Source organism: Inquilinus limosus DSM 16000 (assembly GCF_000423185.1).
GTDB classification, from domain to species: Bacteria; Pseudomonadota; Alphaproteobacteria; order DSM-16000; family Inquilinaceae; genus Inquilinus; species Inquilinus limosus.
Genome location: NZ_KE383985.1, coordinates 134,444 through 188,455 on the forward strand (window position 1 = coordinate 134,444; position 54,012 = coordinate 188,455).

At 69.8% G+C, this 54,012-nt stretch carries 58 protein-coding genes and 1 pseudogene (2 of these 59 only partly in view); 36 read left to right on the top strand and 23 right to left on the bottom strand.

The window, feature by feature from the left end:
* The 4 genes in view from G537_RS0130285 to G537_RS0130300 are tightly spaced (at most 37 nt apart) and all read left to right on the top strand, a layout consistent with a single transcriptional unit that may run on beyond the window.
* Window positions 1–917, top strand: partial view of an ABC transporter ATP-binding protein gene (locus G537_RS0130285; RefSeq protein ID WP_026873234.1) — the final stretch only. Its footprint begins 970 nt before the window's first position; only the last 917 of its 1,887 coding nucleotides appear in the window; its start codon lies off the left edge, out of view; its stop codon occupies window positions 915–917.
* Window positions 914–2,815: an ABC transporter substrate-binding protein gene (locus tag G537_RS0130290; RefSeq protein WP_026873235.1), complete on the top strand. Its 1,902-nt coding sequence runs from the start codon at window positions 914–916 to the stop codon at window positions 2,813–2,815. Before G537_RS0130285 ends, G537_RS0130290 begins: the two co-directional genes overlap by 4 nt.
* Window positions 2,816–2,852: 37 nt before the next feature.
* Entirely contained in the window at window positions 2,853–3,851 is a 999-nt protein-coding gene (locus G537_RS0130295; RefSeq protein WP_026873236.1) for an ABC transporter permease, read from the top strand.
* Complete coding sequence (locus G537_RS0130300; protein ID WP_026873237.1) at window positions 3,848–5,020, top strand: ABC transporter permease; 1,173 nt, start codon at window positions 3,848–3,850, stop codon at window positions 5,018–5,020. The genes G537_RS0130295 and G537_RS0130300 overlap by 4 nt, the downstream gene beginning before the upstream one ends.
* 68 nt (window positions 5,021–5,088) lie before the next feature.
* Here the strand turns inward: G537_RS0130300 and G537_RS40830 are convergent, their stop codons facing one another.
* The 4 genes from G537_RS40830 to G537_RS40835 form a co-directional block, all read right to left on the bottom strand.
* Complete coding sequence (locus tag G537_RS40830) at window positions 5,089–5,325, bottom strand: hypothetical protein (RefSeq protein WP_034853517.1); 237 nt, start codon at window positions 5,323–5,325, stop codon at window positions 5,089–5,091.
* 42 nt (window positions 5,326–5,367) lie between these two features.
* Complete coding sequence (locus tag G537_RS0130310; RefSeq protein WP_034853519.1) at window positions 5,368–6,264, bottom strand: class I SAM-dependent methyltransferase; 897 nt, start codon at window positions 6,262–6,264, stop codon at window positions 5,368–5,370.
* Entirely contained in the window at window positions 6,261–7,073 is an 813-nt protein-coding gene (locus G537_RS0130315) for an MBL fold metallo-hydrolase (protein WP_245579172.1), read from the bottom strand. Before G537_RS0130315 ends, G537_RS0130310 begins: the two co-directional genes overlap by 4 nt.
* Window positions 7,074–7,277: 204 nt before the next feature.
* Complete coding sequence (locus G537_RS40835) at window positions 7,278–8,033, bottom strand: response regulator transcription factor (protein ID WP_051249329.1); 756 nt, start codon at window positions 8,031–8,033, stop codon at window positions 7,278–7,280.
* A gap of 54 nt (window positions 8,034–8,087) precedes the next feature.
* Here G537_RS40835 and G537_RS0130325 point away from each other — a divergent pair, with 54 nt between their 5' ends.
* Window positions 8,088–8,588 carry a L,D-transpeptidase family protein gene (locus tag G537_RS0130325; RefSeq protein ID WP_026873241.1) on the top strand — a complete coding sequence of 167 codons (501 nt, stop codon included), beginning with the start codon at window positions 8,088–8,090 and terminating at the stop codon, window positions 8,586–8,588.
* A 184-nt stretch (window positions 8,589–8,772) separates the two neighbouring features.
* On the opposite strand, the gene G537_RS0130330 is transcribed toward G537_RS0130325, so the two are convergent.
* Complete coding sequence (locus G537_RS0130330; RefSeq protein WP_026873242.1) at window positions 8,773–9,468, bottom strand: YggS family pyridoxal phosphate-dependent enzyme; 696 nt, start codon at window positions 9,466–9,468, stop codon at window positions 8,773–8,775.
* Between the two features lie 364 nt (window positions 9,469–9,832).
* On the opposite strand from G537_RS0130330, the gene G537_RS0130335 reads away from it, so the two are divergent.
* The 5 genes from G537_RS0130335 (at window position 9,833) to holA (ending at window position 15,826) form a co-directional block, all read left to right on the top strand.
* A complete protein-coding gene (locus tag G537_RS0130335; RefSeq protein WP_026873243.1) occupies window positions 9,833–11,008 on the top strand; it encodes a porin in 1,176 nt (391 codons plus the stop codon).
* Window positions 11,009–11,084: 76 nt separating this feature from the next.
* Window positions 11,085–11,624 carry a DUF3576 domain-containing protein gene (locus G537_RS0130340; RefSeq protein ID WP_034853521.1) on the top strand — a complete coding sequence of 180 codons (540 nt, stop codon included), beginning with the start codon at window positions 11,085–11,087 and terminating at the stop codon, window positions 11,622–11,624.
* Window positions 11,625–11,722: 98 nt separating this feature from the next.
* Window positions 11,723–14,314: a leucine--tRNA ligase gene (leuS, locus tag G537_RS0130345; protein ID WP_026873245.1), complete on the top strand. Its 2,592-nt coding sequence runs from the start codon at window positions 11,723–11,725 to the stop codon at window positions 14,312–14,314.
* Window positions 14,301–14,804, top strand: coding sequence for an LPS assembly lipoprotein LptE (gene lptE, locus G537_RS40840; RefSeq protein ID WP_034853523.1), 504 nt, complete (start codon window positions 14,301–14,303; stop codon window positions 14,802–14,804). Before leuS ends, lptE begins: the two co-directional genes overlap by 14 nt.
* Window positions 14,801–15,826 (top strand): DNA polymerase III subunit delta, encoded by a 1,026-nt coding sequence (holA, locus tag G537_RS0130355; protein ID WP_026873246.1) that lies wholly within the window; start codon window positions 14,801–14,803, stop codon window positions 15,824–15,826. The genes lptE and holA overlap by 4 nt, the downstream gene beginning before the upstream one ends.
* A gap of 115 nt (window positions 15,827–15,941) precedes the next feature.
* On the opposite strand, the gene G537_RS0130360 is transcribed toward holA, so the two are convergent.
* The 4 genes from G537_RS0130360 to mnmG are packed head-to-tail and all read right to left on the bottom strand — an operon-like array spanning window position 15,942 to window position 20,151.
* Window positions 15,942–16,856 carry a ParB/RepB/Spo0J family partition protein gene (locus G537_RS0130360; protein ID WP_026873247.1) on the bottom strand — a complete coding sequence of 305 codons (915 nt, stop codon included), beginning with the start codon at window positions 16,854–16,856 and terminating at the stop codon, window positions 15,942–15,944.
* Window positions 16,853–17,659, bottom strand: a complete 807-nt coding sequence (locus tag G537_RS0130365; RefSeq protein ID WP_026873248.1) for a ParA family protein — start codon at window positions 17,657–17,659, stop codon at window positions 16,853–16,855. Before G537_RS0130365 ends, G537_RS0130360 begins: the two co-directional genes overlap by 4 nt.
* A 19-nt stretch (window positions 17,660–17,678) precedes the next feature.
* Window positions 17,679–18,293, bottom strand: coding sequence for a 16S rRNA (guanine(527)-N(7))-methyltransferase RsmG (gene rsmG / locus G537_RS40845; RefSeq protein WP_051249331.1), 615 nt, complete (start codon window positions 18,291–18,293; stop codon window positions 17,679–17,681).
* Window positions 18,280–20,151 carry a tRNA uridine-5-carboxymethylaminomethyl(34) synthesis enzyme MnmG gene (gene mnmG / locus G537_RS0130375; protein ID WP_026873249.1) on the bottom strand — a complete coding sequence of 624 codons (1,872 nt, stop codon included), beginning with the start codon at window positions 20,149–20,151 and terminating at the stop codon, window positions 18,280–18,282. Before mnmG ends, rsmG begins: the two co-directional genes overlap by 14 nt.
* Window positions 20,152–20,247: 96 nt before the next feature.
* On the opposite strand from mnmG, the gene G537_RS0130380 reads away from it, so the two are divergent.
* The gene (locus G537_RS0130380; RefSeq protein ID WP_245579173.1) at window positions 20,248–20,643 is read left to right on the top strand and encodes a GIY-YIG nuclease family protein; all 396 of its coding nucleotides are present in this window, start codon (window positions 20,248–20,250) and stop codon (window positions 20,641–20,643) included.
* A gap of 162 nt (window positions 20,644–20,805) precedes the next feature.
* Here G537_RS0130380 and mnmE read toward each other — a convergent pair whose 3' ends face one another.
* A complete protein-coding gene (gene mnmE / locus G537_RS0130385; RefSeq protein ID WP_026873251.1) occupies window positions 20,806–22,125 on the bottom strand; it encodes a tRNA uridine-5-carboxymethylaminomethyl(34) synthesis GTPase MnmE in 1,320 nt (439 codons plus the stop codon).
* Between the two features lie 64 nt (window positions 22,126–22,189).
* Entirely contained in the window at window positions 22,190–22,435 is a 246-nt protein-coding gene (locus G537_RS0130390) for a DUF6489 family protein (protein ID WP_026873252.1), read from the bottom strand.
* A 100-nt stretch (window positions 22,436–22,535) separates the two neighbouring features.
* Here G537_RS0130390 and G537_RS0130395 point away from each other — a divergent pair, with 100 nt between their 5' ends.
* The 7 genes and pseudogenes from G537_RS0130395 (at window position 22,536) to G537_RS42720 (ending at window position 28,610) form a co-directional block, all read left to right on the top strand.
* On the top strand, window positions 22,536–24,548 hold the full coding sequence (locus G537_RS0130395; RefSeq protein ID WP_026873253.1) for a thioredoxin domain-containing protein: 2,013 nt from the start codon (window positions 22,536–22,538) through the stop codon (window positions 24,546–24,548).
* On the top strand, window positions 24,545–25,045 hold the full coding sequence (locus G537_RS40850) for a methylated-DNA--[protein]-cysteine S-methyltransferase (RefSeq protein ID WP_051249332.1): 501 nt from the start codon (window positions 24,545–24,547) through the stop codon (window positions 25,043–25,045). The genes G537_RS0130395 and G537_RS40850 overlap by 4 nt, the downstream gene beginning before the upstream one ends.
* 114 nt (window positions 25,046–25,159) lie before the next feature.
* Window positions 25,160–25,843, top strand: a complete 684-nt coding sequence (locus tag G537_RS0130405; RefSeq protein ID WP_081689153.1) for a hypothetical protein — start codon at window positions 25,160–25,162, stop codon at window positions 25,841–25,843.
* A complete protein-coding gene (locus G537_RS43260; protein ID WP_081689154.1) occupies window positions 25,840–26,244 on the top strand; it encodes a PIN-like domain-containing protein in 405 nt (134 codons plus the stop codon). The genes G537_RS0130405 and G537_RS43260 overlap by 4 nt, the downstream gene beginning before the upstream one ends.
* 134 nt (window positions 26,245–26,378) lie before the next feature.
* A pseudogene (locus G537_RS44560) lies at window positions 26,379–26,933 on the top strand (dienelactone hydrolase family protein); the annotation flags it as partial.
* Between the two features lie 150 nt (window positions 26,934–27,083).
* The gene (locus tag G537_RS44565; RefSeq protein ID WP_026873255.1) at window positions 27,084–28,058 is read left to right on the top strand and encodes a quinone oxidoreductase family protein; all 975 of its coding nucleotides are present in this window, start codon (window positions 27,084–27,086) and stop codon (window positions 28,056–28,058) included.
* A gap of 129 nt (window positions 28,059–28,187) precedes the next feature.
* A complete protein-coding gene (locus tag G537_RS42720; protein ID WP_155888847.1) occupies window positions 28,188–28,610 on the top strand; it encodes an endonuclease domain-containing protein in 423 nt (140 codons plus the stop codon).
* 11 nt (window positions 28,611–28,621) lie between these two features.
* Here G537_RS42720 and G537_RS40860 read toward each other — a convergent pair whose 3' ends face one another.
* Window positions 28,622–29,251: a TetR/AcrR family transcriptional regulator gene (locus G537_RS40860; RefSeq protein WP_034853525.1), complete on the bottom strand. Its 630-nt coding sequence runs from the start codon at window positions 29,249–29,251 to the stop codon at window positions 28,622–28,624.
* Between the two features lie 133 nt (window positions 29,252–29,384).
* Here G537_RS40860 and G537_RS0130425 point away from each other — a divergent pair, with 133 nt between their 5' ends.
* Window positions 29,385–30,473 carry an HlyD family secretion protein gene (locus G537_RS0130425; protein WP_034853527.1) on the top strand — a complete coding sequence of 363 codons (1,089 nt, stop codon included), beginning with the start codon at window positions 29,385–29,387 and terminating at the stop codon, window positions 30,471–30,473.
* Window positions 30,470–32,074, top strand: coding sequence for a DHA2 family efflux MFS transporter permease subunit (locus tag G537_RS0130430; protein ID WP_026873257.1), 1,605 nt, complete (start codon window positions 30,470–30,472; stop codon window positions 32,072–32,074). Before G537_RS0130425 ends, G537_RS0130430 begins: the two co-directional genes overlap by 4 nt.
* Before the next feature lie 9 nt (window positions 32,075–32,083).
* Here G537_RS0130430 and G537_RS0130435 read toward each other — a convergent pair whose 3' ends face one another.
* Both G537_RS0130435 and rho read right to left on the bottom strand, forming a co-directional pair.
* A complete protein-coding gene (locus tag G537_RS0130435; RefSeq protein ID WP_155888848.1) occupies window positions 32,084–32,452 on the bottom strand; it encodes a hypothetical protein in 369 nt (122 codons plus the stop codon).
* 144 nt (window positions 32,453–32,596) lie between these two features.
* Complete coding sequence (rho, locus tag G537_RS0130440) at window positions 32,597–33,853, bottom strand: transcription termination factor Rho (protein ID WP_026873259.1); 1,257 nt, start codon at window positions 33,851–33,853, stop codon at window positions 32,597–32,599.
* A gap of 281 nt (window positions 33,854–34,134) precedes the next feature.
* On the opposite strand from rho, the gene G537_RS42545 reads away from it, so the two are divergent.
* Complete coding sequence (locus G537_RS42545; protein WP_051249333.1) at window positions 34,135–34,572, top strand: hypothetical protein; 438 nt, start codon at window positions 34,135–34,137, stop codon at window positions 34,570–34,572.
* 7 nt (window positions 34,573–34,579) lie between these two features.
* On the opposite strand, the gene hemJ is transcribed toward G537_RS42545, so the two are convergent.
* From hemJ to hemE, 3 genes are all read right to left on the bottom strand, one after another.
* On the bottom strand, window positions 34,580–35,017 hold the full coding sequence (gene hemJ / locus G537_RS0130450) for a protoporphyrinogen oxidase HemJ (protein ID WP_026873260.1): 438 nt from the start codon (window positions 35,015–35,017) through the stop codon (window positions 34,580–34,582).
* 155 nt (window positions 35,018–35,172) lie between these two features.
* The gene (gene hemH, locus G537_RS0130455; RefSeq protein ID WP_026873261.1) at window positions 35,173–36,210 is read right to left on the bottom strand and encodes a ferrochelatase; all 1,038 of its coding nucleotides are present in this window, start codon (window positions 36,208–36,210) and stop codon (window positions 35,173–35,175) included.
* A complete protein-coding gene (hemE, locus tag G537_RS0130460) occupies window positions 36,207–37,280 on the bottom strand; it encodes a uroporphyrinogen decarboxylase (protein ID WP_051249334.1) in 1,074 nt (357 codons plus the stop codon). The genes hemH and hemE overlap by 4 nt, the downstream gene beginning before the upstream one ends.
* A gap of 366 nt (window positions 37,281–37,646) precedes the next feature.
* Here hemE and G537_RS0130465 point away from each other — a divergent pair, with 366 nt between their 5' ends.
* The 6 genes from G537_RS0130465 to G537_RS0130490 are packed head-to-tail and all read left to right on the top strand — an operon-like array spanning window position 37,647 to window position 41,816.
* Window positions 37,647–38,480: a pyruvate, water dikinase regulatory protein gene (locus G537_RS0130465; RefSeq protein ID WP_026873263.1), complete on the top strand. Its 834-nt coding sequence runs from the start codon at window positions 37,647–37,649 to the stop codon at window positions 38,478–38,480.
* A 2-nt stretch (window positions 38,481–38,482) separates the two neighbouring features.
* On the top strand, window positions 38,483–39,079 hold the full coding sequence (locus G537_RS0130470) for a Maf family protein (protein WP_425402315.1): 597 nt from the start codon (window positions 38,483–38,485) through the stop codon (window positions 39,077–39,079).
* Window positions 39,076–39,936 (top strand): shikimate dehydrogenase, encoded by an 861-nt coding sequence (locus G537_RS0130475; protein ID WP_211230560.1) that lies wholly within the window; start codon window positions 39,076–39,078, stop codon window positions 39,934–39,936. Before G537_RS0130470 ends, G537_RS0130475 begins: the two co-directional genes overlap by 4 nt.
* Complete coding sequence (gene coaE / locus G537_RS0130480; protein ID WP_026873266.1) at window positions 39,936–40,562, top strand: dephospho-CoA kinase; 627 nt, start codon at window positions 39,936–39,938, stop codon at window positions 40,560–40,562. The genes G537_RS0130475 and coaE overlap by 1 nt, the downstream gene beginning before the upstream one ends.
* The gene (gene dnaQ, locus G537_RS0130485) at window positions 40,562–41,239 is read left to right on the top strand and encodes a DNA polymerase III subunit epsilon (RefSeq protein WP_026873267.1); all 678 of its coding nucleotides are present in this window, start codon (window positions 40,562–40,564) and stop codon (window positions 41,237–41,239) included. Before coaE ends, dnaQ begins: the two co-directional genes overlap by 1 nt.
* Before the next feature lie 22 nt (window positions 41,240–41,261).
* A complete protein-coding gene (locus G537_RS0130490; protein WP_026873268.1) occupies window positions 41,262–41,816 on the top strand; it encodes an AAA family ATPase in 555 nt (184 codons plus the stop codon).
* Between the two features lie 100 nt (window positions 41,817–41,916).
* Here the strand turns inward: G537_RS0130490 and secB are convergent, their stop codons facing one another.
* Window positions 41,917–42,417 (bottom strand): protein-export chaperone SecB, encoded by a 501-nt coding sequence (secB, locus tag G537_RS0130495; protein WP_026873269.1) that lies wholly within the window; start codon window positions 42,415–42,417, stop codon window positions 41,917–41,919.
* Between the two features lie 99 nt (window positions 42,418–42,516).
* Window positions 42,517–43,035: an FxsA family protein gene (locus tag G537_RS0130500; protein ID WP_026873270.1), complete on the bottom strand. Its 519-nt coding sequence runs from the start codon at window positions 43,033–43,035 to the stop codon at window positions 42,517–42,519.
* A gap of 203 nt (window positions 43,036–43,238) precedes the next feature.
* Here G537_RS0130500 and G537_RS0130505 point away from each other — a divergent pair, with 203 nt between their 5' ends.
* Window positions 43,239–43,904, top strand: coding sequence for a Tim44/TimA family putative adaptor protein (locus G537_RS0130505; protein WP_026873271.1), 666 nt, complete (start codon window positions 43,239–43,241; stop codon window positions 43,902–43,904).
* An 88-nt stretch (window positions 43,905–43,992) separates the two neighbouring features.
* On the top strand, window positions 43,993–44,559 hold the full coding sequence (locus tag G537_RS0130510; protein ID WP_026873272.1) for a Smr/MutS family protein: 567 nt from the start codon (window positions 43,993–43,995) through the stop codon (window positions 44,557–44,559).
* On the opposite strand, the gene G537_RS0130515 is transcribed toward G537_RS0130510, so the two are convergent.
* Window positions 44,537–45,448: a LysR substrate-binding domain-containing protein gene (locus G537_RS0130515; RefSeq protein WP_026873273.1), complete on the bottom strand. Its 912-nt coding sequence runs from the start codon at window positions 45,446–45,448 to the stop codon at window positions 44,537–44,539. The genes G537_RS0130510 and G537_RS0130515 overlap by 23 nt on opposite strands.
* Before the next feature lie 108 nt (window positions 45,449–45,556).
* Here G537_RS0130515 and G537_RS0130520 point away from each other — a divergent pair, with 108 nt between their 5' ends.
* A complete protein-coding gene (locus G537_RS0130520) occupies window positions 45,557–46,213 on the top strand; it encodes an FMN-dependent NADH-azoreductase (protein WP_026873274.1) in 657 nt (218 codons plus the stop codon).
* Window positions 46,214–46,429: 216 nt separating this feature from the next.
* Complete coding sequence (locus G537_RS0130525; protein ID WP_026873275.1) at window positions 46,430–47,812, top strand: esterase-like activity of phytase family protein; 1,383 nt, start codon at window positions 46,430–46,432, stop codon at window positions 47,810–47,812.
* 175 nt (window positions 47,813–47,987) lie between these two features.
* Here the strand turns inward: G537_RS0130525 and aidB are convergent, their stop codons facing one another.
* The 3 genes from aidB to hslV all read right to left on the bottom strand — a co-directional run bounded on the left by aidB (window position 47,988) and on the right by hslV (window position 50,855).
* Entirely contained in the window at window positions 47,988–48,815 is an 828-nt protein-coding gene (aidB, locus tag G537_RS0130530) for an AidB family quorum-quenching N-acyl homoserine lactonase (RefSeq protein WP_026873276.1), read from the bottom strand.
* A gap of 110 nt (window positions 48,816–48,925) precedes the next feature.
* A complete protein-coding gene (hslU, locus tag G537_RS0130535) occupies window positions 48,926–50,242 on the bottom strand; it encodes an ATP-dependent protease ATPase subunit HslU (RefSeq protein WP_034853531.1) in 1,317 nt (438 codons plus the stop codon).
* 64 nt (window positions 50,243–50,306) lie between these two features.
* Window positions 50,307–50,855 (bottom strand): ATP-dependent protease subunit HslV, encoded by a 549-nt coding sequence (gene hslV / locus G537_RS0130540; protein WP_026873278.1) that lies wholly within the window; start codon window positions 50,853–50,855, stop codon window positions 50,307–50,309.
* Window positions 50,856–51,017: 162 nt separating this feature from the next.
* On the opposite strand from hslV, the gene hisB reads away from it, so the two are divergent.
* The 5 genes in view from hisB to hisF are tightly spaced (at most 15 nt apart) and all read left to right on the top strand, a layout consistent with a single transcriptional unit that may run on beyond the window.
* Complete coding sequence (gene hisB, locus G537_RS0130545; RefSeq protein ID WP_081689156.1) at window positions 51,018–51,686, top strand: imidazoleglycerol-phosphate dehydratase HisB; 669 nt, start codon at window positions 51,018–51,020, stop codon at window positions 51,684–51,686.
* Window positions 51,687–51,701: 15 nt separating this feature from the next.
* The gene (gene hisH / locus G537_RS0130550) at window positions 51,702–52,340 is read left to right on the top strand and encodes an imidazole glycerol phosphate synthase subunit HisH (protein ID WP_026873280.1); all 639 of its coding nucleotides are present in this window, start codon (window positions 51,702–51,704) and stop codon (window positions 52,338–52,340) included.
* Entirely contained in the window at window positions 52,337–52,909 is a 573-nt protein-coding gene (locus tag G537_RS0130555) for a GNAT family N-acetyltransferase (protein WP_026873281.1), read from the top strand. Before hisH ends, G537_RS0130555 begins: the two co-directional genes overlap by 4 nt.
* Window positions 52,906–53,649 carry a 1-(5-phosphoribosyl)-5-[(5-phosphoribosylamino)methylideneamino]imidazole-4-carboxamide isomerase gene (gene hisA / locus G537_RS0130560; RefSeq protein ID WP_026873282.1) on the top strand — a complete coding sequence of 248 codons (744 nt, stop codon included), beginning with the start codon at window positions 52,906–52,908 and terminating at the stop codon, window positions 53,647–53,649. Before G537_RS0130555 ends, hisA begins: the two co-directional genes overlap by 4 nt.
* Before the next feature lie 4 nt (window positions 53,650–53,653).
* Window positions 53,654–54,012, top strand: partial view of an imidazole glycerol phosphate synthase subunit HisF gene (hisF, locus tag G537_RS0130565; protein WP_026873283.1) — the beginning only. Its footprint extends 406 nt past the window's final position; the window shows 359 of its 765 coding nt (coding positions 1–359); it begins with the start codon at window positions 53,654–53,656; its stop codon lies off the right edge, out of view.

The following is a 54,012-nucleotide window of genomic DNA, read 5'->3' on the forward strand; positions in this document are numbered from 1 at the left end:
GCCTGCTCGGCGGCGGGCACGAGGAGCAGATCAAGGCGGTCGACGACGTCTCCTTCACCATCCGGCGGGGCGAGTGCCTGGGCCTGGTCGGCGAGAGCGGCTGCGGCAAGACCACCCTGTCGAAGATCCTGATGCGGGCGCTGACGCCGGATGCCGGCAGCATCCGCTTCAACGACCACGGCAAGCCGGTCGACGTGCTGGCGCTGGAGGGCGAGGACCTCAAATCCTTCCGCCCGCGCATGCAGTTCATCTTCCAGGACCCGTTCAGCTCGCTGAACCCGCGGATGACGGTGTTCGACATCCTGACCGAGCCCTTGACCATCCACGGCATCGGCACGCCGGCCGAGCGCAAGGCGATCGCCAAGGAGCTGATGGGGCTGGTCGGGCTCGACATCCGCCATCTGCAGCGCTATCCGCACAGCTTCTCCGGCGGCCAGCGCCAGCGCATCGGCATCGCCCGGGCGCTGGCGCTGCGCCCCGACCTGGTGATCTGCGACGAGCCGGTCTCGGCGCTCGACGTCTCGATCCAGGCGCAGATCCTGAACCTGCTGAAGGACCTCAAGGACCGGCTGGGCCTGACCTATCTGTTCATCAGCCACAATCTGGCGGTGGTCGACTACATCGCCGACCGGATCATGGTGATGTGCCGCGGCCGGGTGGTGGAGCTGGCGCCGCGCGCCCTGCTCTTCGCCCGGCCGGTGCATCCCTACACCAAGGCGCTGCTGGCGGCGGTGCCGGCCCCGGACCCGGCGCGGCGGCTGGATTTCGCGGCGCTGATGGGCGGCCGCGCCTCCGATCCCGGGGCCTGGCCGGCGCCCTTCACCCTGCGGCCCGACGTGCCGGGCCGGCTGGTCGAGATCGACAAGGGCCATTTCGTCCGCGCCACGGACGAGCCGGCGCTGGAGCTGGCGTCGTGATCCGGCGGCTCCGCCTGCTCGCGATCCTGCTGGGCCTCGCGCAGGCCCTGCCCGCGGCCGCCGGCCCGGCGCTGGTCGAGACGCCGATGTATGAGCAGGACGTGGCGGCCGGCAAGCTGCCGCCGGTAACCCAGCGGGTGCCCGAGGCCCCGGCCGTGGTCGACATGGCGGCGGAGGGCAAGCAGCCGGGCCGCCAGGGCGGCGAGATCGCCTGGATGGTCGGCCGGGCCCGCGACATCCGGATCATGAACACCTACGGCTATGCCCGGCTGGTCGGCTACGGCCCCGACTTCCAGCTGCATCCGGACATCCTGCAGTCGGTCGATGTCGAGGGCGAGCGCGTCTTCACCCTGCGTCTGCGGCCCGGCCACAAATGGTCCGACGGCCAGCCCTTCACCAGCGAGGATTTCCGCTTCGCCTGGGAGGACATGGAGCTCGACAAGGAATTGTCGCCCTACGGCCCGGACACGCGCCTGCTGGTCGACGGCGAGCTGCCGAAGGTCGAGTTCCCGGACCCGCTGACCGTGCGCTACTCCTGGCCCAAGCCGAACCCGGAGTTCCTGCCCGGCCTGGCCGGCCCGGCGCCGCTCTACATCTTCGCGCCGGCGCATTACCTGAAGCAGTTCCACAAGAAATACGCCGATCCCAAGGCCCTGGACGCGCTGGTCAAGCAGGCGGGGATGCGGAACTGGGTGGCGCTGTTCAACCTGCGCGGCAAGCTGATCGACGCGGCCAATCCGGAGCTGCCGCAGCTCGAGCCCTGGATCAACACCACCAAGAGCCCGGCGGAACGCTTCGTCTTCGTCCGCAACCCCTATTACCACCGGATCGACAGCCAGGGCCGGCAGCTGCCCTATCTCGACCGCGTCGTCGTCAACGTGGTCGAGGGATCGCTGATCCCGGCCAAGGCCGGGGCCGGCGATGCCGACCTGCAGCAGCGCGGCCTGCGCTTCGACAACATCAGCTTCCTCAAGGCCGGCCAGAAGGCGGGGCATTACGAGGTGCGGCTGTGGCCGACCGCCCTCGGCTCCGAGGTCGCGCTGTATCCGAACTTCAATTGCAACGACAAGGACTGGCGGGCGCTGAACCGGGACGTCCGCTTCCGCCGCGCCCTGTCGCTCGCGATCAACCGGGACGAGATCAACCAGGTGGTGTTCTTCGGCCTGGCCCGGCCGAGCCAGAACACGGTGCTGCCGGAATCGCCCTATTACGACCCGGCCCTGGCGGCGGAATGGACCCAGTTCGACCTCGCCAAGGCCAATGCGCTTCTCGACGAGGCCGGCCTGGGCAAGCGCGACGGCGACGGCATCCGGCTGATGCCGAACGGCCGGCGCCTCGAGATCGTGGTCGAGAGCACCGGCGAGCGCAGCATCGAGGCCGACATCCTGCAGCTGATCCGGGACAGCTGGGCCAAGATCGGCGTGGCGCTCTACACCACCCAGTCGCAGCGCGACGTGTTCCTGCAGCGGATCTTCTCCGGCGACACGGTGATGTCGGTCTGGACCGGCATGGAGAACGCCCTGATCACGCCGAGCACCGTGCCGTCGGGGCTGGCGCCGGTCGACCAGAACTGGCTGCAATATCCGAAATGGGGCCAGTACCTGCAGACCAGGGGCGCCGCCGGGGAGAAGCCGGACGAGCCCTTCGCCGAGACGCTGATGGCGCTCTACGACGAATGGCACACCACCGCCGACAAGGCCCGCCGCGACGCCATCGTCCGCGAGATGGTGAAGATCCAGGCCGACGAGGTGACCTCGATCGGCACCGTCCAGGCCGTGCTGGCCCCGATCGTAGTCAAGGACCGGCTGCACAACGTGCCGGAGAAGGGAATCCTGTCCTGGGATCCCGGGGCGCATTTCGGCGTCTATCGTCCCGACACCTTCTGGGTGGACCCATGACGGCGGCGACGGCCATGGCCCGGGGGGCGGAAACGCCATGCTGAGCTACATCGCCCGGCGCATCCTGGTGATGATCCCGACCCTGCTCGCGATCAGCTTCATCAGCTTCGCCATCATCCAGCTGCCGCCCGGCGACTACCTGACCACCATGGTCAACGAGCTGCGCAGCCGCGGCGAATCGCTGGACCCCAACCAGCTGCAGTTCCTGCGCCAGAACTACGGGCTCGACCAGCCCTTCCTGCTGCAATACCTGTCCTGGCTGGCCAACTGCCTGCGCGGCGATTTCGGCTGGTCCTTCGAATATTCGATGCCGGTGACGGCCGTGGTCGGCGACCGCATGATCCTGACCATCATCCTGACCCTGGCCACGACGCTGTTCATCTGGGTGGTGTCGTTCCCGATCGGCATCTATTCCGCCACCCACCAGTACAGCGTCGGCGATTACGGGCTGACCTTCCTCGGCTTCCTCGGCCTGGCCACGCCGAACTTCCTCCTGGCGCTGGTGCTGCTGTACCTCGCCAACCAGTGGTTCGGCATCTCGATCGGCGGTCTGATGGACCCGAAATATCTCGACCAGCCGATGAGCTGGGCCAAGTTCGCCTCGGTGCTGGGCCATCTGTGGGTGCCGGTGATCGTGATCGGCACCGCCGGCACCGCGGCGATGATCCGGCGGCTGCGCGCCAACCTGCTGGACGAGCTGCAGAAGCAGTACTACGTCACCGCCCTGGCCAAGGGCATGAAGCGGCAGCGGGCGCTCCTCAAATACCCGCTGCGCATGGCGCTGAACCCGTTCATCGCCGACATCGGCAACATCCTGCCGCATCTGATCTCCGGCGCCACCATCGTCTCGGTGGTGCTGAACCTGCCGACCGCGGGGCCGCTGCTGCTGTCGGCGCTGCAGAGCCAGGACATGTACCTCGCCGGCTCCTTCGTGCTGTGGCTGGCGGTGCTGACGGTGATCGGCACCCTGATCTCGGACCTGGCGCTGGCGGCGCTCGACCCCCGCATCCGCCTGACCGGAGGCGCGGTGAAATGAGCGATGCCGCCCTGCCCCCGCGCGAACCCGACCATTACGTCAACACCGCGCCCTGGGACCCGTATCAGGAGACCCCGCTGACGCCGCAGCAGGAGCGCTGGTTCCTGGCTTCGCAGTGGCGGATCATGTGGTGGAAGCTGAAGCGCCACCGCCTGGCCGCGATCTCCGGCGTCGTGCTGCTGCTGGCCTATCTCTCGATCCTGGTCAGCGAATTCCTGGCGCCCTATGGCCTCGACAGCCGCCACACCGGCCACATCTATGCTCCGCCGCAGCAGGTCCGGTTCTTCCACGAGGGCAGCTTCGTCGGGCCCTTCGTCTACGGCTACCAGTATTCCCTCGACATGGAATCGATGCGGCGGGTCTACACCGAGGACCGGTCGCAGCCGCAGAGGCTGCGCTTCTTCTGCCGCGGCGACGGCTACCGGTTCTGGGGCCTGTTCGAGGCCGACCTGCACCTCGTCTGCCCGCCCGAGCGCGGCACCTTCTTCCTGCTCGGCACCGACCGGCTGGGCCGCGACATGCTGAGCCGCATCGTCTACGGCGCCCGGATCTCGCTGACCGTCGGCCTGCTCGGCATCACCGTCAGCTTCGTGCTCGGCATCGTCATCGGCGGCCTCGCCGGCTATTACGGCGGCTGGGTCGACAACATCGTCAACCGGCTGATCGAGGTGATCCAGAGCTTCCCGCAGCTGCCGCTGTGGATGGCGCTGTCGGCGGCCCTGCCGGTGACCTGGAGCCCGATCCTGGTGTTCATGGGCATCACCATCATCCTCGGCCTGGTGGAATGGACCGGCCTCGCCCGGTCGGTGCGGTCGAAGCTGCTGGCCCTGCGCGAGGAGGATTTCTGCGTCGCGGCCCAGCTCATGGGCGCGCGGCCGCCGCGGATCATCTTCCGCCACCTGTTGCCCAGCTTCATGAGCCACCTGATCGCCTCGGCCACCCTGACCATCCCCGGCATGATCCTGGGCGAGACGGCGCTGAGCTTCCTCAACCTCGGCCTTCGGCCGCCGGTCACCAGCTGGGGCGTGCTCCTGAACGAGGCGCAGAACATCAACGTCGTCGCGCTCTACCCCTGGCTGCTGCTGCCGGTGGTGCCGGTGATCGTGGTGGTGCTGGCCTTCCAGTTCTTCGGCGACGGCCTGCGCGACGCCGCAGATCCGTACCGGTAGGGCCGCCGCAGCAAACGGCGACGGGGGCGGCCTGAGGAGTGCGGCGAGGGCGGAGCGGAGCCGATGGGTTATACTTCGATCAGCCCGAGCCGGGTCTCGATCCGATCGAGACGGTCGTGCACCCGATCAAAGCGGCCGCCGATCTCGGCGCGAAATTCCGCACTCTCGCGCTCGATATGGGCAACATGCCGCTCGATGGCGGCCAGGCGGACACGCTGTTCCCGCTGCTCAGCGCGAATCTCGCCGAGCTGAGCTTGGATCGAGCGCAGGATTTCGACGACGAGATTGTCGGGTTGGTCGGTCATGGCAGGCACACCATAGCACGAATCAGCTGACCGCGCGGGCCCTCACAAGTAGGCCAGCGGCTGCGAGGCCTTTTCCAGCCACAGGCTGGTCTCGGGCGTGCCGTCGCGCAGCGGCAGCTGGCCGACCACCGTGGCCGTCACCTTCTCCGACATGCGCGTCGCCGCGTAGTGGCTGGCGAAGAGCGGCTTGAAGCCGCCGCCGGTCAGCAGCGCCGCCACCACCTGCTGCTCGTTGTAGCCGCGCCAGCCCCATTCCTCCGGATAGGGGTCGGGCAGGCAGATGTCGTGGATGTGCACCAGCACGCCGGGCGGCAGGCAGGGCAGCACCTGGTTGACCAGGAAGTCCACATCGGTGCCGGGCATGGCGATGTGGCTCGAATCGATGAACAGGATGTCGCCCTCGGCGAGATCCCGATACGGCTCGGTCCCCGCCTCCTGCACCGTCTGCTCGAGATGGGTGATGCCGAGCTCGGCAATGCTGGCCCGTGGGGCGGGGTCGATGGCGGTGAACTCCAACGCCAGGTCGCCGTCGATCGCCGCCCGGATCATGAAGCGGGTGGAGTGGCCGGAGCCGACCTCGACGATCCGGGCCGGCTGCCGTGCCCGCACCATGGCATAGGCCGCGGCGGCGTCGAGCCGGGCGAACCAGCCCTGGTCCCAGCGCGGCTGCGGCGGCGGCGACTCACGCTCGGTCGCGCCGATCGCGAGCAGCGCGTCGCGATAGGAGTCGATGACGTCGAGCACCGCCTGGAACACCGGCTCGGAGGAGCGGAACAGCGCCTCGTGCCCGGCATAGGGCGGGATCTCGTCCGGCACCTCGTCGGCATAGCTGCACGGGATGAAGAAGCCTCTCGGCTGACGGCCGAACAGGGTCGCGAGGCCGAGGCGCCAGCGTCGCAGGCGGCGGCCGAAATCTGGGGGAGCGGTGTTCGAACTCAAGGGTGCAACGTCATGCCTTCATGCGCGACCAGCGTCCCGGGACGCCGACGGTCGGCAGCATCCGCGATCCGGTCGAGGAACGCGTCATCATGGTTGGGATCGTGGTGGAACAGCACGACCCGGCCGACATCCGCCGCGTCGGCGAGCTTGAGTGCCTCCTGCCAGGTCGAATGGCCCCAGCCGACAAATCTCGGATACTCCTCATCCGTGAACATGGCGTCATACACCATGATGTCGGCGCCGCGAACGAAATCGGCGATGACCTGGTCCACCCCGTCCGGCCGGTGCTCGGTGTCGGTGATGATGCAGATGCTCTTGTCCCCGACATCGATGCGGTAGCCGCAGGCGAGGTTCGGGTGGTTGAGCCAGCAGGTGTTGAGCTTGATGCCCGGGAAGGGCTCCATCGGGGTGCCGCAGTCGAAATCGTGGTACTCGCAGTCCTGGAAGACGCCGATCGGCACCGGGAACAGCGGCGCCATCATCGTCTCGCACAACACCGAATAGATCGATTTGTTCTGCGGTTTCAGATGGCCGGCCCAGAAACGCACCTTGCGGCCCTTGGCGTAGGCCGGCTTGAAGAACGGCACGCCGCAGACATGGTCCCAATGGGTGTGGGTGAAGAAGACGTCGACATCCGGCCGCCCCTCCTCCATCAGCCGGTGGCCGAGGTCGCGCAGCCCGGTGCCGCCGTCGATGATCAGGAGGTCGTCGCCGCGCCGGATCTCGATACAGCTCGTGTTCCCGCCGTAGCGCATGTTGCAGGAGGCAGGGCAGGCGATGCTGCCGCGTACGCCCCAGAACCGGAGCATAAGGTCGCTCGTCTTCGCCATCGGCGCGTCAGTCTGACTCTCGGCGCGCGGGAAACCGTCCGTCACGTCCGAGGACGCCGGCGGAGGGAACTGTCGCGCACCGAGTCGCACGAGTCGAGAAAAAAGGTCTTTTCGACATATTGATGGTGAAGCACGGCCGCGGGGCCACGTCTGTGTCGCCCGTCACAGGGCTTGTCGCCGTCCTCATTCGCCCGCCTCCTCCCCTGCACCGCCCAGCGCGTAGCCGCCGGGAACGGTCAGCAGCAGCGACGGCCGCGCCGGGTCGGATTCGATCTTGCGCCGCAGCCGATAGATATGGGTCTCCACCGTGTGGGTGGCGACCCCGGAGGCGTATCCCCAGACGGCGTCGAGCAGGGAGTCGCGCGACACGGTGGCGCCGTCCTGCCGGCGCAGATGTCGCAGGATCGCCGCCTCCTTGGCGGTCAGGCGGATCTCCCGTCCGTCGCCATGGATCAGGCGCAAGCCCGTCGAATCGAACCGGTACGGGCCGAGATCCGGGTCCGGCCGGGCCTGGCCGCGCCGCGCCAGGGCGGCGCGGAGGCTGGTGAGCAGGACGCCGATCCGGATCGGCGGGCGCAGCGTCGCATCGGCGTCGGCGAAGCGCTCGGCCCGGTCGCCGATCGCCAGGATCGGCCCGGCGAGGCCGGAGGAGCGCAGTCGGCCGCACAGCGTCTCGGGCGCCGGATCGCCGTCCTCTCCCGCCAGGATCGCCTCGTCGATGATCGCGGCCGCGAAGTCGCCGCCGGTGCCCGCGGCCCGGGCGACCGCGGCCTCGGCCGCCGCCGCCTCCGCCACCGTCGTGGCGGCGAAATCCGCCGACGCCGCGAACTGCTCGCCCAGCAGGGCGCGCAGCGCGCTGTTGCCGCAGGCGACGAGAAGCCGTTTCCTCGTCTCGGCGGCGGTGTCGGATGCGCTGGTATCGGATGCGATGGCGGCCATGGCGGCGCAATTTAGCACGGTCACTAAACTTCGCGACGAACAGGAGGCGAAGCCGTGGATGTGGTGGTCTCTCCGAAGGGATGGATCGACTGGGGTGCCGGCCGCAGGGCCTGCGCGCTCGGCCGCGGCGGGGTGCGGCCGGACAAGCGCGAGGGCGACGGGGCGACGCCGTCCGGCCGGTTCCCGCTGCGCCGGGCGCTGTACCGGCCGGACCGCGGCCCCGCCCCGGCGACCGCCCTGCCCTGCGCGCCGATCGCGCCCGTCGACGGCTGGTGCGACGATCCCGCCGACCCGGCCTACAACCGGCCGGTCCGCCTGCCCCACCCGGCCCGGCACGAGCGGATGTGGCGGGACGACGGGCTCTACGACCTCGTCGTCGTGATCGGCCACAACGACGACCCGCCGGTGGCCGGCCTGGGCAGCGCGGTGTTCGTCCATCTGGCCCGGCCGGATGGGGGTCCGACCGAGGGCTGCGTCGCCCTCTCCCGGGCGGACCTGCTCGACCTCCTGGCCGCCGCGGCGCCCGGGGACACGCTGGTGGTCTTGCCGAGGTGACGGGTCTCGGTCAGATGGATGGGCCGGCGCCCGCCCCCTCACCCGAAATCGCTGACGCGATTTCGACCTCTCCCCAAGGAGAGGTATAGGGGGCGCCGCGTCGATTCCCCTCTCCTCGGGGAGAGGGAGGGGCCCATTCGCGGCAGCGAATGGGAGGGTGAGGGGGTTCGGGCCGAGCCGCCGTTCATCCCTCTGCCGGCCGGGGCGGGACGACGCGGGCGCCGAACAGCGCGGTGCCGACGCGCACATGGGTGGCGCCGTAGCGCACCGCGACCTCGAAATCGTCGCTCATCCCCATGCTCAGCACCGGCAGGCCCAGCTTCCCGGCCAGATCGGCGAGCAGCGCGAAATGCAGGGCCGGCGGCTCGTCCACCGGCGGGATGCACATCAGGCCGCGGACCGGGAGACCGCATTCCTCGGTGCACAGACGGTAGAGATCCTCGGTCTCGCGCGGCACGACGCCGGCCTTCTGCGGCTCCTCGCCGGTGTTGACCTGGATCAGGCAGTCCAGCCGCCGGCCGGTCGCCGCCATCGCCTCGGCCAGGCTGCGCGCCAGCTTCGGGCGGTCGACCGTCTCGATCACGTCGAACAGCCGCACCGCGTCCTTCGCCTTGTTGGTCTGAAGGGGGCCGATCAGCCGGAGTTCGAGATCCGGCCGGGCCTCGCGGCGCGCCGCCCATCGGGCCTGCGCCTCCTGCACCCGGTTCTCGCCGAACACCCGCTGGCCGGCCGCGAGCGCGGCCTCGATGCGGTCGTCCGGCTGCACCTTGGAGACGGCGACGAGGGTGACCGCGGCGGGGTCGCGGCCGGCGGCCCGGGCGGCGGCTTCGATCCGCGATCGAAGCGAAGCGAGGGACTCTGCAAGTGTGATGGTCGTCATACTGCGACAATCCGGCACAACGATGCGGGTTTGCAACGCCCGCGGCCCGGGCGCGGCCCGGCGCCGCAGGCTGCAGGCGGTTCGGAACCATCGTCGGCGGCCGCCGGGCGGCCCCCGGCTTCGGCGCTTTCGGGGATCACGGCGAGTGCTTGCATGCGATGTCGTCAGGGTGGCCTCAACCACATGTTGCAGCGGGAGCACACGTCCCAGCTTTTGTGACTTCTGTGCAACTTGCTCATTGTCGGCCGGCATGGCTGCCCCGTATAACCTGCAGATCGACGCCATTCGCACCCTGGCTGTGGTGTCGTCTTCGAGGGGACATTCTAGGGGACATCCGGCCGTTCGGCCGCGTTAGGAGGTAGGAATGAAGAAGATTCTGCTGGGTGGGACGGCGCTGGTCGCCGCCGCGCTGGCGGCTGCAGCGCCGGCGTCGGCGGAAGACAAGGCGGTCACGTCCGGGCTCGAGATGAAGATCAGCGGCTTCGTCGCCTGGGAAGCCGGCTTGATCATCGGCTCGACCGACGACGGCCGCGACCGCGAGTACGACTTCAACTCGAACGGCCGTCTGCAGTTCGACATCAAGAACGTTACGGATTCCGGCCTCGAATACGGCGCCCGCATCCGTATGAACAACGTCAACCGGAGCCAGAACGTCACGGTTGACCGTCAGTATGTCTATGTGAAGGGCGAGTTCGGTACCGTGACCTTCGGCGACTCGCCGCAGGTCGCCGGTGACTTCGGCTATTTCTTCGCGCCCGACGACATCCTGAACGCCCAGGGCGGTTACGGCGACAACCTGGACGGCAACTACCGCTACGGCGGTGGTGACTTCTTCATGCTCGACCCGACCTACAATACGGGTCTGGCCCGCAGCACCAGCATCAAGTACTCCTCGCCGAGCATCGGCGGCTTCATCTTCGGCGTCGGCTTCACGCCTGTCATCTCGGACACCACGGCTCTCAGCACCGGCACCGTCGGGCGGGATGACCTGTTCAACGACGGCCAGATCTTCGAGAACGTGATCAGCGGCGGCGTCGGCTATGAGGGCGAGTTCGACGGCACCAGCGTCAAGGTCCGCGGCACCGCCACTTACGGCAATGGCATCAATAACCGCTGGGACCTCGAAGCCTACAGCGTCGGCGGCCAGGTCGGCTTCGGCGGCATCGTCGGCAGCATCGTCTGGGTCGGCGTGCCCAGCGGCTTCGGCGGCGGTGAGACCGACAAGAACTTCAACACGGTCGGGGTCGGCCTCGGCTACAGCTTGGGCGCCCTGAACTTCGGCCTCGGCTACGCCTACACCTGGGCCGACAAGAACAACGACCTGACCGGTTCGGGCGGCGACGACAAGGGCGACCTGAAGGACAACCACATCGCCGCGGCGACCGTGAACTACACCCTGGCGCCCGGCCTGAACACCTACGCCGAGGTGATCTACGAGATCCAGAACTACCGTAAGCGGGATTTCGGTGGCGTCATCGTCAACGAGGAGAGCGATTGGGAGCAGGCGACGTTCCTGACCGGCATCTCGGTCTCCTTCTGATCGATCCGATAAAAAGCTAGCCTTTGAAGGGGGAGCGGCTATGATGCCGCTCCCTTTTTCTATGTGGCCGCGCCGAATGTCGTTGAGATCGCTGTTCGCCCTGCTGACGGTCGTTGTTTCCCTTGCCGCCTGCTCCGACGACGGCATCAAGGTCGGCCCCAGCCCCGAACTGGGCCCCTCGCGCGAGCGCACCCCGCCGGACAACCAGAGCATCTTCGGCCCGGGCGGCCTGAGCTTCGGCGCCGGCTCCGAGCGGCCCCAGGATCTCGGCGAGGGCGCCGTCCTCGGCGTCAACGCCTATCTCTGGCGCGCCAGCCTCGACACCGTCTCCTTCATGCCGATCACCAGCGCCGACCCGTTCGGCGGCACCATCGTCACCGACTGGTACACGGCGCCCAACAGCCCCAACGAGCGCTACAAGCTGAACGTCTACATCCTGGGCCGCGAGCTGCGTTCCGACGGCGTCCGGGTCAGCGTGTTCCGCCAGGTCCAGGGCCGGGGCGGCTGGGCCGACGCGCCGGCCCCCGCCACCATGGCCAGCGCGCTCGAGGACACCATCCTGACCAAGGCGCGGCAGCTGCGCATCACCGGGCTCGAGCAGTCGACCGCCCAGTGATCCGGCCCGCAGGGCTGTCATCCATCCGGGCGCCGCGGGTTGATCCGCGGCGCCCTTTCCCTGTAAATGCCTAGGTTTTCCGGCACCAGAGCATCGAGATGTCCCGCTATAACCACCGAGAAACCGAGGCGCATTGGCAAGCCGTGTGGCGGGAGCGCGGCACCTTTCGGCTCGAGACGCTCGGCGACCGGCCGAAATACTACGTCCTGGAGATGTTCCCCTATCCCTCGGGGCGCATCCATATGGGCCATGTCCGCAACTACACGCTGGGCGACGTGGTGGCGCGGCACCGCCGGGCGCTGGGCTTCGACGTGCTGCACCCGATGGGCTGGGACGCCTTCGGCCTGCCGGCGGAGAACGCGGCGATCGAGCGCGGCGCCCATCCGGCGGCCTGGACCTACGAGAACATCGCGGCGATGCGCACCCAGCTGCAGTCCATGGGGCTGTCGCTGGACTGGGACCGCGAGATCGCGACCTGCCACCCGGACTACTACCGCCACGAACAGAAGATGTTCCTCGACTTCCTGGCGGCGGGCCTGGCCTACCGCAAGGAATCCTGGGTCAACTGGGACCCGGTCGAGAACACGGTCCTGGCGAATGAGCAGGTGATCGACGGTCGCGGCTGGCGCTCCGGCGCGCCGGTCGAGCGGCGCAAGCTGAACCAGTGGTTCCTGCGCATCACCGAATACGCCGACGACCTGCTGGCCGCGCTGCCGACGCTGGAGCGCTGGCCGGAGCGGGTGCGGCTGATGCAGGAGAACTGGATCGGCCGGTCGGTCGGCGCCCGCGTCACCTTCCGGCTGCAGGGGCGCGAGGACGGGCTGGAGATCTTCACCACCCGGCCGGACACGCTGTTCGGCGCCAGCTTCTGCGCCGTATCGCCCGACCACCCGCTGGCCGACGAGATCGGCCGCGCCAACCCGGCCGTGGCCGAGTTCGTCGCCGAATGCCGCCGCAGCGGCACCAGCGAGGCCGCGATCGAGACGCAGGAGAAGCGCGGCATCGACACCGGGCTGCGGGCCGTCCACCCGCTGGATCCCAGCTTCACCGTCCCGGTCTATGTCGCCAATTTCGTGCTGATGGAATACGGCACCGGCGCCATCTTCGGCTGCCCGGCGCATGACCAGCGCGATTTCGACTTCGCCCGTGCCTACGGCCTGCCGATCACGCCGGTGCTGTGGCCGGCCGGCGTGGACCGGCCGGACGGCGCGGCCCAGGCCGAGGCGATGGTCTACACCGACGGCGCCTTCGCCTACGATCTGGGTCCGCTGACGCCGGACCGCCCGATCTCGGTCGACGAGGCCAAGGACATCGTCATCGCCGCCCTGCAGCAGCGCGGGGCGGGGGAGGGGACGGTGCGCTACCGGCTGCGCGACTGGGGCGTGTCGCGCCAGCGCTACTGGGGCTGCCCGATCCCGATCATCCATTGCGAGACCTGCGGCATCGTACCGGTGCCGGAGGACCAGCTGCCGGTGACCCTGCCGGAGGACGTGACCTTCGACCAGCCGGGCAATCCGCTGGACCGGCATCCGACCTGGAAGCACGTCGCCTGCCCGAGCTGCGGCGGCGCGGCCCGGCGCGAGACCGACACCTTCGACACCTTCTTCGAAAGCTCCTGGTATTTCGCGCGCTTCTGCTCGCCGCGCAGCGCCCAGGCCTTCGACCGCGCCGCAGTCGACCGCTGGCTGCCGGTCGACCAGTATGTCGGCGGCATCGAGCATGCGGTGCTGCACCTGCTGTATTCGCGCTTCTTCGTCCGCGCCCTGAAGCGCTGCGGCTATCTGGGCATCGACGAGCCTTTCGCCGGGCTGTTCACCCAGGGCATGGTCACGCACCAGACCTATCGCGACGCCCAGGGCGCCTGGCTGTACCCGACCGACGTGACGCGCGACGACCAGGGCAACTGGACGAAGCTGGCCGACGGCGGCCCGGTCACCGCCGGCCGCATCGAGAAGATGTCGAAGTCCAAGCGCAACACGGTCGACCCGCAGGTGATCATCGACACCTACGGAGCCGATGCGGCGCGGCTGTTCATCCTGTCCGACAGCCCGCCGGACCGCGACATGGAATGGACCGAGGCCGGCATCGAGGGCGCCTGGCGCTACCTGCAGCAGCTGTGGCGACTGGTGACCGAGAGCCCGGTGGCGCTGCCGGCGGCCGGGACGCCGCAGCCGAACGGCTTCAGCCCCGCAGCCGAGGGGCTGCGCCGGGCGCTGCACAAGACCATTGCCGGCGTCGGAGAGGATCTGGAGCGGTTCCACTTCAACAAGGCGGTGGCCCGCATCCGTGAGCTGACCAACCTGATCGGCAAGATCGCCGGAGAATCGGGCGGCACGGGGCAGGGGGAGGCCTGGGCGCTGCGCGAGGCCTTCGACGGCGTGGTCCGGCTGATCGGTCCGATGGTGCCGCATATCGGCGAGGCGCTGTGGCAGCATCTGGGCCATGACGGCCTCCTGGCCGACGCGCCCTGGCCGAAGGCCGATCCGGCGCTGCTGGTCGACGAGACCGCGACCGTGGCGGTCCAGGTCAACGGCAAGCTGCGCGCCACCATCGTGCTGCCGCGCGATGCGGACGAGGCGACGGCGCGCGAAGCCGCGCTGGCCGACGCCAACGTCGCCCGCGCGCTCGAAGGCCGCACCGTGCGCAAGGTCATCGTCGTCCCGAACAGGATCGTCAATGTCGTGGGTTAGACTCGCAGCACCGCTGCTCCTGATCCTTGCGCTCGGGGCCTGCGGGCTCAGACCGCTCTACGGCACCAACTCGGTCGGCGCCGCGATGTCCGATCGGCTGGCGCAGGTCAATGTCGGCGTCATCGGCGACCGGTCCGGCCAGGTGCTGCGCACGGAGTTGATCCGAACCCTGAACCCGCAGGGCCGGCCGGCCCAGCCGGCTTATGACCTTGGCGTCTCGCTCGTGGAATCGCAGCAGGACGTCAACCTGATCAGCGACCTGACGACGACCCGCAAGAACCTGACTTTGACCGCAAGCTTCGTGCTGACCGACCGCAAGACCGGCCAGCCGGTCTTCTCCGATTCGGTCACGGAGATCACCAGCTTCAACATCCTGGCCGACCAGTACACGACGCTGGTCGGCGAACGCGATGCGCGCGAGCGGGCGCTGCATTCGCTCGGCGAGGACATCCGCACCCGCCTCGCTCTCTATTTCGACCGGCATCCGTGAAGCTGCCGCCGAACCGGATCGACAGCTTCGTCCGGCGGCCCGATCCCGGCATCCGCGCGGTGCTGCTGTACGGCCCGGATGCCGGCGCCGTGCGCGACTATGCCGACACGCTCGCCCGCGGCGTCATCGACCCGCCGACCGACCCGTTCCGCGTCGCGGAGCTGCCGGCGGCCGAGATCGGCCGCGACCCGGCCCGGCTGGTCGACGAGGTCTTCGCCCTGTCGCTGACCGGCGGCCGCCGCCTGGTGCGGGTGCGGGACGCGACCGATGCGGTGGCGCCGGCGCTCGAGGCCGTCCTCGCGGGCGGCGAAACCGATACGCTGGTGGTGCTGGAGGCCGACGAGCTGACGCCGCGCTCGGCCCTGCGCAAGCTGGCGGAGGGGGCGGAGGCCGCGGCCGCCATCGCCTGCTACATGCCGGATGAGGAGGCGATCGGCCGCTTCATCCACCGCATGCTGGCCGACGCCAAGGTCTCGGCCGACGGCGAGGCCGAGCAGATGCTGGCCGCGCTGCTGGTCGGCGACCGCCAGATCGCCCGGCGCGAGGTCGAGAAGCTGATCGCCTATGTCGGGGAGGGCGGTCGGATCGATGTCGAGGCGGTGCGCGCCTGCATCGGCGACGCCACCGAACGCTCGCTGGACGATCTCGCCATGGCGGTGGCCGATGGCGACCTGGCCGGCGTCGACCGCTCCCTCGGCCGGCTTCTGTCGGAGGGCGGCGAGGCAATCGGCATCCTGCGCGCGGTGCAGCGCCACTTCCTGCGGCTGCACCAGCTGGCGGTGATGATCGACGGCGGCGACGCGCCGGACGCCGCGATGGCGGCGCTGCGGCCGCCGGTGTTCTTCAAGGCCAAGGCGGCGATCCGCGGCCAGGTCCGGCGCTGGAACCAGGACCAGATCGGCGAGGCGCTGCGCCGCCTGATCGAGGCCGAGGCCGAATGCAAGCGCACCGGCCGCCCGCCGGAAACCGTCTGCGCCGCGACGCTGCTGCGCATCGCGCGAGCGGTTGCAAGGAAAAACTGAACGATTTCAGTCGGTTAGAATCCTGTCATTGCCGGGTTTGACCCGTCAATCCAGAGAGCCTCGACATCTTCCGGATGCCGGGTCAGGCGCGGGCATGACAATGAGGGGAAAGGCCCTACCACTTCTCCTTCGTGCCCTGCAGCCGCTTCAGCAGGGCGGCGAACTGGTCCAGGTTGCTCCATTGGATGTGGATCGTGCCGCTGGTGTTGTTGTTCTGCGTGTCGATCTTCACCCTGTAGCCCAGCCGGGTCTCGATGTCCCGCTCCAGCGCCACGATGTTCGGATCGCGCATCGCCGGCCGGGACGGGGCGGGGGAGGGCTGCTCGCGGGCGTCGCGGGCCAGCTGCTCGGTCTGGCGGACGTTCAGCCCCTTGGCGATCACCGTCCGCGCCGCCGCCTCCGGGTCCGGGCAGCCCAGCAGCGCGCGGGCGTGGCCGGCGGTCAGGAGCCCTTCCTGCAGCTGGGCCAGCACCGTGTCCGGCAGGTCGAGGAGGCGCAGCGTGTTGGCGATGTGGCTGCGGCTCTTGCCCACCGCCTGCGCCACCTCCTCCTGGGTCAGGCCGAACTCGTCGAGCAGCCGCTGATAGCCCTCGGCCTCCTCCAGCGCCGTCAGGTCCTGGCGCTGGACGTTCTCGATGATGGCGATCTGCAGCGCCTCGCGGTCCGACATCGGCCGGACCACCACCGGCACCTCGTGCAGCTTGGCCTTCTGCGCCGCGCGCCAACGGCGTTCACCGGCGATGATGTGGTAGCGGTCGGGCTTGCCCTCGACCGGCCGGACCAGAAGCGGCTGCAGCACGCCCTGGGTGCGGATCGACTCGACCAGCCGGTCCAGTTCCGCGTCGTCGAACTTCCGCCGCGGCTGGAACGGCCCCGGGCTCAGGAATTCGATCGGCAGGCTGCGCGGCGCCCGCGGCTCTCCCGGCGCGCTGGCGGCGGCGATATCGGCCTCCTCGGCCTCGCCGAACAGGGCGTCGAGGCCGCGGCCCAGGCTGGGGCGGCGACGGGGGCTGCTCTCGGCCGCGCTCATGCCGCGCTCCTCTGCTCTTCGCGCTTCAACATCTCGGAGGCGAGGTGGACATAGGCCTGGGCGCCGGAGGAGGCGAGGTCGTAGACCAAGACCGGCTTGCCGTGCGACGGCGCCTCGGAGACCCGCACGTTCCGCGGGATCACCGTCTCGTACACCTTGGCCCCGAGATGCTGGCGCACATCGCGCGCCACCATGTCGGAGAGGTTGTTGCGCCGGTCATACATGGTCAGCACGATCCCCTGCATCTCGAGCGCCGGGTTGAAGGCCTTGCGGACGCGCTCGATCGTCCGCATCAGATGGCTGAGCCCCTCCAGGGCGTAGAACTCGCATTGCAGCGGCACCAGCACGGCATCCGCCGCGGTCAGCGCGTTGAGAGTGAGAAGGCCGAGCGAGGGCGGGCAGTCGATCAGGATGTAGTCGTAGCCGTCGGCATGGGGCCGGAGCGCGCTGCGCAGCCGGTATTCGCGCCGCACCGCCTCGACCAGCTGGACCTCGGCGCCGGCGAGGTCGACCGAGGCCGGGATCAGGTCCAGCCCCGGCACCTCGGTCGCGACCGCCGAATCGGCGACGCTGGTGTTGCCGAACAAGAGGTCATAGGAGCCGAGACCGCGCTTCGCCCGCGGCAGCCCGAAGCCGGTCGAGGCGTTGCCCTGCGGGTCGAGGTCGATCACCAGCACGCGCTTGCGCACGGCGGCCAGGGCGGTGGCCAGGTTGATCGCCGTGGTGGTCTTGCCGACGCCGCCCTTCTGGTTGGCGATGGCGATGGTGCGGGTGAGGCGGGGGGCTTCGGCCTCCGCGCTCATGATCGTCGTTTGGGCGTCGTCAGCCACGGGCGAACCCCTCGATGCGGATGAGCACGGCGTCCGGATCGGTCCGGCTCGGATGGAGGTCGATGGTCATCTTCGGTGAAGGCGCCAAGGTGGTCAAATCAAGAGCGGCCAATTCGGCCTCGGCGGCACGGCCTTTCGGGAAGATCGCGACGGTGCGCGGGCCGGCGAATCGGGCGGCGTAATCGAGGAGGACGGGCAGGGCGGCGAGGGCGCGGGCCGTCACCACATCGGCAGGGAAGGGGGCGACCTGCTCGATCCGCCGCGCATGCACCGTCACCGGCGCCCCTGTTTCACGTGAAACACTGCGCAGGAATTCGGCCTTGCGCTGGTCGCTCTCGATCAGATGCGTCTCCAGCCCGGTCGCCAGCGCCAACACCAGCCCGGGGAAGCCGGCGCCGCTGCCGAGGTCGACCAGGGTCTTCGCCCCGACCGGGATCAGCGGCACCAGCTGCAGCGAATCCTCGAAATGCCGCCGCCTCAGATCGGGCAGGGTCGACGGCGCGACCAGGTTGATCGCCCCCTGCCATTTCCACAGCAGCGCCTCGTAGCGGTCGAGCTTCTCGGCGAGATCCGGGGGCGCTGGAAACGCCGCCTCAGCCGATGGCACGCCGGTCCTCCCCCTCGCGCCGGACATGCTTGAGCAGCGCGACCAGCGCCGCCGGGGTCACGCCCGGCAGCCGCGCCGCCGCGCCGAGCGTCGGCGGCCGGGAGCGCTTCAGGATCTGGCGGATCTCGGTCGACAGGCTGCCGATCGCATCGAAGTCGAGCTCAGCCGGCAGGGCCAGCCCCTCGTCGCGGCGGAAGGCGCGGATATCGGCCTCCTGCCGGTCGAGATAGCCGGCGTATTTCGCCTCGGTCTCGATCTGCTCCGCCACCGCCTCCGGCCACTCCGCCAGCTCCGGCCAGATCCGGGCCAGGGCGGTCAGGTCGATCCCGGGATAGCGCAGCAGGTCCATGCCGTCGCGGCGGATGCCGTCCTGATTGACCGAGAGGCCGTGCCGCCGCGCCTCGGTCGGGGTCAGCGACAGGGACCGGATCCGCTGCCGCGCCGCCTCCAGCGCTGCGGTCTTCCGGGCGAAGAGATCCTGACGGTCGGCGCCGACGCAGCCGGCGGCGATGCCGCGGGCGGTCAGGCGCTGGTCGGCATTGTCGGCGCGCAGCACCAGCCGGTACTCGGCGCGCGAGGTGAACATGCGATAGGGCTCGGGCGCACCGCGGGTCACCAGGTCGTCGATCATCACGCCGATATAGGCCTCGGCCCGGTCGAGCAGCAGCGGCTCGTTGCCGGCGACGGCGCGGGCGGCGTTCAACCCGGCCAGAAGGCCCTGGGCCGCCGCCTCCTCATAGCCGGTGGTGCCGTTGATCTGGCCGGCCAGGAACAGCCGCGGCACGGCCCGCAGCATCAGCGACCGGTCGAGCTGCCGCGGATCGACGAAATCATACTCGATGGCATAGCCGGGGCGCAGGATCGTGGCCTTCTCCAGCCCCGGGATGCCGCGCACCAGCCCCTCCTGCACGTCGCGGGGCAGGGAGGTGGAGATGCCGTTCGGATAGACCGTCGGGTCGTCCAGCCCCTCCGGCTCCAGGAAGATCTGGTGCCGCTCCTTGTCGGCGAAACGCACCACCTTGTCCTCGATCGAGGGGCAGTAGCGCGGGCCGACGCTGTCGATCTGCCCGGAATACATGGGCGCCCGGTGCAGATTGGCGCGGATCAGCTCATGCGCCGCCGGCGTGGTGTAGGTGATGAAGCAGGAGACCTGCGGCACCGTAATCCGGTCGGTGAGGTCGGAGAAGGGGATCGGCGGGTCGTCACCCTTCTGCTCCTCCAGCGCCGCCCAGTCGATGGTGCGGCCGTCGAGCCGCGGTGGCGTGCCGGTCTTCAGCCGGCCGAGGGTGAGACCCAGCCGGTGCAGCGTCTCGGCCAGGCCGATCGACGGCGCGTCGCCGACCCGGCCGGCCGGCCGCTTCTCCTCGCCGATATGGATCAGGCCGCGCAGAAAGGTGCCGGTGGTCAGCACCACGGCTCCGGCGGCCAGCATCCGGCCGTCGGCCAGCGTCACGCCGGAGACGGCGCCGGACGAATCGAAGGTCAGGTCTTCGACCGAGCCGGCGACGAGATCGAGGTCGGACTGCTCGGCCAGCACCGCCTGCATCGCCCGGCGGTACAGCTTGCGGTCGGCCTGGGCGCGGGGGCCGCGCACCGCCGGGCCCTTGCTGCGGTTGAGGATCCGGAACTGGATGCCGGCGCGGTCGATCACCCGGCCCATGATGCCGTCCAGCGCATCGATCTCGCGCACCAGATGGCCCTTGCCCAGCCCGCCGATGGCCGGGTTGCAGGACATCTCTCCGATCGACTCGAGCCGCTGGGTGACCAGCGCCGTGCGCGCGCCGAACCGCGCCGCGGCCGCCGCCGCCTCGCACCCGGCGTGACCGCCGCCGACCACGATGACATCATACTGTTCCATGGCGGCGGACTTTACGGAGACGGCGCTGCGGGGTCAAATGCGGGAACGGACAGCGTGTTTCACGTGAAACATCGCGGCCGAGGGGCTCGTGATTGATTGCTTCGCTTCGCTCGCAATGACGAAGGGCGGCTGGACCGCTCCCCCGCCGTCACTGCAATCCACGGCACCGGCCGCTTCGCTTCCAATACAGAATACCGGCAATCCCTCATGCAGCCAGCCGTCTACATCACAGCGAACCGGCCCTATGGCACGCTTTACACCGGCGTCACCTCGGATCTGCTCCGGCGCATCCATCAGCATCGGGAAGGCACAGTCCCAGGCTTCTCATCGCGGTATGGCTGCAAGATCCTGGTCTGGTACGAGACCCTGCCGTCGATGAAGGAGGCGATCGCGCGAGAGAAGCAGATCAAGGGTGGATCGCGAGAGAAGAAACTCGCATTGATCCAGGTCCTGAACCCCGAGTGGCGAGACCTCTATCCAGGCTTGGTCTGACCCTGCCGGTAGATCGCTATGGATTGCTTCGCTTCGCTCGCAATGACGAGGAGGAACCGGGCCGCGCTCCCCAACCGTCATTGCGAGGAGGCGAAGCCGACGAAGCAATCCATTCACGCTATCGCAGCCGGCTTCACCCGCCGATGTTCCACGTGAAACATCTCACTTCCCGATGCAGAAGCTGCCGAACAGGACGTCGAGCATGTCCTCGACATCGACCCGGCCGGTGATGCAGCCGAGGGCGCGCAGGGCCAGGCGCAGATCCTCCGCCGCCAGCTCGGGCAGGGGCGCCGCCGGCACCCGGGCCAGGGCGTCGCGCGCATCCTCCAGCGCCGCGCGGTGGCGGGCACGGGTGAGGGCGGGGGAGCCGTCGCCGGTCAGCCGCCGTTCCACCGCATGGGCCACGGCGTCGAGCAGCCGGTCGACCCCGGCGCCCGTGCGCACCGAAATCGCGATCTCGTCCGCCGCCCGGGGCGCGTCCGGCAGCCGGTCGATCTTGTTGACCACGCGGATCGTATCGGGCCCCGGACCCAAGGCCGGATCGGAGGATACAGGCTCGGCGGCATCGCGGATGACCAGGCGCAGATCGGCCTCGGCGGCACGGCGGTGCGAGCGGCGGATGCCCTCCGCCTCGATCTCGTCGAGTGTCTCGCGCAGCCCCGCCGTGTCGGCCAGCACCACCGGGTAGCCGCGCAGGTCGAGCGCCACCTCGACCACGTCGCGGGTGGTGCCCGGCCGGTCGGAGACGATGGCGACGTCGCGCCGGGCCAGCGCGTTCAGCAGGCTGGACTTGCCGGCATTGACCGGCCCCAGGATGGCGATGTGCACGCCCTCGCGCAGCCGCTCGCCCCGGCCGGCATCGTCGAGATGGGCGGCGATCGCGGCCGAGACCTCGGCCACGGCCCGCTCCGCCTCCGCCGCCAGGTCAGGCGGCAATCCCTCATCCGGGAAGTCGAGCGCCGCCTCGGTCATGGCCAGCGCCCGCATCAGCGACGCGCGCCAGCTCTCATAGAGCTGGCCGAGCGCGCCGCCGAGCTGGCGCAGCGCCTGCAGCCGCTGGGCCCGGGTCTCGGCATCGACGAGGTCGGCCACCGCCTCGGCCTCGGTCAGGTCGAGCTTGCCGGCCAGGAAGGCGCGCCTGGTGAACTCGCCCGGCTCGGCCGGGCGTAGCCCCGGCAGCCGGGCCAGCGCCTCGACCACGCCGCGGGTCACCGCCCGGCCGCCATGCAGATGCAGCTCGACGACATCCTCGCCGGTGTAGCTGGCGGGGCCGGGGAACCAGAGCACGAGGCCGCGGTCGAGCGGCACGCCGTCGGCCGGGTCGCGCAGCTCCGCCAGCGTCGCCAGGCGAGGGGCGGGAAGGGGGCGTCCGGTCAGGGCCCGCAGCGCCGGCCCGGCGGCGACGCCGGAGATCCGGATCACGGCCACGCCGCCGCGGCCGGCGGGGGTCGTCGGGGCGAAGATGGTGTCACGGCTCGTCATGAAGCGAGGCCGGTGCCGGCCGATGTTTCACGTGAAACACACCCATCCGCTCGCATCCGCACGCTCAGGACTTGCCTCCCTTGCCGCCGGTCATGCTCTGCCAGAAGGCGCGCTGCAGCGTCTCGAACCCCTCGATGCTCGCCGGCAGCCAGGTCCTGAACAGCGCCTCCGGCTCCATTGCCGCGAGATTGGCGCGCATCCGCTCCTCCATATCCTTCAGCAGCGCCTGCTGCATCGGGCCGACATCCGGCAGGCCGAAGAAGGCGCGCGCCTCCTCCGGCGTGCAGTCGATATCGATCGAGACCTTCATCGGGATCCTCCTGGGGAGTTGGCGGCGTTATCGTGGCAGGGGAGTATAGCCGCTGGCCGCAGCTCCACCACAGGCCGGCCCCACAGACCGGGATTTCGAGATGCCGAACCGCCTCGCCCAGGAGACCAGCCCCTACCTGCTGCAGCACGCCGACAATCCGGTGGACTGGCAGCCCTGGGGGCCGGAGGCCTTCGCCCGCGCCCGCGCCGAGAACAAGCCGGTGCTGCTGTCGGTCGGCTACGCCGCCTGCCACTGGTGCCATGTGATGGCGCATGAGAGCTTCGAGGACCCGGCCACGGCCGCGGTGATGAACGAGCTGTTCGTGTCGATCAAGGTCGACCGCGAGGAGCGGCCGGATGTCGACACCATCTACCAGACGGCGCTGGCGATGCTCGGCCAGCAGGGCGGCTGGCCGCTGACCATGTTCCTGACCCCGGACGGCCAACCCTTCTGGGGCGGCACCTATTTTCCGCCGACCAGCCGCTGGGGCCGGCCCGGCTTCACCGACGTGCTGCACGCCCTGGCCGCCGCCTATGCCAATGAGCCGGAGAAGGTGACCGGCAACGTCGCCGCCCTGACCGAGGCCCTGGCCAAGCATTCGGAGAATGCCCCCGGCGCCGGGCTCGACCTCAACGTGCTCGACCAGGTGGCGGAGCGGCTGGCCGGCCAGTTCGACCCGCTCTGGGGCGGAATGCGCGGCGCCCCGAAATTCCCGCAGCCGAGCATCCTCGAGCTGCTGTGGCGGGGCTGGCGCCGGTCGCGCCGGCCGGAATGGCGCGACGCGGTGCTGCGGACCCTGACGGCGATGAGCCAGGGCGGCATCTACGACCATCTCGGCGGCGGCTTCGCCCGCTATTCCACCGATGAGGAGTGGTTGGCGCCGCATTTCGAGAAGATGCTGTACGACAATGCCCAGCTGATCGACCTCCTGACCCTGGCGTGGCAGGAGACGCGCGACCCGCTGTACGCCTCCCGGGTCGAGGAGACGGTCGCGTGGATCGAGCGCGAGATGATCGCCGAGGGAGGCGCCTTCGCCGCGACGCTGGACGCCGACAGCGAGGGCGAGGAGGGCCGGTTCTACGTCTGGACGGAGGCCGAGATCGACGCCGCGCTGGGTGAACGTGCGGCCGCGTTCAAGCAGGCGTACGACGTGACGCCGGACGGCAACTGGGAAGGCAAGACCATCCTCAACCGCCGCCGCGACCCGGCGCTGCGCGACGCGGAGACCGAGGCTGCGCTGGCGGAGGACCGGGCCGTACTCCTCGAGCGCCGGGGTGTACGCGTACGGCCAGGCTGGGACGACAAGGTGCTGGCCGACTGGAACGGGCTGATGATCGCGGCGCTGGCCCGCGCCGCCCAGGCCTTCGACCGACCGGAATGGCTCGCGCTGGCCGAGACCGCCTTCGCCGCCGTGGTCCGCCAGCTCGGGCAGGGGGACCGCCTGGCGCATGCCTGGCGTCGGGGCAAAGCAACAGCGCCCGGCCTGCTCGAGGACTATGCCGACATGGCCGCGGCCGCGCTGGCCCTGCACGAAGCGGCCGAAACGGCCGCCTATCTCGACCACGCAAGACGCTGGACCGCGGTGCTCGACGACCATTTCTGGGACGGCGGCCGCGGCGGCTATTTCCTGACCGCGGATGACGGCGAAGCGCTGATCGTCCGCACCAAGAGCGCCTATGACGCCGCGGTCCCGTCCGGCAACGGCACCATGCTCGGGGTGCTGACGCGTCTCCATAATCTGACCGGCGACCGGCTGTACGCCCTGCGCGCCGATTCCCTGATCGCCGCCTTCACCGGCGAGCTGCAGCGCAACTTCATCCCGCTCGCCACCTGGCTGAACCGGGCCGAGGACCGGATGGAGCCGCTGCAGATCGTGGTCATCGGCGCGAAGGACGACCCCGCCACCCGGGCGCTGCTGCGGGCGGTGCACGGCCGGTCGCTGCCCGGCCGGATGCTGCTGCGGCTCGACCCCGGCTCGGTCCTGCCGGAGGGCCACCCGGCCGCCGGCAAGGCGATGCTGGACGGGAAGCCGACCGCCTATCTCTGCCGCGGGCCGGTGTGCCAGGCTCCCGTCACCGAACCGGATGCCCTACTCGACCTGATCGGACCATGACCCGCTCCACTCGCAGCCTCGCTCCGGCGGACCGCGCCACCGTCACCATCGCCACCCCGGTCGGGCCGGTGCGGATCACCGTGGCCGGCGGCGTCGTCGCCGCCGTCGATCATGTCCAGGACCCGCCGGACAATGCGCGGCCGAAGGACCGGCTGCTGCGTGAGGCGGTCCGGCAGATCGAGGCGTATTTCACCGGCGATCGCCGGCGCTTCGACCTGCCGATGGCGCCGGCCGCCAGCCCGTTCCAGGCGCGGGTGCGGCAGGCGATCATCGACATTCCCTATGGCGAGGCGGCGTCCTATGGCGGCCTGGCCCATATCCTGAACAGCGGCCCGCGCGCCGTCGGCCAGGCCTGCGGCCGCAACGACCTGGTGCTGCTGGTGCCCTGCCACCGCGTCATCGGCGCCGGCGGCGCCCTCGGCGGCTACGGCAGCGCCTCCGGCCTCGAACGGAAGCGCCGGCTGCTGGAGTTCGAGGGATTCAGGGGACGGTTTTGAGGGGAACAATCCGGCAACGTCCGTGCTAGAATCGAAAGCAGTTGTGGCCGTCGACGCAGCGGCCGCGCTTGATCCGCGGAATCGCGCCCTGCATAAAGACGGGCGGAGGTGGCTTTGACCCCATCGACCCTTCTCGGAATCGGCCTCTACACGCCCGCGGAGGCCGAACGTTTGATCCGCGTGCCCGCCGGCAAGATCGCCCGCTGGCTCAAGGGCCACTCGGTCAAAGGCAAGCGCTACGAGCCGCTCTGGCATCCCCAGATCAATCTCGGCGACGACCACGTCTATCTCGGCTTCCGGGACCTGATGGAGATGCGGACGGCGCACGCCTTCATGGAAAAGGGTGTGAGCGCCGTCGCCATCCGCCGCGCCATCGTCGAGGCCTCCAAGCTCGTCGGCGACGAGAGGCCGCTGTCCACGACGAAGTTCAGGACCGACGGCCGGAGCATCTTTCTCGAGATCGCTCGCGAGGATGGTGACGCGCAGTTGGTCGACATCTTCCGCAGGCAGTACGCCTTCCAAAAAATCATCGAGCAGAGCCTGACCGACGTCGATTTCGACGGTATCGCGCCCGGGCGTTGGTGGCCGGCATCCCGCGCCAAGGGAATCGTCGTCGATCCCGCCCGATCTTTTGGCCAGCCGATCGACGAGGAGACGGGTGTGCCGACCGCCGCGCTGGCGGCGGCTGTCCAGGCCGAAGGTAGCATTGAGGCCGCAGCGCGCGCCTGGCAGGTCAGACCGTCAGCCGTGAAGCGAGCCGCTGAATTCGAGGCAGCCCTCCTTCAACGGGCTGCATGAAGGTCTTCTTCGACAATTGTCTCTCGCCCGTGATGGCCAGCACGCTTCACGGCTACATCGCCAATTACGGGCACTCGGCGATTCATGTCCGAAATCTGCCTCTCACCCATCCGACTGATGTCCAATGGATAGAGTACTTAGCCGCAGATCGGGACGATTGGATTGTCTTCACCGGCGACGGGCGGATACGCCGCAATCGAGCCGAATGGGCTGCTTTCCGACAGGCGGGACTCAAGGGTGTCGTCCTCGCGCCGGCCTATCAGAAGACACCTCTCCACAAGCAGTGTGCTGTTATCCTGTACCAATGGCCGGACTTGGTTGAAACAATGGCTCGCTTCGATCCTCCGGTTCTACTCGAAATGAGCATCAAGTTTCGAGGGCGATTCAAGGTGCTGACCTAGACAAACAGGCCGGATCCGGACACCTTCGGTCTGGTCCCGTCCCCACCGTGACAAGCGCAGCGGCCTGCGGTTATCGTCCACCCCGATTGCTTCGATTGCTTCGTCCACCGCAACGCTCGAGGGAGAGCGCATCCATGGCGACAGTCACCATCACCGCTGCCGATGGCGGCCGCTTCAACGCGTATCTCGCGCGGCCGGCCTCGGGCTCAGGGCCGGGCATCCTGGTGATCCAGGAGATCTTCGGCGTCAACGCGGTGATGCGGCAGATCTGCGACGACCTGGCCGCCCAGGGCTATGTCGCCCTGTGCCCCGACCTGTTCTGGCGGCAGGAGCCGGGCGTCGACATCACCGACCAGTCGAAGGCGGAGTGGGACAAGGCCTTCGCCCTGTTCAACGGCTTCAACGAGACCGCCGGCGTCGAGGACCTGATCGCCTCGCTGGCCACGCTGCGCGACCTGCCGGAATGCACCGGCCGCGCCGGCGCGCTGGGCTATTGCCTGGGCGGCCGCCTGGCCTTCCTGATGGCCACCCGCTCCGACGCCGACTGCGCCGTCAGCTATTACGGCGTGGGCATCGACAAGCTGCTGGGAGAGGCCAGCGCCATCACCCGGCCGCTGATGCTGCACATCGCCGAGAAGGACCGGTTCGTGCCGCCCGAGGCGCAGGCCGAGATCCGGGCCCGCATGGCGTCGCTGCCGACGGTCACGGTGCATGCCTATCCCGGCCTCGACCACGCCTTCGCCCGCGGCGCGGTGAGCATTACGACGCGGCCGGCGCCAAGCTGGCGAACGACCGCACCGCCGCCTTCCTCAAGACCCATCTCGGCTGAGGAGACGATCATGGTCCACGCCATCCGCATCCACGAGAACGGCGGCCCCGAAGTGCTGCGCTGGGAGCCGGTCGAGGTGCCCGCGCCCGGTGAGGGCGAGATCCGCGTCCGCCACACCGCGATCGGCCTGAACTACATCGACACCTATCACCGCGCCGGGCTGTACAAGCTGGCCCTGCCGATCGCCCTCGGGCAGGAGGCGGCGGGCGAGGTGATCGCCGTCGGCCCCGGCGTCGAGGAGTTCAAGCCGGGCGACCGGATCGCCTATGGCAACGGCCCGATCGGCGCCTATTCCGAGGAACGGGTGATCCCGGCCGAGAAGGTGGTGAAGATCCCGGACGGCGTCACCGACCGCACCGCCGCCGCGATCATGCTGAAAGGGCTGACCGCTTGGTACCTGCTGCGCCGCACCTTCCCGGTGCAGCCGGGCCAGACCATCCTGTTCCACGCCGCCGCCGGCGGCGTCGGCCAGATCGCCTGCCAATGGGCCAAGCATCTCGGCGCCACCGTGATCGGCACCGCCGGCGGGCCGGAGAAGGTGGCGATCGCCCGGGCGGCCGGCTGCGACCATGTGATCGACTACACGACCGAGGATTTCGTCTCCCGCGTCCGCGCCATCACCGGCGGCAAGGGCGTGCCCGTGGTCTATGACGGCGTCGGCAAGACCACCTTCGAAGGCTCGCTCGACTGCCTGTCGCCGCGCGGCATGATGGTGACCTTCGGCAACGCCTCCGGCCCGGTGGCGCCGATCAGCCCGCTGGTGCTGTCGCAGAAGGGCTCGCTGTACCTGACCCGGCCGACGCTCGGCACTTACGTCGCCACCAGGGCGGAGCACGAGGCCGCGGCGGCGGAGCTGTTCGACGTGGTCGCCCGCGGCGCGGTGAAGATCGCGATCAACCAGACCTATCCGCTACGCGAGGCCGCCCAGGCCCATCGCGACCTGGAGGCGCGGAAGACGACCGGGTCGACGGTGCTGCTGCCGTAGGGGCCGGGCCTCCATAGCGCGAACTGGCGGCCGGCCGCTCAAGTCCGATCCGGTCTGGATTTCGCCCCCGCGACGACCGCACAATCCACTCTCCCCCTCCCCTTGCGGGAGGGGGAGGGGTGTTTTTCGGTGGCCGATCCTTTCGTCCGATCCCTACGCCGATATCCGACTGAAGCCGAGCGTATGCTGTGGCGGCAATTGCGCGGCAAAAAGGTCGGCGAGCTTCGGTTCCGGCGGCAGTTCCGGGTGGGCACCTACATCGTCGATTTCGTCTGCCTGCCGGCACGCCTCGTGATCGAGGTCGATGGAGCGTCGCATGAGCTGACTGTTGAAGCCGACGACAGGCGGACTCAATGGCTGGAAAGCCAGGGCTTCCGGGTGATCCGCTTCACCAATGAGCAGGTCGTCCATCGTCTGTCGGATGTGGTCGAGACAATCACCGCGGCGGTGGCCGAGGGGCCGATCGCTTTACCCTATCGCGGCTTGTTCGAATCGGCGCCAAACCCCTCCCCCTACCCCCTCCCGCAAGGGGAGGGGGAGAGTGGTATTTAGTTTAGGCCTGACTACTTCACCGCATAGGCGCGCAGGAAGGCGTCGACGCCGCTCTTCAGGCCGCGCTCGATCCGCTCCTCGCTCGGGATCTCGATGCCGAGCTCGAGCCGCATCTTCATATGGCCGAGGATCATGGCGCCGAACTGCTCGGCCGCCAGCTCCGGGTCCGGCACCGCCAGCACGCCGCGCTCGGTGGCGGCGGCGAAGAACTTCGCCAGATGCGCCTTGCCCTGGCCCGGGCCGGCCTCGTACATCGCCCGGCCCAGCTCCGGGAACCGCACGGCCTCCGCCATCACGTTGCGGTACACCTTGACCACGTCCGGATTGAGGATGAAGCGCAGCAGCGTGCCGCCCGCCTCCATCAGCGCGGCGCGCAGGTCGTCCGGCGGCGGCGACATCGCCGCCAGCCGCTCGAAGGCCCGGCAGGCGCTGCCGACGATCGCCGAGAACAGCTCCTCCTTGCTGGCGAAATGGGCGTAGAGCGTGGCCTTGGACACGCCCGCCTCGCGCGCGATCGCATCCATGCTGGCCGCACCGTAGCCCTGCTCCAGGAAGACGCCATGGGCCGCCTTCAGGATCTGGTCGGGCTTCCGGCTGGCTGAAGCTGGCGGCGGAAGCGTGTCGCTGTCGGGACGGGTCATCGGCACACGGGATCGGGAGGAATCGAGCTAAACTGAACCGTTCAGTTTGGTCTTGACAAGAGATAGAGCAAACCGCAACGTCCGGCAACAAGACTGAACGGTTCAGTTTACCCCTCTGTCGGTTGCCCTTCCCATGCGCAAGCCCCTCATCGCCGTCGTCGCCGTGGCCGTCATCGCTGCTGCCGGTTATTTCGGCTATCGGTGGTGGACCGTCGACCGGTTCCTCGAGACCACCGACAACGCCTATGTGCAGAGCGACACCACCACGCTGAGCCCGCAGGTCGAGGGCTCGGTGGTCGAGGTGCTGGTCACCGACAACCAGATGGTCAAGGCCGGCGACCCGCTGATCCGCATCGACGACCGCGACTACCGCGCCCAGCTGGCCCAGGCGAAGGCGGAGCTGTCGGCCCAGCAGGCGGCGCTGGCCTCGATCGAGCAGCAGCTGGCGCTGCAGGACGCGCTGATCGCCCAGGCCAAGGCCAGCGTCGACCAGGCGGAGGCGACCCTGACCCAGTCCGGCAACGACCTGGAGCGGGCGCGCCGGCTCTGGGAAACGCGCAACGGCAGCCAGCAGGCTTTCGAGACCGCCGACACCGACCACAAGCGTGCCGAGGCGGCGCTCGCCAGCGCCCGGGCGGCCCTGACCAACCAGCAGGGCCAGACCGCGATCCTGCAGGCCTCGCGCCGGCAGGCCGAGGCCCAGATCGAGCGGCTGACCGCCGCGGTCGACCTGGCCCAGATCAGCCTCGACCGCACCGTGATCCACGCGCCGGTCGCCGGCGTCGTCGGCAACAAGGGGGTCGAGGTCGGGCAGTATGTCCGGCCCGGCACCCAGCTGCTGTCGATCGTGCCGCTGCCCAGCGTCTATGTCGTCGCCAACTTCAAGGAGACGCAGCTGTCCGAGATGCGGGTCGGCCAGACGGTGACGATGTCCGTCGACGCCTTTCCCGGCAAGACCCTGACCGGCAAGGTCGAGAGCTTCGCCCCGGCCAGCGGCGCCGAGTTCAGCCTGCTGCCGCCGGAGAACGCGACCGGCAACTTCACCAAGATCGTGCAGCGCGTGCCGGTGCGAATCGCGATCCCAGCCGACAACCAGCTCAGCGGCCTGCTGCGCCCCGGCCTGTCGGTCGGCGTCTCGGTCGACACGCGGGAGGAGGGCACGGGTCCGCTCCTGGCCAGCGGCATCTTCGGTGCCGCCATGGCGGCCGAGTTCCGGCGGTGACCGCGGACGCGACGACCGCCGACGCCCTTCCCGCCCCGGCACCGGCCGCGCCGCCGAAGCGCGCCGGCGCCGGCACGCGGGAGACGATCGGGTTCTTCACCATGGTCGTCGGCATGTTCATGGCGATCCTGGACATCCAGATCGTCTCCAGCTCGATCAGCGAGATCCAGGCGGGCCTGGCGGCCAGCCCGGACGAGATCAGCTGGGTGCAGACGGCCTATCTGATCGCCGAGGTGGTGATGATCCCGCTGTCGGGGTTCCTCTCCCGCCTGCTCTCGACCCGGATCCTCTACGTCATCTCGGCGGCCAGCTTCACCCTGTCCAGCCTGGCCTGCGCCCTGGCCTGGAACATCGAATCCATGATCGTTTTCCGGGCGCTGCAGGGCTTCCTCGGCGGGGCGATGATCCCGACCGTCTTCGCCGCCTCCTTCATCCTGTTCCCGCCCGAGCGGCGGGCCGGCATCTCGGTGCTGATCGGCCTGGTCGCGACCATGGCGCCGACCATCGGGCCGACGCTCGGCGGCTACCTGACCCAGGCCTTCTCCTGGCACTGGCTGTTCCTGATCAACATCGTGCCGGGCGTGCTGGTGACCGCCGGGGTGTGGTTCCTGGTCAGGTTCGACAAGCCGAATCTCGAGCTGCTCAAGGGCTTCGACTTCGCCGGGCTGGCGCTGATGGCGCTGTTCCTCGGCAGCCTGGAATACGTGTTCGAGGAAGGGCCGCGCTGGGACTGGTTCGAAGACCATTCCATCTTCACCTTCGCCGTGATCGGGTCGCTGGCCGGGATCGGCTTCTTCGCCCGGGTGCTGAGCGCGAAGAACCCGATCGTCGACCTGCGCGCCTTCGCCGACCGCAACTTCTCGCTCGGCTGCCTGTACAGCCTGATCATCGGCGTCGGGCTCTACGGCGCCGTCTACATCGTGCCCCTGTTCCTCGCCCGGGTGCGCGGCCTGAACAGCCTGCAGATCGGCGAGATCATGTTCGTCACCGGCGTGTTCCAGTTCCTCTCGGCGCCCTTGGCCGGCGCGCTGTCGAAGAAGCTGGACCTGCGGCTGATGCTGGCGATCGGCCTCGTCGCCTTCGGCACCGGGGTCTACATGATGACCTGGATCACCGCCGACTGGAGCTTCTGGGAGCTGTTCTGGCCGCAGGCGATCCGCGGCGTGTCGCTGATGCTGCTGTTCCTGCCGATCAACACGCTGGCGCTCGGCACCCTGCCGCCCGACAAGATCAAGAACGCGTCCGGCCTCTACAACCTGATGCGCAATCTCGGCGGCGCCTTCGGCCTGGCCGGCATCAACACGGTGATGATCGAACGGTCGGCGCTGCACGGATCGCGCATCGCCGACCACGTCACCCTGACAAACCCGCAGGTGCAGGCGACGGTCGACAATCTCAGCCAGATGTTCACCGCCGCCGGCCTCGGCAACCCGGATCTCGCCGCGGTGAAGATGCTGGACAACATGGTGCTGAAGCAGGCGCAGGTGCTGACCTTCGCCGACTGCTTCCTGCTGATGGGGCTCCTGTTCTACGCCGGGCTGCTGCTGATGCCGCTCTTGCGCGCGCCGAAGCAGGCGGGCGGCGGTGGCGGCGGGCACTGAGCCCGGGCGTCAGACCGCCGGCAGCGTCGCCCCGTCCCGGGCGTAGACCTGCGCGATCCGGCAGTTCCCCCGATCATACTGCACCACGATCGCGCCGGGCCGGCTCGGCTGCCGGACCCAGGCCTGGCGCTGGCTGCTCAGGTTGTAGTCGTCCTGTCTGCGGGGCGGCACCGGCGACAGGTCGATACGGGAGATGCCGCCAGCCGTAAGGTGATAGGCCGCCAGCGCCCCTGCGACACGGTCGGAGCAGACGTCGTCTCCCATCAGGCCGCGGACCTTTTCGGCCAGGGCCGGATCGGGTGTCGCCGAGGGCGGGGCCAGACCGGCGCAGCCCGACAGCGCCAGGACGAGGGCGATGCTGGAACGAAGCTTGGCCATGCCGATCCCCACAGCTGGTTTCGCCAGCGAAATGGTATTGCCGGCGGGTCCGGTCAACCGGGGCGCAGCGCAGCGCTGACCTGAAATGGCGAAGGCCGCCGGTCCTGCGACCGGCGGCCCTTTGCATGACGATGCCCGAGAGCGTTACTGGTTCATGCTCTCGAAGAAGTCGGCGTTCGACTTGGTGTGCTTCAGCTTCTCCATCAGGAACTCCATCGCATCCGTCGGGCCCATCGGCATCAGGATGCGGCGCAGCACCCACATCTTCGACATCGTGCCCTTGTCGACCAGCAGCTCCTCCTTGCGGGTGCCGGACTTGCCGATGTCGATCGCCGGGAAGGTGCGGCGGTCGGACAGCTTGCGGTCCAGGATGATCTCGGAGTTGCCGGTGCCCTTGAACTCTTCGAAGATCACCTCGTCCATCCGGCTGCCGGTGTCGATCAGCGCGGTGGCGATGATGGTCAGGCTGCCGCCTTCCTCGATGTTGCGGGCGGCGCCGAAGAAGCGCTTCGGCCGCTGCAGCGCGTTGGCGTCGACGCCGCCGGTCAGCACCTTGCCCGAGGACGGCACCACGGTGTTGTAGGCGCGCGCCAGGCGGGTGATCGAGTCGAGCAGGATGACGACATCCTTCTTGTGCTCGACCAGGCGCTTGGCCTTCTCGATCACCATCTCGGCCACCTGGACGTGGCGCGAGGCCGGCTCGTCGAAGGTCGAGGAGATGACCTCGCCCTTCACCGACCGGTCCATGTCGGTCACTTCCTCCGGCCGCTCGTCGATCAGCAGCACGATCAGGAAGGCGTCGGGGTGGTTCTCGGCGATCGAGTTGGCGATGTTCTGCAGCATCACCGTCTTGCCGGTGCGCGGCGGCGCCACGATCAGGGCGCGCTGGCCCTTGCCGAGGGGCGAGACCAGATCGATGATCCGGCCGGTCATGTTCTTCTTGGTCGGGTCGATCAGCTCCATCCGCAGCGCTTCATCGGGATAGAGCGGGGTCAGGTTGTCGAAGGTGACCCGGTGCCGGACCGCCTCCGGCTCCTCGAAGTTGATCTTGTTGACCTTGGTCAGGGCGAAGTAGCGCTCGTTTTCCTTCGGCGCGCGGATCTCGCCCTCGATGGTGTCGCCGGTGCGCACGCCGAAGCGGCGGATCTGCTGCGGCGACACATAGATGTCGTCCGGGCCCGGCAGGTAATTCGATTCCGGAGATCGCAGAAATCCGAAGCCGTCGGGCAGGACTTCCAGCACACCCGATCCAAAAATGGCGACGTCGTTCTCGGCGAGCTGCTTGAGGATTGCGAACATCATGTCCTGCTTGCGCAGCATGCTCGCGTTTTCGACCTCGAGCTCTTCGGCATAGGCGAGAAGCTCGCTGGGAGACTTCTCTTTCAGTTCTTGCAGATGCATGGGGACCCTGATGGGCGTGGACAGATCACCGGCGGCGCGGCGTCTTTGGATTGGTCTCTCGCTGGAAGCTCGGTCCACGGCACGAAGGGCTCGACCGCGCCGGCGCTGCGAATGACCGCCGGATGACCGCTGAGAACACGAGATGGTTATCGAATGACTTGCCGCAAGTCAATCGTCGAGCCGCAGCGGTGACCGCCGGTGGTGGATTGCGTGCGCCCGGCGGATCGGCGAGGATTCGGGCGGGGAGACGACATGGCCTGGATCCGTGTCGGGGAGGGGACATGACGAGGAATGCGGTCCTGCCAGCGGTCGCCGCCGGCCTGTGGCTGGTCGGCTGCAATGCGCCGCCGCCGAAACCCACCGGATCGACGATCACGATGTACGGCGCGCAGCAGCCCGGCGGCGTCGTGGCGAGCCTGAGACACCCCGACTGCCGCGTGCCCCGCGACCGGCCCGGCGACTACCGATACTCCGGCGGTCCGGGAGACCGGCCGGAGACGGCGATCGTCATCGAAGGCGACGTCGACCAGAGAACCGGCGTCGACGCCGAATACGCCTATGTCGCCCGGCGCCTGCCGGGATGGGCGGTCTGCGGCCAGGCCCTGCTGAACCCGGGGAGCCGGGTTTACGACCAGCTCGACCTGGCGAATGCCGCCGGGCAGCGCCGGTCGATCTTCTTCGACATCACCGATTGGATCGGCAAGGGCATCACGTGGTAGCTGCCGCTCAGAACGGCTGCACGATCACCATGATCAGGATGACCAGCAGCAGCAGCGCCGGAACTTCGTTGACGATGCGGTAGAAGCGTTCGCTGTGCGGGTTGCGGCCCTCGGCGAAGCCGCGGCGCCACCGGATGCACATGTGGTGCAGCACGGTCAGGATGACAACCCCCGTCAGCTTCACATGCAGCCAGCCCTGGGCGAAGAAGGCCCAATCGGTCAGCCACAGCATGGCGATGCCGAACACCCAGGTCAGCACCGCCGCGGGCAGCATGATGCCGCGCATCAGCCGCCGCTCCATCACCGAGAAGCGCTCGTATTCCGGCGTCCCCGGCGTGGTCTGCGTGTGGTAGACGAACAGCCGCGGCAGGTAGAGCATCCCCGCCATCCAGGCGATGACGAAGAAGACGTGGAACGCCTTGATCCAGGGGTAGAGAGCCGCCATTCGATCCTCGCTGAGAGGCCATTTGCAACTGGGCGATGCCGGGCTGCAAACGGCGCTTTTCTGCGCTCCGATGCTCGCGTACCTCATGTACGCTGCGCTTCGGTGCTCGAAAACCACCGTTTTCGCCGCGGCCTGACCCAGTTCCAAACGGCCTCTTAAGCCGCGTTGCTGGGACACCCGGAGAACGCCGCCGGGCAGATCCGGCCGCCGTCGCCTGCTTCGCACGCCGCACCGCGGCGATGGCCGGCCCGCACCAGCTCCGCCAGCCCGGCGATGAAGCCGTCGTCGGCGCCGACGGTCGGCACCCGCAGGTAGCACGGCGCGCCCGATTCGTCAGCCAGCCTGCGGTATTCGATGTCGAGCTCGACCAGCGTCTCGGAATGCTCGGAGACGAAGGCGATCGGCACCACCACGATCGGCCGCTTCGCCAGCGCCGCCTCGTGGATCACCGCCTCGGTCGACGGCTCGATCCATTTCAGCCGGCCGACCCGGCTCTGATAGGTCGAGACCCAGTCGAGGTCGGGGATACCGGAGGCCTCGGCCAGGGCCGTGGCGGTGCGCTCGCACTGCCACTGATAGGGATCGCCCGTGCGGACGATCTTCTCCGGCAGGCCGTGGGCGGAGAACAGCACCCGCGGCCGTCCGTGCCGCGCCGCCTCCTCATGTGCCGCACGCAGCCCGGCGGCCATGGCGGCGATGAAGCGGCGCTCGGTCGGATAGCAGCAGACCACCCGCGTCGGCGCCTCCAGCCGGGCGATCCGGCAGGCGTCGCGCCACACCCGCAGCGACGACGCCGTGGTGGTGGTCGAGAACTGCGGATAGAGCGGCAGCAGGATCACCTCGTCCGGGGAGAAATCCTTCACCAGCATCGCCGTCTCCTGGCTCATCGGATGCCAGTAGCGCATGGCGATGAAGACCTTGACCTCGCCGAGATCCGCCAGCTCGGCCTCGAGGGCCCGGGCCTGGGCCTCGGTGTTGGGCAGCAGAGGCGAGCCGCCGCCGAGCTCGGCATAGATGTCCTTCGCCTGGCGCGACCGCTTCTTGGCGATCGCCCAGGCCAGGATCACCCGCACCGGGTTGGGCAGCCGGATGATCGCCGGATCGGCGAACAGGTTGAACAGGAAGGGCCGGATCGCGTCCGGATTGTCGGGGCCGCCCAGGTTGAACAGGACGACGGCGATCCGCCGGCTCATCCCGCGTCCCCGCGCAGGTGCCGGACCAGGGCGGCGACATGCTCGGGCGGCGTCTTCTGCAGCACGCCGTGGCCGAGGTTGAACACGAAGGGGCCGCGGCCCAGCGCGTCGACGATCGCGTCCGCGGCCCGCAGCATCGGCGCGCCGCCGGTCAGGAGGAAGACCGGGTCGAGATTGCCCTGCACCGCCGCCTTCGGCTGCAGCGCCCGGGCGGCCCAGCCCGGCGGCACGGTGGTGTCCAGCCCGACCGCGTCCACCCCGGTGCCGGCGAGATAGCGTTCGGTCAGCAGCCCGGCGCCGCGCGGGAAGCCGATGACGGGCACCCCCGGCGCCCCGGCCCGCACCGCCTCGACGATGCGCCGGGTCGGGGCGACGACCCAGCGCTCGAACTCCCCTTCCGGCAACACCCCGGCCCAGCTGTCGAACAGCTGCACCGCCTCGGCCCCCGCCTCGATCTGGCGCAGCAGATAGGCGGATGTCGCCTCGACCAGCAGGTCGATGAGCCGGGCGAAGGTCTCCGGCTCGCCATAGGCCAGCCGCTTCACCGCGGCGTATTCCTTGCTGCCGCCGCCCTCGACCATGTAGGTCGCGACGGTCCAGGGCGACCCCGCGAAGCCGATCAGCGCCGTCTCGGACGGCAGCGCCGCCGCCACCCGCCCGACCGTCTCGTAGACCGGCCCCAGCACCTCGTGCAGGCGGTCCGCCGACAGCCGGGCGACCGCCGCGGCGTCGGTCACCGGCTCCAGCTTCGGGCCCTCGCCCTCGACATAGTCCAGCGCCTGGCCCAGCGCGTGCGGCACCACCAGGATGTCCGAGAACAGGATCGCGGCGTCGAACCCGTAGCGGCGGATCGGCTGCAGCGTCACCTCGGCCGCCAGCTCCGGATTGTAACAAAGGTCCAGGAAGCTTCCGGCCCGGGCCCGGGCGGCACGGTATTCCGGCAGGTAGCGCCCGGCCTGGCGCATCAGCCAGACCGGCGGGCGGGCCAGGGTCTCGCCGGCCAGGGCGCGCAGGAACGGCTTCGCCGGTGTCACGGATCTGTCTCCCCGGCTCTGCCCATCCTGTTTCATTGAAGGAATCCTTGGTTTTTTGAGGATGTGGTGAATCGCTGTGGATAACGGGGATTGTGACTCATCCCCAGATCATCCACAGGGTTTTGCCGGCCCGCCCGCCCCACCCTGTGGAAAGCGGGGAAGACGCGCCCGACTCGCTACACCCTCGCCATCGCCCCTGTCCATAACGCGCGGGAGGACTCGGAGTCGCATCGGCGCGCTTCGCCGGGGGTGCCCCGGGCCCGGGACTCTCGTCCCCAGCCGGATGGAAGAGTCGACGACTCACCGGTCAGCCGGCACGAGATCGCGTCAAGCCCCACGAATCCGGCTTTGATCCCGAATTTGCCCACAGACAATCCCCATGCCTCGGGATACAAGGGAGGCATGGCGCAGACGAAGACATTCCACCTACATCTCGTTTCGGATTCGACCGGCGACACCATTCATAGCGTCGCGCGGGCCTGCCTCGCCCAGTTCGAAGGGGCGGAGCCGGTGGAGCACTTCTGGAACCTGGTGCGGACCAACCGCCAGCTCGACATGGTGATCGAGGAGATCCGCACCCATCCCGGCATCGTCGTCTTCACCCTGGTCGACGACGGTCTGCGCCACCGGCTGATGGATGTCTGCGGCTCGCTCGGCGTGCCCTGCATCTCGGTGCTGGACCCGATCATGGCGGCGCTGGCGCAGCAGCTCGGCATGGCGGTGCACGGCCGCCCCGGCCGGCAGCACGCCATGGACGCCGCCTATTTCCACCGCATCGAGGCGATGGATTATGCGCTGGCGCATGACGACGGCCATCTGACGGGCGAACTGCACCAGGCCGATGTCGTCCTGGTCGGCGTCTCGCGTACCTCGAAGACCCCGACCTGCCTCTATCTCGCCAATCGCGGGGTGAAGGCGGCGAACGTCCCCTTCGTTCCCGGGCTGCCGCTGCCCGAGGACCTGCACCGGGTCAGCCGGCCGCTGATCGTCGGCCTGACCAAGGATCCGGAGCAGCTGGTGCAGCTGCGCCGCAACCGCATGCAGATGCTGAACCAGGCCCAGACCACCGACTATGTCGACCCCGAGCAGGTGCGGTCGGAGGTGGCGGAGGCACGGCGCTACTTCGCCAAGCACCGCTGGCCGGTGATCGACGTCAGCCGCCGCGCGATCGAGGAGACGGCGGCGGAGATCCTGTCGCTGCTCGCCCGGCGCGGCCGCGGCGTGGGAGCGGCCTGACCGTGAGCGCGCTGGTTCTCGCTTCCGGCAGCGCCACGCGGCGGATGATGCTCGAAGCCGCCGGCGTCGCCGTCACCGTCAGCCCGGCCGCGATCGACGAGGCCGAGGTCAAGGCGTCGATGAAGGCCGAGGGCGCGTCCCCGGCCGATGTCGCGGAGGCGCTGGCGGTGCTGAAGGCGCAGCGGGCGTCGCGGCGGCATCCCGGCGCCCTCGTCATCGGCGCCGACCAGATGCTGGATTGCGACGGCGTCTGGTACGACAAGCCGGCCGACCGGGCCGCGGCCCGCGACCAGCTGCTGGCGCTGCGCGGCCGCACCCACACCCTGACCTCGACGGCGGTGGCGGTGCGCGACGGCGAAAGGGTCTGGCATGCGACCGACCGGGCGCGTCTGACCATGCGGCCGTTCAGCCATGTCTTCCTCGAAGGCTATCTCGACGCCGTCGGCGATGCGGTGCTGAGCTCGGTCGGCGGCTACCAGCTGGAGGGCCGCGGGGCGCAGCTCTTCGCCAAAGTCGAGGGCGACCATTTCACCATCCTCGGCCTGCCGCTGCTGCCGCTGCTCGGCTTCCTGCGCGACCATGGGGTGCTGCCGTCGTGACTCTGACCGGGAAGGGCCGCCTGGCTGGGGTGATCGGCTGGCCGATCAGGCATTCCCGTTCGCCGCAGCTGCACGGCCACTGGCTGGCGCGCTACCGGATCGACGGCGCCTATGTGCCGATGGCGGTGCCGCCGGAGCGGCTGCAGGCGGCGCTGCGTGGCCTGGCGGCCTTGGGCTTCCGCGGCTGCAACGTCACCGTGCCGCACAAGGAGGCGGCGATGGCCCTGGTCGACGAGCTCGACCCGCTGGCCCGCCGCATCGCCGCCGTGAACACGATCGTCGTGCGCGAAGACGGCAGCCTCTTCGGCACCAACACCGACGGCTTCGGCTTCCTGGCCAATCTCCAGGCCGGCGCATCCTTGGACGCCGGGGAAGGGGGCTGGTCGGCGGCCGCGGGACCGGCGGTGGTGATCGGTGCCGGCGGCGCGGCGCGGGCCGTCATCGTCGCCCTGGCCGACGCCGGGGCGCCGGAGATCCGCCTGGCCAACCGCACCCGGGCGCGGGCCGAGACGCTGGCGGCGGAGCTGGGCGGCCCCATCGCCGTGGTCGACTGGGCCGACCGGGCCGCGGCGCTGGACGGCGCGGCGCTGCTGGTCAACACCACCACCGAGGGCATGGTCGGCCGCCCGCCGCTCGACCTGCCGCTCGACGCGCTGCCGCCGGCGGCGCTGGTCAACGACATCGTCTATGCGCCGCTCGAGACGCCGCTGCTGGCCGCAGCGCGGGCGCGCGGCAACCCGGTGGTCGACGGGCTCGGCATGCTGCTGCACCAGGCCCGGCCGGGATTCGAGGCCTGGTTCGGCGTGGCGCCGACGGTCGATGCCGCCCTCAGGGCCGCGGTGCTGGGAGCGGGCTGATGCGGATCCTGGGCCTCACCGGCTCGATCGGCATGGGCAAGTCGACCGCGGCGGCGATGCTGCGGCGCGACGGCGTCGCCGTGCACGACGCCGACGCGGTGGTGCACGACCTGCTGCGCCGCGGCGGTGCGGCGGTGCCGGCGGTGGCGAAGGCCTTCCCGGAGGCGGTGCGCGACGGCGCGGTCGACCGAAAGGCGCTCGGCGCGCTGGTGTTCGGCAAGCCCGAGGCGCTGCGCCGGCTGGAGGCGATCCTGCACCCGCTGGTGCGTCGCCGCATGCGCCGCTTCCTGCAGCGGGCCGGGCGGCGCGGCGACCGCCTCGTGGTGCTCGACATCCCGCTGCTGTTCGAGACCGGGGGCGAGCGGTTCTGCGACGCCGTCGCGGTGGTCAGCGCCCCGCGCCTGCTGCAGCGGCAGCGGGTGCTGGCCCGGCCGGGCATGACGCCGGAGAAATTCGCCGCCATCCTGGCGGCGCAGATGCCCGACCGCGAGAAGCGGCGGCGGGCGGATTGGGTGGTGCCGACCGGCCTCGGCCGCCGGCCGACGCGGCTGGCCTTGCGCGCCGTGCGGCGGCGGGCGCTGGCGCGGCCGGGGCGGCGCTGGCGGCCCTCATTGAAGGTGGTGTGATGCGCGAGATCGTCCTGGACACCGAAACCACCGGCCTGCATGCGCTGGGCGGCGACCGCCTGGTCGAGATCGGCGGGGTGGAGATGATCAACCACGTCCCGACCGGCCGGCATTTCCACGTCTACATCAACCCGGAACGGCCGGTGCCGCTCGAGGCCCAGCGGGTGCACGGGCTGACCGACGAGTTCCTGGCCGACAAGCCGCTCTTCGCCGAGGTGGTCGGCGACTTCCTGGACTTCGTCGGCGACGCCATGCTGGTGATCCACAACGCCGAATTCGACATGGGCTTCCTGAACGCGGAGCTCGGCCGGCTCGGCCTGCCGCCGATCCCCATGGCGCGGGCGATCGACACGGTGGCGCTGGCCCGGCGGCGCTGGCCCGGCGCCCAGGCCTCGCTCGACGCGCTGTGCCGCCGCTTCGGCATCGACAATTCCGGCCGCACCCTGCACGGGGCGCTGCTCGACGCGCAGCTTCTGGCCGAGGTCTGGCTGGAGATGTGCGGCGGCCGCGAGCCCGGCCTCGCCATCACCACCACGATCGAGGTCACCGAGACCACGGTGGTGGTCGAACGCGTCGCCCGCCCGGCGCGGCCGCACGCCCCGACCGAGGAGGAGCTGGCCGCCCATCTCGCCTTCATCAAGGGCCTGAACGACCCGCTGTGGCTGAAGGAAGGGTGAGAGGCGGGAGGTTCCCCGGACCGTGATCATCCATCTCAACGGCTGGCCGGGCGCGGGAAAGCTGGCGGTGGCGCGGGTCCTGGCGCGAAGGCTGCGGGCCCGCCTGCTCGACAACCACACCCTGCACAATGTGGCGGCCGCCCTCTGCGATCGCGGCACCGAGGAATACTGGGCGCTGTACGAGCCGGTGCGGGATCTGGCCTATGCCCGGATCCGCGCCCTGCCGGCGGATGCGGTCGTGGTGATGACCAACGCCTTCCTCGAGGAAACGCCCCGCGATGTCGAGGCCTGGGGCCGGATCAAGGATCTCGCCGCCCAGCGCGGGGACCGCCTGGTCGCGGTCACGCTCGACTGCGATATCGAGGAGAACATCGCCCGGGTTCAGCGGGCGGACCGCGCCGACAACCGCAAGCTGACGGATCCGGAGCCCCTGATCGCCTGGCGTCGGGACCACCACCTAATCGTAGACGATGCCGAGGACTGGATCCTCATCGACAACACCCGTCTCACGCCGGAACAGGCGGCGGAGCGGATCGTGTCCTTCCTCGACGGGTTACGGTCTGCTCCAAGGACTTAAAACTGTCATGCCCGGGCTTGACCCGGGCATCCAGAGAGCGTCGATATCTTCTGGATTGCCGGGTCAAGCCCGGCAATGACGACGGAGGGAACGACCTGGGTCAGTTCACGCTCGGCTGCTCGCTCTCGCCCTCGGACCGGGCGCGCAGCGCGGCCAGCTGGCGGCGGAACAGTTCGGTGAAGTCGATCGGCTGGATCAGCAGCGGCGGGAAGCCGCCGTTGCGCGTCGCCTCGGCGATCACCGACCGGGCGAAGGGGAACAGGAGGCGCGGCGCCTCGATCAGCAGCAGCGGCGCGGTCTGCTCCTTGGTCACATTGGCCAGCAGGACCACGCCGCCGTAGCTCAGCTCGCACAGGAAGGTGGCGGCGTCGCCGGTCTTGGCCTCGGCCTTGATGTGCAGCACCACCTCGAAGGCGTTGTCGGCCAGCTGCTGGGTGCGGACATCGACATTGACCGTCACCTGCGGCGGCGTCGACTGCTGGGTCAGGCTGCGCGGCGCGTTCGGGTTCTCGAAGGACAGGTCCTTGACGTACTGCGCCGAGATCTGCAGCGAGGGCTGCAGCTGCTCGGCCGCGTCGGGCTGCTGGTTGACGTCCGACATGAAAAATCTCCCTGGAAACTCTGGCTGGGCTGGCCGGCGAAAGACGGGGGTCTCGCTAGCACGGAACCCGTGGAGGCCACAACCGCAGAGGGACGCCGATCACGAGGGGCGGCGCACATCCTTGTCGTCCGCGCCGCGCCAGCGCGAATCCTCGAGCCGCGGCGCGGACGTGTCGCCGCCTTCGGGATGGACCTCGGTGTAGTCCGCGTCGATCACCGGGCCGCCGGGCCCGCGCCCGCCGCCGGGCCAGACGGTGAAGCCGCCGCGGCGCTGGGCCTGCACGCCGAGCCAGCGGATCACGGCACGCCGCACCGGCGGCAGCAGCAGCGGCAGCGCCATCAGGTCGCTGAGGAAGCCCGGGAAGATCAGCAGCAGCGCCGCCAGCACCAGCAGGGCGGCATGCGCCACCGGCTCGGCCGGCGGCTCGCCCCGGGCCAGCGCCGCCTGCATCTCGCGCAGCGCCCGCATCCCCTGCCGCTTCAGCAGCAGCGAGCCGATCACGCCGATGGCGATGAACAGCACCAGCGTGGCGAGCACGCCGATCCAGCGGCCGACCAGGATGAACACCGTGATCTCGGCCAGAACCGGGACAAGAAGCAGCAGGGCGAGAAGGGGCATCGGTTTCCCTTGCCGTTTGGGGGGCGGCAGCCTATCTGTCGGGGGCAGGCGTCGTTCCTGACCGCGCATCCTGGCCCGGACGGCCGTCCGCCGAGAGGTTGCTTCATCCGGACAGGCCCGACCAAGAGTTAGTGTCGCGCGGCGCCCGGGTCCAGAGCGATGCATTCGGCGCCGGCACGGGCGCGCGGCAAGTGAAGGGAGCGATGGGCGAAGGCTCTTTCCTCGATATCCTGGTTCTGGCGGTCATCGCCGGGTTCCTGATTCTGCGGCTGCGCAGCGTGCTCGGCCGGCGTACGGGGACCGAGCAGCGGCGGCCGAACCCGCTGGCCCAGCCGCCGGCGCGGCCCGAGCCCCGCACGCCCGACAATGTCGTGAACATGCCGGAACGGCCGCGCGCCGCCGGCAACGGCGAGGCCGGCCCGGCCAGCGGCCTGACCCAGATCAAGATCGCCGACCGCAGCTTCAGCGAAGGCAGCTTCCTGGGCGGCGCCCGCGGCGCGTTCAAGATGATCGTCGAGGCCTTCGCCCGCGGCGACACGGCGACGCTGCGCCCGCTGCTGTCCGACGAGCTGTACGACGAGTTCAGCGCCGCGATCCGCGAGCGCCTGGCCGCCGGCCACACCCTGGACGAGACGGTGGAGGCGGTCGACCGCGCCGAGATCGTCGAGGCGCGCCTCGACGGCCGCACCGCCTTCGTCACCGTGCGGTTCGTCTCGCACCAGAAGAGCGTGCTGCGCGACGCCGAGGGCAAGGTGGTCGAGGGCAACCCGGACCAGACGGTCGAGGTCACCGATGTCTGGACCTTCGCCCGCAACACTCGCGCCACCGACCCGAACTGGGCGCTGGTCGAGACCCGCGAATCCCACTGAGCCGTTGATGCCGTCGATCCTGACCTGTCCGGCCCGGCCTTGTCCGGGCCGCGGCCGTTCGGCCGAGGATAGCGACCGCTGATCCGGCATGGCCAAGACGCGCAAACCGAGCGAGGAAGAGCGCCGCCTCTGGCGTCTCGTGATGCAGGATGTCGTGCCGCTGCGGCCGCGCGACCCGGCACCGCCGCCCCCGCCTGAACCCCCACCGGCACCGCCGTCGGGTCCGTCCCCACGGCCGGCCCCGTCCGGCCGGAAGCCGGCCGCGGCGCCGAAGCCGCCCCTGCCGCCGGCGGCGCCGAAGCGGCTGCGCCCGGGCGACCTGACCGGCATCGACGGCCACCGTGCCGACCGGCTGCGCCGCGGCAAGGAGGGGATCGAGGGCCGGCTCGACCTGCACGGCATGCGCCAGGTCGAGGCGCATGACGCGCTGATCGGCTTCGTCGCCTCGGCCCACCGGGCGGGCAAGAAGACGCTGCTGGTGATCACCGGCAAGGGCAGCTTCTCGAACGGCGACAGCGTGCTGCGCGCCAAGGTGCCGCTGTGGCTGAACGAACCGCCGCTGCGCGAGAAGGTTCTGGCCATCACCCCGGCCCATCCCCGCGACGGCGGCTCCGGCGCGCTCTACATCGTGCTCAAGCGCCGGCGCGAGGGGTAGGCGAGAGACCGGCGAACTCCGCCAGGATCCACTCCCGCACCGCCGCCACCGCCTCGTCCTCCGAGCCCCCTGGGCTCGGGCGGCGGACCAGGTGGAAGCCCATGCCTCCGATCGCCGGGCCGAAGGGCTGAACCAGCGTCCCGGCTGCCAGCTCCGCCGCCACCAGGGTCAGGCTCAGCAGGCCGACGCCGTGGCCGGCCGTCACCGCCTGGATGGCGTGGCTCTCATCGGTGCAGTGCAGGGCCGAGGCGCTGCCCTCCGGCAGGCCGGCCGCGGCGAACCAGCGCGGCCAGGACGGCTTCTCCGGATGCGGCACGCGCCATTCGAAGTGGATCAGCCGGTGCTGCGCCAGCTGCTCCGGCGCGGTCAGGCCGAGGGAGGGGTGTGCCACCGGCGCCAGCCGGTCGGTGCCCAGCGGCTCCGACCGCAGCCCGGGATAGGCGCCGCCGCCATAGCGGATGGCGAGGTCGGCGGTGCCGGCGGCGAGGTCCACCGGCTCGTCCGCGGCCAGCAGGCGCAGCGTGATGTCCGGCCGCCGCTCCTGGAACGACGCCACCCGGGGCACCAGCAGGCGGGCGGTGAAGGCGCGGGTCGCGGTCAAGGTCACGGTGCGCGGCCCCGCCTTCGCCGACAGCGCCCCGATGGTGCGGGCGAAGGCATCGAAGCCGTCGCGCAGCACCGGGTACAGCCGCTGCGCCGCCTCGGTCATCACCACCCGGCGGGTCCGCCGCTCGAACAGCCTGAGGCCCATCGTCTCCTCCAGCAGGCGGATCTGATGGCTGATCGCGGTTGGGGTCACCAGCAGCTCCTCGGCTGCGCGCTTGAAGCTGAGATGGCGGGCGGCGGCCTCGAAGGCGCGCAGGGCGGCGAGCGGGGGCAGGCGGCGCATGGTGCTCACACGGATGAATTCACCTCAGCCATAAGATGAGGGATTCGCCTTTGTCCGCAAGCCGGAAAGCGCGCATCTCCTGGACCATAGAGGTTCCGGAGTTCAGCCATGACCACGATCCTGCACATCGATTCCAGCGCCCGCGCCGGCCGATCGCACACCCGGCGCCTGTCCGCCCGCTTCGTCCAGGGCTGGCTGGCGCGCCGGCCGTACGACGAGGTGATCCGCCGCGATGTCGGGCTGGAGCCGCCGCCGCCGGTGACCGAGGCCTGGATCGCCGCCGCCTTCACCAAGCCGGAGCGGCGGACGCCGGAGATGCGCGCGACCCTGGCGCTCAGCGACGCGCTGGTGGACGAGTTGGAGCGCGCCGACCTGATCGTCGCCGGGGTGCCGATGTACAATTTCGGCCTGCCCGCGCAGATGAAGGCCTGGGTCGACAACATCGTCCGGGTCGGCCGCACCTTCGGCTTCGACCGCAGCCGTCCGGGCGAACCCTACTGGCCGATGCTCTCGGGCAAGCGCCTGGTCATGCTCGGTGCGCGCGGCGACTGGGGCTACGACCCGGGCGGGCGCCTCTCCGGCCTCAACCATGTCGAGCCGCATCTCGAGACGGTGTTCCGTTACATCGGCGTCACCGACGCGGTGTCGATCGCGGTGGAATATGACGAGTTCGCCGATGAGCGGATCCAGCAGTCGCTGCGGGCGGCGGAGGCGGAAATCGACCGGCTGGTGGCGCGGATGACCGAGGAGGCGCAGGCTGCCTGACTCTTATTGTCATCGCCGGGCTTGACCCGGCGATCCAGGGGCCACCCAGAGCGGCATCGACATTCCTGGATGCCCGGGTCAAGCCCGGGCATGACAGTTTTGGGATCTGAAGGCCTTCTGGATAGATCCGCGACCCGAGAGTTTCACGCGCCTGTCATCCGGCCGTCATCGCTCGCTCCCACTCTCTCGCCGCTTCCGAGACCGAGAGGGGGACCCATGCTTCCGTTCCGCAGCGCCGCCGCTTCGCTGGCGATCCTGGCCCTGTCCGCCGCCGGCGCCCTGGCGGGCGACGAGCCGGCGCCGAAGACCTTCCCGGCGGTGCTGGCCGGCCATGCCGTGCTGCCGGCGATGACCTTCGCGGCGCCGCCGGCCGACGCGCCGGCGATGTTCGCCACCTCCGGCAAGTTCGCCGGTCCGACGCCGGCCCGGATCGACCGGCCGTTCAGCACCATGGGCACCACCGGCAGCAAGGATGCGGTGCGCGAGACCGGGGTGACCTTCCCCTTCGTCGGCCAGCCGGTGCAGGGCTTCAGCGGCATCAAGCCGGTCGGCAACGGGGAATACATCGTGCTCACCGACAACGGCTTCGGCGCGAAGGCGAACTCGCCCGACGCGATGCTGATGGTGCACCGGGTGAAGCCGGATTGGCAGACCGGCCGCGTCGCGGTGCTGAACACGCTGTTCCTCAGCGACCCGGACCGGAAGGTGCCGTTCCGCATCACCACCGAGGCGACGAAGGAGCGCTATCTGACCGGCGCCGACTTCGACATCGAATCGATCCAGCCGGTCGGCGACCACTATTGGTTCGGCGACGAGCTGGGCCCCTTCCTGATCGAGACCGACGCGGCCGGCCGGGTGCTGACCGTCGTCGACACCGCGGTCGACGGCAAGCCAGTGCGGTCGCCGGACAACCCCTATCTCACCACGCCGGCCGCCCCCGGCGCGGTCGCCTTCGAGGCGCGCCGCAGCAAGGGCTTCGAGGGCATGGCCGCGTCCGAGGACGGCAGGACCCTCTACCCGCTGCTCGAAGGCGGGCTGTGGGATGCCGCGAAGGGGGCGCCGGAGACCGACGCCCAGGGCCGCGAATATCTGCGGGTGCTGGAGTTCGACACCGCGACGAAAAAATTCACCGGCAAGTCGTGGAAGTACCGGCTCGAGGCCAAGGGCAACGCGATCGGCGACTTCAACCTGATCGACGCCACGCGCGGCCTGATCATCGAGCGCGACAACGGCGAGGGCGACGCGGCCCAGGCCTGCCAGGACGCGCCGAAGCCGGACTGCTTCGCCACCCCGGCGAAGTTCAAGCGCGTCTTCCTGGTCGACCTGGCGCAGGCCGATGCCGACGGCTTCCTGCGCAAGATCGGCTCGATCGACCTGATGGCGATCCAGGATCCGGACCACAAGGCGCGCCGGGGCGGGCATGACGGGACGCTGAGCTTCCCCTTCGTCACCATCGAGAACGTGGCGCGGGTCGACGCCGACCACATCATCGTCGCCAACGACAACAACCTGCCCTTCTCCTCCGGCCGCGCGGTCGACCGGCAGGACGACAACGAGTTCGTCCTGCTCAAGGTCACCGAACTGCTGAACGCGAAGTAGGAAGGGGCCGCCGGCCGGCAGGGGCCTACCAAAGGCGTGAGACATTGATCCGTCATGGCGAGCCCCGAAAGGGGCGTGGCCATCCAGCGGCACCGGCCCTCTGGATGGCCACGGCGCTGCGCGCCTCGCCATGACGGGAAAAGGCCAGAGAGGTCGATCTCAAAGGCGCCTGGTATCAGCCCTCGACGAAGCGCCAGCCCCGCTCGCCCGCCTCGATCCGGCCGGTCCGGCTGACATGGCTGCCGGTGACCAGCCAGCCCTGCCAGGCCGCCCGCTCCAGCAGGAACCGCCGGGTCTGCACCGCCAGCGCCGGGTCGAGGTCATAGGTGAGGCCGACCTCCGGATCCTCGATCTGCGGGATGCCGAGGTGGATGGCGTCGGCCCAGATCAGCAGGGCGTCCCGGCCTTCGCCGATCAGATAGCCGCTCTGCCCCGGCGTGTGGCCGGGCAGCGGCACGGCCTCGACGTCCGGCATGCCTTCGACCGGCCCCGGCGCGATGGCCCGGATGCGGCCGGCATAGGCCCGGGCCAGGTCGGCGACGGCCTTGAAGTTGCCGCGGCGGTTCGGCGGGAAGGTCTCGGCGACCGCCGGATCACCGAAGAAGGCGAAATCGCGTTCCGGAAACAGAATTTCGGCCCGCGGCAGCCAGGGCCGGTCGCCGTCGAGGAGGCCGAGGGCGTGGTCGCCGTGAGGATGGGTCAGCAGCACGCGGTCGACCTCTTCGGGGCGCACGCCGGCCGAGGCCAGCGCCGCGCGCGCCTTGCCCAGCGCCGGGCCCCAATGGTCGCCGGTGCCGGCATCAATCAGGGAAACCCCGTTCTCTCCCCTCAGGAGATAGCAGTTGACGTCGATGCTGATCTTGTCGCCGGGCCAGCCGTCGACCAGGCGCCGGCTCGCCTCCTCGCCGCCGGCATGGGTCAGCACGGTCTTGGGGGCCTCGAAGATGCCGTCGAGCAGCACGGTGACATCGTAGCGGCCGAAGCGCCTGGCAACAGCGGACATGTCGATCCCTCGCCGTGGAATGGCTGCTTGCCCGCTCGGGCTCGCCCCGTCGCCGCCCAGGTTAGCCGGGCGACGACGAAGCGGAAGGCGCGAAGACCGGTGGTCTGCTATTACAGGATGAACTTGCTCAGATCGGCGTTCCTGGTCAGCGCGCCGACGCGGTCGCGGACATAGTCGGCGTCGATCCGCACCGTCTCGCCGGAGCGGTCGGAGGCGGTGAAGCTGACCTCGTCCAGAAGGCGCTCCAGCACCGTGTGCAGGCGGCGGGCGCCGATGTTCTCGACCGACCGGTTGATCTCCGCCGCCAGGTCGGCCAGCTCGTCGATCGCGTCCTCGGTGAAGTCCAGCGTCACCTCCTCGGTGCCCAGCAGCGCCTTGTACTGCTTGATCAGGCTGTGCTCCGGCTCGGTCAGGATGCGGCGGAAATCGTCGCGCGACAGGGCCTGCAGCTCGACCCGGATCGGCAGGCGGCCCTGCAGCTCCGGCAGCAGGTCCGACGGCTTGGCCAGCTGGAAGGCGCCCGAGGCGATGAACAGGATGTGGTCGGTGCGCACCGTGCCGTGCTTGGTCGCCACCTGGGTGCCCTCGATCAGCGGCAGCAGGTCGCGCTGCACGCCCTCGCGGCTGACATCGGCGCCCACCCGCTCCGACCGCGCCGTGATCTTGTCGATCTCGTCCAGGAACACGATGCCGTTCTGCTCGACCAGATGGATCGCCTCCGACGTCACCTTCTCCTGGTCCAGCAGCTTGTCCGATTCCTCGGCCATCAGCACGGCGTGGCTCTCCGACACCGTCATGCGGCGCGGCTTGGTGCGGCCGCCGAAGGCCTTGCCGAAGATGTCGTTGAGGTTGAGCATCCCGACCTGGGCGCCGGGCATGCCCGGGATGTCGAAGGTCGGCAGCCCGCCGCCGGTGTCGGCCACCTGGATCTCGATCTCGCGGTCGTTCAGCGCGCCTTCGCGCAGCATCTTGCGGAACTTCTGCCGGGTCTCGGCCGAGGCGTTCTCGCCCACCAGCGCGTCCAGCACCCGCTCCTCGGCCCGGATCTCGGCCTTGGCGGCGACCTCCTTCCGCAGGCTGTCGCGGGTCATCTTGATCGCGATCTCCAGCAGGTCGCGGACGATCTGCTCGACATCGCGGCCGACATAGCCGACCTCGGTGAACTTGGTGGCCTCGACCTTCAGGAACGGAGCGTTGGCCAGCTTCGCCAGACGGCGCGCGATCTCGGTCTTGCCGACGCCGGTCGGGCCGATCATCAGGATGTTCTTCGGCAGCACCTCCTCGCGCAGCGCCTCGGGCAGCTGCTGGCGGCGCCAGCGGTTGCGCAGCGCGATGGCGACGGCGCGCTTGGCGTCGTGCTGGCCGACGATGAAGCGGTCGAGCTCGGAGACGATCTCGCGCGGGCTGAAATTGGCGGTGTCGGTCATCAGGAAAACTTTCAGAAAGCGAGGGCGGTGCGGGCCTTGGGGCGGAAGGCGGGCATGGCCGCGATCACAGGCTTTCCAGCGTGATGTTGTGGTTGGTGTAGATGCAGATGTCGCCGGCGATCTTCATCGCCTTGCGCGCCACTGTTTCGGCGTCCAGCTCGGGATGCTCCAGATAGGCCCGGGCGGCGGCCAGGGCGAAGGGCCCGCCGGAGCCGATGCCGATCAGCCCGTCATCGGGCTCCAGCACGTCGCCGGTGCCGGTCAGGATCAGCGACACCTGGCGGTCGCACACCGCCATCATCGCCTCCAGCCGGCGCAGATAGCGGTCGGTGCGCCAGTCCTTGGCCAGCTCGACGCAGGCGCGGGCCAGCTGGCCGGGATGCTTCTCCAGCTTGGCCTCGAGGCGCTCGAACAGCGCCATGGCGTCGGCGGTCGCCCCGGCGAAGCCGGCGATGACGCTGCCGTCGCCCAGGCGGCGCACCTTGCGGGCGGTGCCCTTCATCACGGTGTTGCCGGCGGTGACCTGTCCGTCGCCGGCGATGACGACATGGCCGTTCTTGCGCACGGCGAGGATGGTGGTGCCGTGCCAGGCGGCACTCTCGGAAGACGACATGCAGAAATCCGGAAACGCTGAGGTTGCGACGAGCCGTCCGGCCCGCACCGCCTAGATTGGACCGCCCGGCGGGGGGATCAAGTCTTGCGGACCGTTCCCTGCCCTCCGGGCATGGCTCCTTCTCTGGCGATGCGCCGGGCTTCCTGATAAGACACCAGGGCCATGGACGGAACCCCTTCCAAACCCAGCCAGACGGGTGCGGCCGACGCGGCCCCCGCCCGCGCGGCGCCTGCGCGCTCCGCCACCATCGACCGCGCCACCCGCGAGACGCGGATCAGCGCCACGGTCGATCTCGACGGCACCGGCCGGTCCGACATCCAGACCGGCATCGGCTTCCTCGACCATATGCTCGACCAGCTCGCCCGGCACGGGCTGTTCGACCTGACGGTGCGGGCCGAGGGCGACCTCCATATCGACTTCCACCACACCACCGAGGATGTCGGCATCGTCCTCGGCCAGGCCTTCGCCAAGGCGCTGGGCGACCGCCGCGGCATCCAGCGCTACGGCGAGGCGCATGTGCCGATGGACGAGGCGCTGTCCCGCGTCGCCGTCGACATCTCGGCCCGGCCCTATCTGGTCTGGGACGTCCGCTTCACCCGCGACAAGCTGGGCGAGATGGACACCGAGCTGTTCCGCGAATGGTTCCACGCCTTCGCCCAGAACGCCGGGCTGACCCTGCACGTCGCCAATCTCACCGGCGAGAACAACCACCATATCGTCGAAAGCTGCTTCAAGGCGCTGGCGCGGGCGCTGCGTGCCGCGACGTCGATCGACGCCCGCCGCCCCGACGCCGTGCCTTCGACCAAGGGCACGCTCGGCGGCTCCCTTTAGCTCTGGGGAACAATCATGGTCATCGCCGTGATCGACTACGGCTCCGGCAATCTCCGCTCGGCCGCCAAGGCGCTGGAACGCGCCGCGGCGGAGCGCGGCGTGTCGGAGGAGATCGTGGTCACCGCGGATGCCGAGGTGGTGCGCCGGGCCGACCGGCTGGTGCTGCCGGGCGTCGGCGCCTTCGGCGACTGCAGCCAGGCGCTCGGCGCGCTGCCGGGCATGCGCGAGGCGCTGGAGGAACGGGTGCGCGAGGCCGGCGTGCCCTTCCTCGGCATCTGCGTCGGCATGCAGGTGATGGCCGGGGCCGGTCATGAGCATGGCGACTTCCTCGGCCTCGACTGGATCCATGGCGCCGTGGTGCCGCTGGCCCCGTCCGACCCCGACCTGGTGGTGCCGCAGATGGGGTGGAACACCCTGGCGGTGGAGGAGGAGCATCCGGTGCTGGCCGGGCTGGGCGGCCAGGACGTCTACTTCGCCCATTCCTACGTCATGGTGCCGGCCGACCCGGCCGACGTTTTGGCCACGGTCGACTATGGCGGGCCGCAGACCGCCGCGGTCGGCCGCGACAACTGGATCGGGGTGCAGTTCCATCCGGAGAAGAGCCAGGCGGCCGGCCTCAGGCTGCTCGGCAATTTCGTGACCTGGACGCCATGACCAGCGCGACCGCCCAGGCGCCCGCGGTGTCGGTCGGCCGGCTCGACCGGTTCCGCAGCAGCGACCTGCACGACCTGTGCGATGCCGCCGAGCTCGCCATCCTCGAGGGCGGCGGCTTCGGCTGGGTCAAGCCGCCGCCGCGCGAGACCATGGAACGCTACTGGGGCGGCGTGGTCGTCATGCCGGGCCGGCATCTCTTCGTCGGCCGGCTCGACGAGGTGATCGCCGGCGCCGTCCAGCTGATGGAGCCGCCGGCGAACAACGAGGCGCAGTCCTTCGCCGCCGGCCTGACCGGCATGTTCGTCGCCCCCTGGGCCCGCGGCCACGGCCTGGCCCGGATGCTGGTCGAGGCGGCGGAGGCGGAGGCGCGGTCGCGCGGCTACGGCCTGCTGACCCTCGATGTGCGAGAGACCCAGACTGCGGCGATCCATCTGTTCGAACGCTTGGGATTCGTCCGCTGGGCGACGAACCCGTATTATGCCCGCGTGAACGGCCGCCTGATCGGCGGCTGCTACTTCCACAAACCGCTGATCCCGCCGACCGAGGCGGGGCTGGACCCGACGCCATGATCCTCTACCCGGCCATCGATCTGAAGGACGGACACTGCGTCCGGCTCGTCCGCGGCGAGATGAGCGAAGCCACGGTGTTCAACCTCGACCCCGCGGAGCAGGCCAGGGTCTTCGCCGAGCAGGGCTTCAGCTGGATCCATGTGGTCGACCTGAACGGCGCCATCGCCGGCCATCCGGTGAACGCGGCGGCGATCGACGGCATTCTCAAGGCGACGTCGCTGCCGGTGCAGCTCGGCGGCGGCATCCGCGACCTGGAGCGGATCGAGTTCTGGCTCGAGCGCGGCGTCGCCCGGGTGGTGCTGGGCACCGTCGCGGTGCGCGACCCGGAGCTGGTGCGCGAGGCCTGCCGGCGCTGGCCCGGCCGGATCGCCGTCGGCATCGACGCGCGGGAAGGCTTCGTGGCGATCGAAGGCTGGGTCAAGACCTCCAGCGTCAAGGCGCTGGACCTGGCGCTGCGCTTCGAGGATTCCGGCGTCGCCGCGATCATCTACACCGACATCAACCGCGACGGCGCGATGGGCGGGCTGAACGTCGAGGCGACGGCCGACCTGGCCTTCGCCCTGACCACGCCGGTGATCGCCTCGGGCGGCGCCTCCTCGCTCGACGACCTCAGGGTGATCAAGCGCGAGGAGAAGTCGGGCATCGCCGGGGTGATCTGCGGCCGCGCCCTCTATGACGGCCGGATCGACCCGAAGCAGGCGCTGGCCATCCTGTCCGGCCCGGTGCCGGTGGAGGCGTAAGGCGATGCTCAAGGTCCGGGTCATCCCCTGCCTCGACGTCAAGGACGGCCGGGTGGTCAAAGGCGTGAACTTCGAGAACCTGGTCGACGCCGGGGACCCGGTGGAGCAGGCCCGGCACTACGACCGCCAGGGCGCGGACGAGCTGGTCTATCTCGACATCGCCGCGACCAACGAGAATCGCGGCGTGCTGTTCGACGTCGTCCGCCGCACGGCGGAGCAGGTGTTCATGCCGCTGACCGTGGGCGGCGGCGTGCGCAGCGTCGACGACGTGCGGGCGCTGCTGCTGGCCGGGGCCGACAAGGTGTCGATCAACTCCGCCGCCGTGGCCCGGCCGGAGCTGGTGACCGAGGCGGCGGTGAAGTT

What these genes read in the sequence shown, in the direction of transcription:
- G537_RS0130365 (WP_026873248.1), bottom strand. Translation starts at nt 17,659, where the DNA reads ATGAGCGCGGAGGCCGAAGCCCCCCGCCTCACCCGCACCATCGCCATC.
- G537_RS40850 (WP_051249332.1), top strand. Translation starts at nt 24,545, where the DNA reads ATGACCCGCTCCACTCGCAGCCTCGCTCCGGCGGACCGCGCCACCGTC.
- secB (WP_026873269.1), bottom strand. Translation starts at nt 42,417, where the DNA reads ATGTCGGACGTCAACCAGCAGCCCGACGCGGCCGAGCAGCTGCAGCCC.
- dnaQ (WP_026873267.1), top strand. Translation starts at nt 40,562, where the DNA reads ATGCGCGAGATCGTCCTGGACACCGAAACCACCGGCCTGCATGCGCTG.
- G537_RS0130315 (WP_245579172.1), bottom strand. Translation starts at nt 7,073, where the DNA reads ATGCTCCGGTTCTGGGGCGTACGCGGCAGCATCGCCTGCCCTGCCTCC.
- G537_RS0130525 (WP_026873275.1), top strand. Translation starts at nt 46,430, where the DNA reads ATGCTTCCGTTCCGCAGCGCCGCCGCTTCGCTGGCGATCCTGGCCCTG.
- G537_RS0130300 (WP_026873237.1), top strand. Translation starts at nt 3,848, where the DNA reads ATGAGCGATGCCGCCCTGCCCCCGCGCGAACCCGACCATTACGTCAAC.
- G537_RS0130335 (WP_026873243.1), top strand. Translation starts at nt 9,833, where the DNA reads ATGAAGAAGATTCTGCTGGGTGGGACGGCGCTGGTCGCCGCCGCGCTG.
- G537_RS43260 (WP_081689154.1), top strand. Translation starts at nt 25,840, where the DNA reads ATGAAGGTCTTCTTCGACAATTGTCTCTCGCCCGTGATGGCCAGCACG.
- G537_RS42545 (WP_051249333.1), top strand. Translation starts at nt 34,135, where the DNA reads ATGACGAGGAATGCGGTCCTGCCAGCGGTCGCCGCCGGCCTGTGGCTG.
- G537_RS0130555 (WP_026873281.1), top strand. Translation starts at nt 52,337, where the DNA reads ATGACCAGCGCGACCGCCCAGGCGCCCGCGGTGTCGGTCGGCCGGCTC.
- G537_RS44565 (WP_026873255.1), top strand. Translation starts at nt 27,084, where the DNA reads ATGGTCCACGCCATCCGCATCCACGAGAACGGCGGCCCCGAAGTGCTG.
- hisB (WP_081689156.1), top strand. Translation starts at nt 51,018, where the DNA reads ATGGACGGAACCCCTTCCAAACCCAGCCAGACGGGTGCGGCCGACGCG.
- G537_RS0130360 (WP_026873247.1), bottom strand. Translation starts at nt 16,856, where the DNA reads ATGAGCGCGGCCGAGAGCAGCCCCCGTCGCCGCCCCAGCCTGGGCCGC.
- hisH (WP_026873280.1), top strand. Translation starts at nt 51,702, where the DNA reads ATGGTCATCGCCGTGATCGACTACGGCTCCGGCAATCTCCGCTCGGCC.
- G537_RS0130520 (WP_026873274.1), top strand. Translation starts at nt 45,557, where the DNA reads ATGACCACGATCCTGCACATCGATTCCAGCGCCCGCGCCGGCCGATCG.
- mnmG (WP_026873249.1), bottom strand. Translation starts at nt 20,151, where the DNA reads ATGGAACAGTATGATGTCATCGTGGTCGGCGGCGGTCACGCCGGGTGC.
- mnmE (WP_026873251.1), bottom strand. Translation starts at nt 22,125, where the DNA reads ATGACGAGCCGTGACACCATCTTCGCCCCGACGACCCCCGCCGGCCGC.
- G537_RS0130425 (WP_034853527.1), top strand. Translation starts at nt 29,385, where the DNA reads ATGCGCAAGCCCCTCATCGCCGTCGTCGCCGTGGCCGTCATCGCTGCT.
- hemH (WP_026873261.1), bottom strand. Translation starts at nt 36,210, where the DNA reads ATGAGCCGGCGGATCGCCGTCGTCCTGTTCAACCTGGGCGGCCCCGAC.
- G537_RS0130340 (WP_034853521.1), top strand. Translation starts at nt 11,085, where the DNA reads ATGTCGTTGAGATCGCTGTTCGCCCTGCTGACGGTCGTTGTTTCCCTT.
- coaE (WP_026873266.1), top strand. Translation starts at nt 39,936, where the DNA reads ATGCGGATCCTGGGCCTCACCGGCTCGATCGGCATGGGCAAGTCGACC.
- hemE (WP_051249334.1), bottom strand. Translation starts at nt 37,280, where the DNA reads ATGAAACAGGATGGGCAGAGCCGGGGAGACAGATCCGTGACACCGGCG.
- lptE (WP_034853523.1), top strand. Translation starts at nt 14,301, where the DNA reads ATGTCGTGGGTTAGACTCGCAGCACCGCTGCTCCTGATCCTTGCGCTC.
- G537_RS0130510 (WP_026873272.1), top strand. Translation starts at nt 43,993, where the DNA reads ATGGCCAAGACGCGCAAACCGAGCGAGGAAGAGCGCCGCCTCTGGCGT.
- G537_RS0130330 (WP_026873242.1), bottom strand. Translation starts at nt 9,468, where the DNA reads ATGACGACCATCACACTTGCAGAGTCCCTCGCTTCGCTTCGATCGCGG.
- G537_RS40830 (WP_034853517.1), bottom strand. Translation starts at nt 5,325, where the DNA reads ATGACCGACCAACCCGACAATCTCGTCGTCGAAATCCTGCGCTCGATC.
- hemJ (WP_026873260.1), bottom strand. Translation starts at nt 35,017, where the DNA reads ATGGCGGCTCTCTACCCCTGGATCAAGGCGTTCCACGTCTTCTTCGTC.
- rho (WP_026873259.1), bottom strand. Translation starts at nt 33,853, where the DNA reads ATGCATCTGCAAGAACTGAAAGAGAAGTCTCCCAGCGAGCTTCTCGCC.
- G537_RS0130390 (WP_026873252.1), bottom strand. Translation starts at nt 22,435, where the DNA reads ATGAAGGTCTCGATCGATATCGACTGCACGCCGGAGGAGGCGCGCGCC.
- aidB (WP_026873276.1), bottom strand. Translation starts at nt 48,815, where the DNA reads ATGTCCGCTGTTGCCAGGCGCTTCGGCCGCTACGATGTCACCGTGCTG.
- G537_RS0130500 (WP_026873270.1), bottom strand. Translation starts at nt 43,035, where the DNA reads ATGCCCCTTCTCGCCCTGCTGCTTCTTGTCCCGGTTCTGGCCGAGATC.
- G537_RS40860 (WP_034853525.1), bottom strand. Translation starts at nt 29,251, where the DNA reads ATGACCCGTCCCGACAGCGACACGCTTCCGCCGCCAGCTTCAGCCAGC.
- G537_RS0130505 (WP_026873271.1), top strand. Translation starts at nt 43,239, where the DNA reads ATGGGCGAAGGCTCTTTCCTCGATATCCTGGTTCTGGCGGTCATCGCC.
- hslU (WP_034853531.1), bottom strand. Translation starts at nt 50,242, where the DNA reads ATGACCGACACCGCCAATTTCAGCCCGCGCGAGATCGTCTCCGAGCTC.
- G537_RS40835 (WP_051249329.1), bottom strand. Translation starts at nt 8,033, where the DNA reads ATGGCCGCCATCGCATCCGATACCAGCGCATCCGACACCGCCGCCGAG.
- G537_RS0130295 (WP_026873236.1), top strand. Translation starts at nt 2,853, where the DNA reads ATGCTGAGCTACATCGCCCGGCGCATCCTGGTGATGATCCCGACCCTG.
- leuS (WP_026873245.1), top strand. Translation starts at nt 11,723, where the DNA reads ATGTCCCGCTATAACCACCGAGAAACCGAGGCGCATTGGCAAGCCGTG.
- G537_RS0130515 (WP_026873273.1), bottom strand. Translation starts at nt 45,448, where the DNA reads ATGCGCCGCCTGCCCCCGCTCGCCGCCCTGCGCGCCTTCGAGGCCGCC.
- G537_RS0130435 (WP_155888848.1), bottom strand. Translation starts at nt 32,452, where the DNA reads ATGGCCAAGCTTCGTTCCAGCATCGCCCTCGTCCTGGCGCTGTCGGGC.
- hisA (WP_026873282.1), top strand. Translation starts at nt 52,906, where the DNA reads ATGATCCTCTACCCGGCCATCGATCTGAAGGACGGACACTGCGTCCGG.
- hslV (WP_026873278.1), bottom strand. Translation starts at nt 50,855, where the DNA reads ATGTCGTCTTCCGAGAGTGCCGCCTGGCACGGCACCACCATCCTCGCC.
- G537_RS0130395 (WP_026873253.1), top strand. Translation starts at nt 22,536, where the DNA reads ATGCCGAACCGCCTCGCCCAGGAGACCAGCCCCTACCTGCTGCAGCAC.
- G537_RS0130465 (WP_026873263.1), top strand. Translation starts at nt 37,647, where the DNA reads ATGGCGCAGACGAAGACATTCCACCTACATCTCGTTTCGGATTCGACC.